Raw genomic sequence first — 57,474 nt, forward strand, 5'->3', positions numbered from 1 at the left:
TCTCCAAGTCGATCGCCCGCGGCGGCGGCCGCGCCGGCTACCGCGGCGCCCGCCGCGGACAAGCCCGCCGTGCCCGCGGCCGACGCACCCACGCCCGGCGGCCCCCGCCCGGCGCCGCGTCCCGGAGGCCCGCGCCCGGGCAACAACCCGTTCGCCTCGGCGCAGGGCATGGGGCAGCGCCCCGCGGGCCCGCGCCCGGGCAACAACCCCTTCGCCTCGGCGCAGGGCATGGGCCAGCGCCCGACCCCGAACAACATCCCCAAGCCGCAGCCGCCGCGTCCCGGTGCGCCCCGTCCGGGCGCCCCGCGTCCGGGTGGTCCCGGCGGCGCCGGTCGCCCCGGTCGTCCCGGCGGCGCCGGTCGTCCGGGTGCCCCGTTCCAGCAGCGTCCCGGCGGCCCCGGCCGTCCGGGTGGCGGCGGTGGCGGCGGCTTCCGTCCCGGTGGCGGCGCGCCCGCCGGCGGTGGCGGCGGCTTCCCGGGCCGTCCCGGTCCCGGCGGCCGCGGTCGCGGCGGCACGGCCGGCGCGTTCGGCAAGGGCGGCGGCAAGTCGAAGCAGCGCAAGTCGCGTCGCGCCAAGCGCCAGGAATTCGAGATGCGCGAGGCGCCGATCATCGGCGGCGTCAAGGTCCCGCGCGGTGACGGCAGCACGGTCATCCGGATGCGCCGCGGTGCGTCGATCTCGGACTTCGCCGACAAGATCGAGTCGATCACCGGCATGTCGGTCCAGCCCGGCAACCTCGTGACCGTCCTGTTCCACCTGGGCGAGATGGCCACGGCCACGGAGTCGCTCGACGAGGCGACGTTCGAGGTGCTCGGCGCCGAGCTCGGCTACAAGGTGCAGATGGTCTCGCCCGAGGACGAGGACAAGGAGCTCCTGGAGGGCTTCGGTCTCAACCTCGAGGCCGAGGAGGAGGCGGAGAGCGAGGAGGACCTCGAGATCCGTCCCCCGGTGGTGACCGTCATGGGTCACGTCGACCACGGTAAGACGCGACTGCTCGACGCGATCCGTCAGACCAACGTGGTCGAGGGCGAGGCCGGCGGCATCACGCAGCACATCGGCGCCTACCAGATCTGGACGGAGCACGAGGGCATCGAGCGCGCGATCACCTTCATCGACACCCCGGGTCACGAGGCCTTCACGGCCATGCGCGCCCGCGGTGCCCAGGTGACCGACATCGCGATCCTCGTGGTCGCGGCCGACGACGGCATCATGCCGCAGACGGTCGAGGCCCTGAACCACGCCCAGGCGGCCGGTGTGCCGATCGTGGTCGCGGTCAACAAGGTCGACAAGCCCGAGGCCAACCCGGCCAAGGTGCGCCAGCAGCTGACCGAGTACGGCCTGGTCGCCGAGGAGTACGGCGGCGACGTCATGTTCGTCGACGTGTCGGCCCGTCAGGGCACCGGCATCCAGGACCTGCTGGACGCCGTGCTGCTCACGGCCGACGCCGGCCTGGACCTCACGGCCAACCCGAACAAGGCGGCCCGCGGTGTCGCGATCGAGGCGAAGCTCGACAAGGGCCGCGGCTCGGTGGCCACGGTGCTCATCCAGTCCGGAACGCTGCGCGTCGGCGACGCGATCGTCGCGGGCACGGCCTACGGCCGCGTGCGCGCCATGATCGACGAGAACGGCGAGCACGTGGAGGAGGCGGCCCCGTCGCGTCCCGTGCAGGTGCAGGGTCTCAACTCGGTGCCGCGCGCCGGCGACATGTTCATCGTCACGGACGAGGACCGCACCGCCCGCCAGATCGCCGAGAAGCGCGAGGCCGTCGAGCGCAACGCCCAGCTGGCCAAGGCCCGCAAGCGCATGTCGCTCGAGGACTTCACCCGCGCTCTCGAGGAGGGCAAGGTCGAGTCGCTCAACCTCATCATCAAGGGCGACGTGTCGGGTGCCGTCGAGGCGCTCGAGGAGTCGCTGCTCAAGATCGAGGTCGACGACAGCGTCCAGCTGCGCATCATCCACCGCGGTGTGGGTGCCATCACGGAGTCGGATGTGAACCTGGCGACGATCGACAACGCGATCGTCATCGGCTTCAACGTGCGTCCCGACGCGAAGGCCCGCGAGGCCGCCGCGCGCGAGGGCGTCGACATCCGCTTCTACTCGGTCATCTACAACGCGATCGACGACGTGGAGCAGTCGCTCAAGGGCATGCTCAAGCCGGAGTACGAGGAGAAGCAGTCGGGTGTCGCGGAGATCCGCGAGATCTTCCGCTCCTCCAAGTTCGGCAACATCGCCGGTGTCATCGTCCGCTCGGGCACGATCACGCGCAACGCCAAGGCGCGCGTCATCCGCGACGGCGTGGTCATCGCCGACGGCCTGGCGATCGAGTCGCTGCGCCGCTTCAAGGACGACGTCACCGAGGTGCGCACGGACTTCGAGGCCGGTATCGGTCTGGGCAAGTACAACGACATCCAGATCGGCGACGAGATCGAGACCATCGAGATGGTCGAGAAGCCGCGCGCGTGACGCGCGGGTCGCTCTGACACACTGATCCTGCCGGGCGGCTTCGGCCGCCCGGCAGGACCTTTTTCTCCAGGGAGGGAGAAGACCATGGCCGCGAACGAACGACAGGCGCGCCTGGCCGACCGGATCCGCGTGATCCTCGCCGAGCGGCTGGAGAAGGGGCTGCGGGATCCGCGCCTCGGCTTCGTGACGATCACGGACGTCCGCGTCTCGGGCGATCTGCAGCACGCGTCGGTGTTCTACACCGTGTACGGCTCGGACGAGGAGCGCGTCGCGAGCGGCGCCGCGCTGAAGTCGGCGACGGGCATGCTGCGCAGCGAGGTCGGGCGCAAGCTCAACACCCGGCTCACCCCCACGCTGGAGTTCATCGCCGACGCGCTGCCGGAGTCGGCCGACCACCTGTCGGCGCTGCTGCAGGAGGCGCGCGAGCGCGACGCGGCCGTCGCGGGACTGGCCGCCTCGGCGCAGTACGCCGGCGACGCCGACCCCTACGTGAAGCCCCGCGAGCTCGACGAGCTCGACGACGAGGACTGATCCGCGCGGGCGGTCAGCGGGGCAGGTGCAGGACGCCGTCCTCGGACTCCACGAGGCCGTCGTCCAGCAGGCTGAGGATGGCCCTGTCGCGCTGGAGCGCGTCCGGCCAGTCCGGGATCACAGCCTCGTGCGGCAGCGACCCGGCCTCGCGCAGGGCGCGCAGGACCGCGCCGCGGGCCTGGCGGTCGCTGCCCTCGTACCGCGCCTGACGGCGGCGCACGTCGGGCGTCTCCGGAGAGCCCGCGCGCACCCACGCGCACAGGTCCCGCACCGGGCACTCGCCGCAGCGCGGGGAGCGGGCCGTGCAGATCACGGCGCCGAGCTCCATGGCGGCCGCGTTCATGACGGCCGCGCCGGCGTCGTCAGGCGGCAGCAGCGCCTCCATGTCGTCGAGGTCCCGGCGGCTCGGGGCCCCGGGCTGCGCCAGCCCGTGCACCGCTCGGGCGATCACCCGCCGGGTGTTGGTGTCGACGACCGGGTGCCGGTCGCCGTACGCGAACGCGGCCACGGCCCGCGCCGTGTAGTCGCCGATCCCGGTCAGCGCGAGCAGCGCGTCCACGTCGCGCGGCACCTCGCCGGCGTGCCGGTCCCGGATCTCGACCGCCGCCCGGTGGAGCCACAGCGCCCGGCGCGGGTACCCCAGGTTCGCCCACTGCCGCACGGCCTCGGCCGGCGGATCGGCCGCCAGGGCCGTCGGCGTGGGCCAGCGCTCGAGCCAGGCCTCCAGGTGCGGGATGACCCGCGCCACGGGGGTCTGCTGCAGCATGAACTCGCTCACGAGCACGCCCCACGCCCCGAACCCGGGCGCGCGCCAGGGCAGGTCGCGCCGCGCGCCCTCGTACCACGGGGTGAGGCGCTCGGCGAGCGGCGGGGCGGAGGGCATCCATCCAGGCTAAGCGGGGCGGGCGCACGCACGGGGGCGGCAGCCCGGAGCGGCATGCCGCACCCCGCCGAAAGGCGGACAGACAGCGGGGACGCGGCGCCCTAGCGTCGAGTCGAACCCCCGGGAGGGACCATGGACATCGACCGCCGGATCGCTCGCACCGCCGTGGCCGCGGCGCTGCTGCTCGCCACGCTCTCCGGATGCGCCACCACGGCGGCCGGGTCGCCCCGGGGTCCGCGGACGGAGCCGACCCGGCGACCTGGGTCGTGGACGCCGCGCGGATGGGCCCCATCGAGCTCGGGATGTCCGAGGAGGCGCTCCGCGACGCGGTCGCGGGGCTCCCGTTCCAGGCCGAGACCGGCGGGGGAGGGCAGCCGGCGCTGCACCGGCTGGTGGTCGAGGCCGACGGCGAGATGGGGCTCTTCCAGGTCTCCGTCGACGCGGCGGACGGCGTGGAGGAGATGACCCTGATCACGGGTGAGACCTCGGTCAGGACCGTCTAGGGGTCGCTGTCCTCCGCCCCGGCCCCCAGGTGAGCCTCTCGGCCTTCCCCCGCACGAGCGAGGGCATCGGCATCGGCTCCAGCCTCGCGGACGCCTACGAGGCGCACCCCGGGGCCGTCGAGGACGATCTGTTCGGAGACGACGGCGCGACGCGGCTCGTCACGGAGGGCACGCCCGGGGCGTCGCCCACCGGCCCGGTCCTGTCCATCACCGGCATGACGCAGACTCCGGGGTCGGGCGTCGTCGACGCGATGACGGTCACGGCCCCGTCGCTCGCGGTGCCGTATCAGACCCCCGCGGACCCGGCGACGTGGCACGCGACCGGCATGGACTTCGGGCCGCTCTGGCCGGATCGGCCCTGGTCGGAGATCGCCGCCGAGACGCGACTGGTCTTCGCGGGGCTCGCACCCGGGGCGGATCCGGGCCCGGGCCCAGCGGCCGCCGAGCTGCGGATCCTGCCGGTGGTCGTGGACGGCCGGCGCGGCGACATCGTGGCGTACCTGGACGAGACGGAGGGGCTCCAGGGCTCGGCGCTCCTCTTCCTGGAGGCGCCGCTCGAGACCGACGAGGCGCTCGAGCCTCTCGAGCTGTCGGCGATGCCGTACGGACTCGAGGGGCTAACGGTCGGATCCACGCGCGCCGAGCTCGAGGAGTTCTCGCCCGGGGGCGCCGTCGGGCGGCTCCCGGGAGGCGCCAGCACCTTCCGTCCGTTCGGCTCCGTTCCGGGGGAGCCGGACCTGATCTTCCTGCTGGGTGACGACGATGTCGTCTTCGGGTTCGTCACGACCGAGCATGCGGGCTGACGAACCGCCGGCCGGCCGGGGCTGTTCCCGCGGCGGGGCGCGGCGTAGCGTCGAAGCAGCGAAGCCGAAGGGGAGAAGCCATGATCCTGCATCGACGCCGGACCGCAGCCGGAGCGGGCGCGCTGCTCGCGCTCGCCGTCACGCTCGCGGCCTGCGCGACCCCGACGGGCGGCGCGGGCGGGGTCACCCCGAGCGCGTCGGCCGCACCCAGTGCCGAGCCGAGCGTCGCGCCGAGCCCCTCGGGCTCCCCGGCGGACGATGACGCCGAGGAGGATCTCTCGGATCCGGGCAGCTGGGAGATCGAGGACGGCGAGGTGGGCCCGATCGAGATCGGCGAGGACTTCGCGGAGGCGCTCGGCGAGCTGCCGCCGGACGCCTGGTTGAACGAGGACCGGTGCGCGTGGACCGCGTTCTGGAACGAGCCGGGCGGCGCCTACATGGTGTGGTTCTCGCGCGATGCGCAGACCGACGCCGGGCCGGTGCAGACCGTCGCGGTCGAGTGGGGACCGGACCGGATCGCGGACGTCGGCCCGCGGGTCGACGACACCGGGATCGGGCTGGGATCGACGCGCGACGAGGTCCTCGCGGCGTTCCCGGGCGCGGAGGAGACGCCGTCCGCGATCGAGGGCCGCAGCTTCCTGCGGGTCGCGGACGACGAGCCGGACGACGGCACGCTGTTCTTCGAGTTCCTGGAGGGCCAGGAGGGCGCGCAGGCGGTCGTCCTGACGACCGCCGCCGAGCCGTCGTACGAGGTGTGCGCCTAGACGGCGCTCTCGCGACGTCAGGCCGGGCGGACCATCGGCAGGTGGGGGATGCCGTCCTCGAGGAACTCGGGGCCGTCGGGGGCGAAGCCGAACCCGGCGTACCACTGCGCGAGCTGAGACTGCGCGTCCAGTCGGATGGTGCGCCCGGCGCAGTCGGTCAGCGCACGGCGGATCAGCTCGCCCGCGAGGCCCCGCCCGCGCGCATGCGGCGCCGTGGCGACCCGGCCGATCCGGCGGTCCTCGCCCGAGCCTGCCGGGCGGTCGTGGAGCACGCGGATGGTGGCGAGCACGTCGTCGCCCTCGGCCACCCAGTGCAGGACCGCGGTCGGCTCGAGGTCCCGCGCGTCGAGCTCGGGATACGCGCAGTCCTGCTCGACCACGAACACGTCCACGCGCAGCTTCAGGATCCGGTACAGGACGTCGGAGGGGATGTCGCGGAGCGCGGCGGCGTGGAACTCGGGCACCGGGTCAGCCTAGCCGCGCCCGCACATGCGGCAGGCGTTATGCGACCGTGACCGGCCGGCATGAAGCGCGCGCGGCGCGCGCGGCAATAACCAGAGAGAAGGGCGGAACGGTCCGCCCGGAGGGGGACCCATCATGATCCGCATCTCGCGTTCCGCCCGCGCCTCGGCCGCCGGCGTCGCCATCGTGCTCGCGCTCGCGGGCTGCGCCACCCCGGCCGGCCCCGGGGCCGCGCCGTCGACGACCGCGCCGGCCCCGGCGACCTCGGCGCCGGCAGAGACGCCGACGCCGACCCCGAGTGCGACCCCGGCGCCGGACCCCGGCGACATCTCGGCGTGGGTGATCACCGAGGAGGCGATCGGACCGTTCGAGCTCGGCATGCCGTGGGATGAGGCGGTCGCTCTGGCCGACGAGCTCGGCTGGGACCTGCAGTACGCGCACCAGGAGGAGGGCTGCGCCGCGAACGTGGGGCTGCCCGACACCGACGGGCCGGGCGGTCTCGGCCTGCGCGTGTGGAAGGGCGACGGCGTCGTCTACGACCTGACGCTCTCGGACGACGGCGGACTCGCGGAGGGCACCCCGGTGCCGGAGACCGCCGAGGGCATCACGCTCTTCAGCCCGCTGGACCAGGTGCGCGCCGCCTACCCCGGAGCGACCGAGGGCGAGGTGGTGCCGACCGCCGAGCGGAGGTTCGTGAGCGTCGACGCGGACGGCCAGGACGGCGCGATCCACTTCGAGCACTTCGTGCGCCAGGAGGGCGTCGACTACGGCACGGACGGACCCGTGGAGGGGATCGTGCGCTCCGTGTCGGTCAACGCGGTCGGGCAGCCGGCGTACGAGCACTGCTGACCGGGGGGCGGGGCGGGGGACGCGTACGCTGGAGGGCATGCGTCCCGCGTCCGGCATCCTGCTCGTCGACAAGCCGGGCGGGGTCACCAGCCACGACGTGGTCGCCCGCAGCCGGCGCGCGTTCGGCACCCGCAAGATCGGCCACGCCGGCACGCTCGACCCCATGGCCACGGGGCTGCTCGTGCTCGGGATCGAGGGCGCCACGCGCCTGCTGACGTTCCTGGTCGGGCTGGACAAGACCTACGAGACCACCATCCGGCTCGGCCAGGCGACCACGACCGACGACGCCGAGGGCGAGGTCGTCGCGACCGCGGGAGCCGACGCGCTCGCCGCGGCCACGGACGAGCGGATCGCCCAAGGCGTCGCCGCGCTGACGGGCCGCATCTCGCAGGTGCCGAGCACCTTCTCGGCCATCAAGGTCGGCGGGAAGCGCGCGTATGACCTGGCCCGTGCGGGCCAGGACGTGGAGCTGAAGGCCCGCGAGGTCACGATCTCGCGCTTCGCGGTCGACGCGATCCGCCGCTCCGGCGACGCGATCGAGCTCGACGCGACGATCGACTGCTCGTCGGGCACCTACATCCGCGCTCTCGCGCGCGACCTGGGCGCCGCGCTCGGCGTCGGCGGGCACCTGACCATGCTGCGTCGCACGCGCATCGGCCCGTTCGACCTGGCCGGCGCCGCCTCGATCGACACGCTCGCGCCGGACTCGGCTCCGGTCGGGCTCCTGCTCGAGCCCGCCGAGGTCGCCGCGCGCGTGCTCGGACGCCTGGACGTGACCGCCGACGAGGCGCGCGACCTCCGCCACGGCAAGCGGCTCGAGGGCGCGGGCGGCCGGATGACCGGCGCGACCGCGGCGGCGATCGATCCCGATGGACGGCTCGTGGGCATCCTCGAGCGTCGCGGCGACGCGCTCAAGAGCGCCATGAACATGCCGGAGGAGCAGCGGTGATCCTGTGGTTCACGATCGTCCAGGTCGTCGTCGCGGCGGCCGCGGGCCTGCTGTGCGTCGTACTGGGACTGGCCGGGCGCCGCCCGAGCGATGTGTCCGTCGGCGCGCTCGTGCTCGTGGAGCTGCTGCTGATCGCTCAGGTCGTGATCGCGGTCGTGGCGCCCTTCGCGGGCAACCCGCCGACCGGCAGCGTCCTGGAGTTCTGGACCTACCTCGTCTCCGCGGTGCTGCTGCCCGCGGCGGGCGTCGTGTGGGCGCTGCTGGAGCGCAGCCGCTGGAGCACCGTGATCCTGGGCGTGGTCGCCCTTTCGATCGCGGTCATGGTGTGGCGCATGCAGACGATCTGGACGCTTGGGGTCGGCTGACCTCCGCGTCCGGCGGCGTCCCGCGCGGCGGAACTAGACTGGTCGGGCTATGACCGCTCCCGCGAATGCCCCCGCCCGCTCCGCGCGTCGCATGACCGGCATCGGCCGCGTGCTCGTGTTCGTCTACGGAGTCATGGCGCTCGCCGCGACCGGGCGTTCGTTCGTCCAGATCGCGGAGCGCTTCGCGGAGGCGCCGCTCGCGTACTCGCTGTCGGCCGCGTCGGCCGTGGTCTACATCCTGGCCACGCTCGCGCTGGTGTTCGCGCGGCGCCCCGGCTGGTACACGGTCGCGTGGATCGCGATCGGCTTCGAGCTCGTCGGCGTGCTGGTCGTCGGCACGCTCTCCGTCGTGCTGCCCGAGCTGTTCCAGCACCCCACGGTGTGGTCGCTGTACGGCATCGGGTACGTGTTCGTCCCGCTCGTGCTGCCGTTCTTCGGGCTCTGGTGGCTCATCACCCACCGCACGCCCGCATCCGGGGCCGACCGCGCGGGGGAGGAGGCGCGATGATCCTGTTCGAGGACGTCGCCGACATCCCGGCGGACTTCGGCCCGACCGTGATCGCGATCGGCAAGTTCGACGGCGTGCATGCCGGGCACCGCGCGCTGATCGAGAAGATGCTGGTGGACGCCGCGTCCACGGATGCGCGGACGGTCGCCGTCACGTTCGACCGCAACCCGCTGGCCCTGCTCGCCCCGGAGCGCTGCCCGCGCTCGCTGGTCGGCGTGACCCAGAAGGTCGAGCTGCTCGGCCGCACCGGCATCGACGCCACGCTCATGCTGCGCTTCGACGAGGCGCTCGCGTCCGAGGAGCCCGAGGCGTTCGTGCGCCGGGTCATCGTGGCCGGCCTGCACGCGCAGCGCGTGCTCGTCGGCAGCGACTTCCGCTTCGGCCGCGGCGGCGCGGGCGACGCCGCCCTGCTGCGCCGGATGGGCGCCGAGCTGGGCTTCGCGGTCGAGGAGGTCGCCGACGTGGCCAGCGCCGAGGACGGCCGCCGCGTCTCGTCGACGTGGATCCGCGAGCTGCTGGACGCCGGCGACGTGGAGCGCGCGGCCAAGCTGCTCGGCCGGTATCCGGCGGTCACGGGCGAGGTGGTGCACGGCCTCAAGCGCGGACGCGAGCTCGGCTTCCCCACCGCGAACCTCTCGCCCGACACCGAGGGCTACGTGCCGGCCGACGGCGTCTACGCAGGCTGGCTGATCGAGCGCTCGCCGCAGGGCGTGCTGCGCTCGGGCGCGCGGTATCCGGCGGCGATCTCGGTCGGCACCAACCCGACGTTCGACGACGTGGACGTGCCGCAGGTCGAGGCCTACGTGATCGACGAGACGGGGCTCGACCTGTACGGCCGCCGCGTCGAGATCCAGTTCGTCACCCGCATCCGCGGCATGGTGGCGTTCGAGGGGGTCGACAAGCTCGTCGAGCAGATGACCGACGACGTCGTGCAGGCGCGCCTCGCCCTCACGGACGCGGCCGCCGGCCGCTGAGCGGCGGATCACCGCGCCTCACGACCCGCTCAGTCATCGGATCGAGGGCGCGGTCGCAGGACCTGAGGGGCAGAAGTGCCGTCGGGAGCCTCACCAGGCACTTCCGTCCCACCGACCCGACGACCGAGCATCGGATCCGTCGACTGGGTGGTTCCGCTTACGCCGCGAAATCAGTACGACGATGTGTCCTCGCTGCCCGTGGCCGCGCGGCCCTCGGCGCGGGCACGGAGCTCGCCCAGGATGGTCGCGCTCGCGCTGGTGCCGAGGCGCGTCGCGCCGGCCTCGAGCATCGCGATCGCGGAGTCGAGACCGCGTACGCCGCCCGACGCCTTGACCTGCACGGCGGGGGAGACGCTGTCGCGCATGAGGCGCACGTGCTCGACCGTCGCGCCGCCGCCCGCGAAGCCCGTCGAGGTCTTCACGAAGGTCGCGCCGCCGGCCTCCGTCAGCCGGCTGCCGCGCGCGATCTGCTCGAGGTCGAGGTAGCTGGTCTCGAGGATGACCTTGGTCACGTGCCCGCCGGATGCCGACGGCCCGCCCGCCGCCTCCACGACGGCCGCGATGTCGGCCTGGACGAGGTCGTCCTCGCCCGAGCGCAGCGCGCCGATGTGGACGACCATGTCGAACTCGGTGGCGCCGTCGTCCAGCGCGCGGGCCAGCTCGGCCGTCTTCGCCGCGGTCGACGTGGTTCCGTGGGGGAAGCCGATGACCGTGCCGACGGCCACGCCCGTGCCGTCGAGGCGGCGCACCGCGTACGCGATGTCGCTGGGGCGGACGCAGACGCTGAACACGCCCCACTCGGCGGCGATCTCGAGCTCGCGATCCACGTCGGCGCGCGTGAAGTCGGGCTTCAGGATCGCGTGGTCGATGGTCGCGGCGACGGCCTGCTCGGTCAGCTCGATGCTCATGCCCCCAGCCTACGGCTCCGGTGGTGCGGGAATACCCCAGGGGGGTATTATGGTTGTGGCCGGCGACCCCGAAGGAGGGAAGCATCATGACCGAGATCGCCCCCGGCGCGTCCGCCGATCAGCACCGCGCCCCCGGCGCGTCCGCCGATCAGCGCCGCGCCGTCGTGCTGGACATCGAGGGGATGACGTGCGCCAGCTGCGTCGCCCGCGTCGAGAAGCGCCTCGCGCGCGTCCCCGGAGTGACCGCCGCCGTCAACCTCGCGACCGAGTCCGCCAAGGTCGACGTCCCGCAGGGCGTCGCCGACGATGAGCTCGTCGCCGCGGTGCAGGCCGCGGGCTACGACGCCCGCGTCCGCGCGGTCGCACCCCCGGCCGAGGACCACGCGGCTCACGAGCATGCCGCCGACGAGACTGCCGCTCACGAGTCGGAGCACGCGGAGCACGGCGCACACGATCACGACGTCGAGGACGAGCCCGGCCGCACGACCCTGCGGACGCGGCTGATCGTCGCGGCGGCGCTGAGCGCGCCCATCCTGCTCGTGTCGATGGCGATGCCTCTGCAGTTCCCGGGCTGGCAGTGGCTCGCTCTCGCGCTCACGGCCCCGGTCGTGCTGTGGGCCGGATGGCCGTTCCATCGTGCGACGCTGCGCAACGCGCGGCACGGCGCGGCGACCATGGACACCCTGATCACCCTCGGCACGATGGCCGCGCTCCTCTGGAGCGCGTGGGTGACCGTCACGGGCGGCATGCACGTGTACTTCGAGGTGGCGGCCGTCGTGACCACGTTCCTGCTGCTCGGGCGCTTCATCGAGCAGCGCTCCAAGCGGCGCGCCGGCGCCGCGCTCCGCTCTCTCATGGAGCTCGGCGCCCGCGACGTGACCCTGGCGGACGCCGAAGGCCGCGACGGCGCCACCGTGCCGATCGAGCGGCTCCGCACCGGCGAGCGCTTCGTCGTCCGCCCCGGTGGGACCATCGCGACCGACGGAGTCGTCGAGCACGGCGAGGCGGCGGTCGACGCCAGCATGCTGACCGGCGAGTCCGTGCCGGTCGCCGTCGGACCCGGCGCATCGGTGACCGGCGGCACGATCGCGACCGACGGTCGCCTGGTCGTGCGCGCCACGGCGGTCGGCGGCGACACGAGGCTGGCCCGGATCGCGGCGCTGGTCGAGGACGCGCAGGCCGGGAAGTCGCAGATCCAGCGCCTCGCGGATCGCATCTCGGGCGTCTTCGTGCCCGTCGTGATCGGCCTCGCGGTCCTCACCTTCGCGGGCTGGCTGCTGGCCGGGCAGCCGGTCGAGGCGGCCTTCGTGGCTACGGTCGCCGTGCTGATCATCGCGTGCCCCTGCGCGCTCGGCCTCGCGACCCCGGTCGCGATCCTGGTCGGCACGGGGCGCGGCGCGCAGCGAGGCATCCTGATCACCGGCCCGGAGGCCATCGAGACGGCAGGGCGGATCGACACGATCGTGCTCGACAAGACCGGCACCGTGACGAGCGGGCGCATGTCGGTGCACGACGCGGTGCTCGCGGGCGGCGCCGACCGCGCCGAGGCGCTCCGCGTGGCGGGCGCGCTCGAGTCGGGCTCGGAGCACCCGATCGCGCGGGCCGTCGTGGCCTTCGCGACCGAGGCCCAGGGCGACGTCCTGCCGCACGCGACGGGCTTCCGCAGCCACGCGGGGCGCGGCGTCACGGGCGTCGTCGAGGGCCGGGAGGCCTTCGCGGGGAGCCCGGCCTTCGCCCTCGAGCGCGGCGCGCGGGTGCCGGCCGAGCTCGAGGCGGCCGCGCGCGACGCCGAGTCGACCGTCGTGGTGGTGGGATGGGCCTCGGCCCCCGGCATGAGCCCGACGGCGCGGGCCGCGCTGCTGGTCGGCGACACCGTGCGCGACGACAGCCCCGCCGCGATCGCGGCGCTGCGCGAGCTGGGGCTCGACGTGGTGCTGCTCACGGGCGACGCGGAGGGCGTGGCGCGCGCGGTCGGGCGGGAGGTCGGCATCGATCGCGTGATCGCCGGGGTCTCTCCGGAGGGCAAGGTGGACGAGATCCGCCGTCTGCAGGCGCAGGGCCGTCGCGTCGCGATGGTCGGCGACGGGGTCAACGACTCCGCCGCGCTGGCCGCGGCCGATCTCGGCATCGCGATGGGCGGCGGCACCGACGCGGCCATGAACGCGAGCGACATCACGCTCGTGCGCGACTCGCTGGGTGCCGCCGCGGACTCCGTGCGGCTGTCGCGGCGCGTGCTCGGGATCATCCGGGGCAACCTGTTCTGGGCGTTCGGCTACAACGTCGCGGCGATCCCGCTGGCGGCGCTCGGCCTGCTGACGCCGATGATCGCGGGCGCCGCGATGGCCTTCTCGAGCGTGTTCGTCGTGCTCAACAGCCTGCGGCTGCGCGCGTTCCGCTGAGCGCCGAGGGTCGGCCCGTCGCTGCGGGCCGGCCCTCGACGGTGGGGCAGGATGGGGCCATGCGCCCCGTCCGCCTCGCCGTGTCCGCCGCCGTCGTCGCCGCGGCCGGGATCGCGCTCGCCGCGTGCGCGCCCGAGCCGGGTCCGGGCGCCACGAGCCCCGCGCCCTCGGCCGCCCCGACGACCGAGGCGCCCCGGAGCCCGGAGCCGACCGCGAGCGAGACCCCCGCGCCCGAGCCGACCGGCTCCGCCGGCGCGCTCCCGGCCGACTGCGCGTCGGCCTACTCACCGCAGATGGCCGATCGCCTCCGGGAGGCGTTCGGGCAGCTGAATCCCGAGGGTGGGTCGTACAACACGCACTTCATGGGTGACCTCTACGACATCGTCCAGCCGCTGCCGACGCTGACCTGCCTGTGGTCGCCGCCGGGCGAGGTCGCGCTCATGACCGACGCGATCCTCGTCGCTCCGGACCGGGCGGATGACATCCGCGCGGTCCTCAGCGCGAACATCCCCGGCTGTCAGGACACGGGCGGCGACTTCGTCTGCGTCAGCGAGTCCGAGCAGACGCAGGGCGCGAAGCGGACGGAGTACCACGTGCTCCATGGCGACCTCCTCCTGCTCAGCGCCGGATTGAACGCCGACTTCACGCTCGTCCAGGAGGCCGTGGCCGACATGATCGCGACGATCGAGGGCTGACGCGGGAACCCCATCCGGGCACGCGCCGCGTCTCATCCAGAAATCCGGGGCCGGCATGGCATAAACTGGGGGAGCAGGTTCCTCGCCCCCGACGCGTTCTCGACGCCAGGGTGATCCTCACGGGCGTCACCGCGCCGGCCGGAACCGCGTTCTCGTCGCCGGATCGCCACCGCGCATCCGGCGGTCGCAGCCCGCGACGTCGCCGCATCCGCGGCTCCGGGAACGCCGCGCACGACTTTCGACCGTCGGGCCGCACCGCCTGCGTCCGGCACCCGGACGGTCTCAACGCTCAGGAGGAGCATGCCGACCACGGCACCCGCGCGACAGCGCAAGAAGTCCGGGGCCTCGCGCCGCGACGACGAGGCCCCGCTCATTCCGATCCTCGCCCGCAAGGTGCGCGAGGTCGAGGCGAAGGCCCAGCGCGGCAAGCTCGGCCCCACCAACCGGACGAAGTTCCAGGTGATCGCGTTCCTCGTGCGCGAGGAGCGAGCCCGGGTGAAGGCCGACGCCGAGCTGACCGACGCCGCACGCGCCGAGCTGCTCAAGCGCCTCGACGGCGTCGCGACCATCCTGGCCAAGACGGCCGCGCGCGACACGTCGCTCATCCAGCTGCTCGAGGTCGACCAGGCCACGTCGCCGGTCGCGCGCCGGATGCGCCGCGACTGGCTGCTCGAGTCGGGCGCCGACCTGCCGCCCGAGGAACTCGTGATCGCCGACGTGAAGCCGGTCGTGCAGAGCACGCTCGTGCCGCCGGCCGCCGCGGAGCGCCAGGTGACGCCGCCGCAGATCGAGGCCCGCATCGAGTCGAACCCCTTCCTCGCGCCGGACTTCACGCGGCGCGCGGGCGGACCCACCCCGCGCCGCCGCCTCGACGGCTGGGAGCTCATGGGGCCGCTGTACAAGGCGTTCGAGCAGGGCGCCGGCGGCGGCTCTGCCACCATGGAGCTGCCTGAGGTGCCGGAGTTCGACCGGCTCTCGCCCAAGGGCCTCGAGATCATGGCCCACCAGGCCCGGTTCCTCGAGGCCGTGCGCGCGGGCCACCGCACGTTCCTGCTCGCGGACGAGCCGGGCCTCGGCAAGACCGCCGAGTCGGTGCTGGCGGCATCGGTCGCCGACGCCTACCCGCTGGTCGCCGTGGTCCCGAACGTCGTGAAGATGAACTGGGCGCGCGAGGTCGAGCGGTGGACGCCGCACCGCCGCGCGACCGTGATCAACGGCGACGGCGCCGACATCGACGCGTTCGCCGACGTCTTCATCGTGAACTACGAGATCCTGGACCGTCACCTCGGCTGGCTGGCCAAGATCGGCCTGCGCGGCATGGTCGTCGACGAGGCGCACTTCATCAAGAACCTGTCGTCGCAGCGTTCGCAGAACGTGCTGGCGCTCGCCGCGAGCATCCGCGAGAGCACGCCGGGCGGCGATCCGCTGCTCATGGCGCTCACGGGAACGCCGCTGATCAACGACGTCGAGGACTTCGACGCCATCTGGCGCTTCCTCGGCTGGACCAACGGCGACAAGCCCGGCCCGGAGCTCATGGAGAAGCTCGACGCGACCGGGCTGACGCCCGCCGACAAGGCGTTCTACCCCGAGGCCCGCGACGCGGTCATCTCGATGGGGATCGTGCGCCGCCGCAAGAAGGACGTGGCCAAGGACCTGCCCGACAAGCTCATCGCCGACCTGCCCGTGCAGCTCGACGACGAGTTCGGGCGCGGCATCCGCGAGGCGGAGCGCCAGCTCGCCGCGCGCCTCGCGGCGCGGTACCACCGCATCATCGAGGCCCGCGGCGACCGCGGGCTCGCGCACGGCGAGATCGACGAGGACATCGTGCGCCTCGTCGCGCAGGGCGAGCTCGAGGAGTCGAAGGCCGCCGGCACCGAGGGCGACAACGTCTTCACGATGGTGCGGCGGATCGGCCAGGCCAAGGCGCAGCTCGCCGCCGACTACGCGGCGCAGCTGCAGCGCTCGGTGGGCAAGGTCGTGTTCTTCGCCAAGCACATCGACGTCATGGACCAGGCAGAGGCGCACTTCGCCGCCGCCGGGGTCAAGAGCGTCTCGGTACGCGGCGAGCAGACCGGCGCGGCGCGCCAGGCCGCGATCGACGCGTTCAACAACGACCCCGAGGTCGGCGTGGCGGTCTGCTCGCTCACCGCGGCGGGCGTGGGCGTCAACATGCAGGTCGCGTCGAACGTCGTGCTCGCGGAGCTGAGCTGGACCGCCGCCGAGCAGACGCAGGCGATCGACCGCGTGCACCGCATCGGCCAGGACGAGCCCGTCACCGCGTGGCGCATCATCGCCGCGCACACGATCGACACCAAGATCGCCGAGCTCATCGACCAGAAGCAGGGCCTCGCGGCCCGCGCCCTGGACGGCGAGGCCGTCGACCCGACGTCGAGCGACTCGGTGCAGCTGGCCGCGCTCATGCACGTGCTGCGCAGCGCTCTCTGATCCTCGCCCGCGCTCCTCGCCCGCCGCGGGCGGGGAGCGCGGGAAATGAGCGCCTCGCTCCTGCCCTAATGTCGAAGACATGAAGATCGGAATCCTCACGTCCGGAGGTGACTGCCCCGGACTGAATGCGGTCATCCGCGGCGTCGTCCTCAAGGGCACCACCACCTACGACCTCGAGTTCGTGGGCATCCGCGACGGCTGGCGCGGTGTCGTCGACGCGGACTTCTTCCCGCTCACCCGTCACGAGGTCAAGGGCCTCGCGAAGGTCGGCGGCACCATCCTGGGCACCAGCCGCACCAACCCGTACGAGGGCGAGCGCGGCGGCGCCGAGAACATCAAGGCCACCCTCGACGAGCACGGCATCGACGGCATCATCGCGATCGGCGGCGAGGGCACCCTCGCGGCCGCCGACCGCCTCTCGAAGGACGGCATCAACGTCTTCGGCGTGCCGAAGACGATCGACAACGACCTCGGAGCCACCGACTACTCGTTCGGCTTCGACACGGCCGTGAACATCGCCACGGAGGCCATGGACCGCCTCCGCACCACGGGCGACTCGCACCAGCGCTGCATGGTCGCCGAGGTCATGGGCCGTCACGTCGGCTGGATCGCCCTGCACGCGGGCATGGCGGCCGGCGCCCACGTGATCTGCATCCCCGAGGTCCCGCTGTCGATGGAGGAGATCTGCGCGCAGGTCACCTCGGCGTTCGAGCGCGGCCGTGCGCCCCTCGTCGTCGTGTCGGAGGGCTTCAAGCTGAAGGGCCAGGAGGAGGCCTACAGCGACAAGGGCCTCGACGCCTTCCACCGCCCGCGCCTCGGCGGCATCAGCGAGGTGCTCGCGCCCGAGATCGAGCGGATCACGGGCGTCGAGACGCGCGCCACGGTGCTGGGTCACATCCAGCGCGGCGGCTCGCCGTCGGGCTTCGACCGCGTGCTCGCCACGCGCCTCGGCCTCCACACCGCGGACGCCGTGGTGGAGGGCGCCTGGGGCCACATGGTGGCGCTGCGCGGCACCGACATCGTCCGCGTGCCGTTCGCCGACGCGCTCGGCGAGCTCCACACCGTCCCGCTCTCGCGCTACGAGGAGGCCGCGGCCCTCTTCGGCTGACCCTCCCGCACGAAGGCCCCTCGACGTGTGCGGCGTCGAGGGGCCTTCGCCGTTCCCACCCATGTCTCACTTCGTGCCGGAATCCCACCCGAATTCCGGCACGAAGTGAGACACGGGATCAGCTCGAGTCGCCCGGGCGCCATCCCCGCTCCAGCAGGGCCTCCCTGACCAGGGAGACGGCGCGCGGCGCCGGGCCGCGCACGTGGTGCGCGAGGATGCGGACGTGGCGCCAGCCCGCCGCACGGATGGCCTCCCACCGATCCGCATCCCGGCGGAACTGCCCGACGTCCTCTGCGTGGACCCGGCCGTCGTACTCGGGGGCCACGCGATACCGGACATAGGCCTGATCGAGGCGTGCGATGTGCGTGCCGTGATCGTCGTAGATGTCGTGGTTCAGATCGGGCTCCGGAAGTCCGCCGCGCACGAGCACGAGGCGGAGGCGGGTCTCGCCGGGAGACTCCGCGCCCACCCGGGCGTGCCGGATCGCGCTTGCGAGGACGCCTCCGCGCAGGTCGCCCATGAGCCGCACCTCGTCTCGCAGCTCATCCAGCGTGGCGAGCCCGTTCGCCGGCAGGATCATGTGGTCGGCGGCGATGACGAGATCGTCGTGCGTCCAGGTCTGCGCCGCCTGTCGCCACGCCCGCACGGGCGACTCCACGCGCAGACCGGGCGCGCTCTCGCTCCATGCGGGCTCGCGCCTCTGCAGCCGGTGGCGTTCGATGCCCGCGATCCGGGGCGGGTAGTGGGGACGATGCGTCGCGACGTGGATGGGGATCCGGCCGTCGAATCGCGGTGTGGGAACGCCGTGAAGCGCGAGTGCGGTCTCTCCGCTGTAGAACTGGTCCGGGCTCATCCGCGGTGCGTACTCGAGGCATCGCTCGAGAAGGGCCGTGGGCGCGTCGGCCGAGGCGCTCGTGCGCAGCCCGCGGTACGGCTGCGCCAGATCGCTCGCGCCCAGCCGCCGCGGGCTGACGCCGAGGCGCCGCGCCTCGGCGACCGAGAACGAGCCGGCCCTCAGTGCCGGCGGGAGCTGCGACGGGATGCGTGCCATGACACCACGTTGCGACCCGCACCGGTGCGGCCGGTGGCTCATCCGGCGCCCGCGGGACAACGCCACTCCGCCCGCCTGCTGGGGACGATGCCCCCGCGGTCCCGTGTCTCACTTTCGCGCGGAATACGGGCGGGATTCCGCGCCGAAGTGAGACATGGATGGGGGCGCCGGACGCCCCCGCAGGGTCAGGCCTCGGCGACGCCGAGCACGTCGAGGAGCCATGCGAGCTGGAACGCCCGCTCGCGCCACGAGTTGTAGCGGCCGCTCACGCCGCCGTGGCCCGCGACCATCTCGCACTTGAACAGGGCGTCGGCGCCGACCTCGCGCAGGCGCGCGACCCACTTGGCGGGCTCGACGTAGAGCACGCGGGTGTCGTTGAGCGAGGTCATCGCGAGGATGCGCGGGTACGCCACCCCCTCCCGCACGTTCTCGTACGGCGAGTACGACTTCATGTACTCGTACACCTCGCGGTCGTGCAGCGGGTCGCCCCACTCGTCCCACTCGATCACCGTGAGCGGGAGCGAGGGATCCAGGATGGTCGTGAGCGCGTCGACGAACGGCACGTCCGCGAGCACACCCGCGAACAGCTCGGGGGCGAGGTTCGCGACGGCGCCCATCAGCAGGCCGCCGGCCGAGCCGCCCTCGGCGACCATGCGCTGGGGGGTCGTGTATCCGCTCTCGACCAGGTGCCGCGCGACGTCGACGAAGTCGGTGAACGAGTTGCGCTTGGCGCCGAGCTTGCCGTCCTCGTACCACTGGCGGCCCATCTCGCCGCCGCCGCGCACGTGCGCGACCGCGAACACCACGCCGCGGTCGAGCTCCGACAGCCGGGCGACCGAGAACGACGGGTCGATCGAGTGCTCGTACGACCCGTACCCGTACAGGTGCACCGGGCGGATGCCCGCGCCGGGCTCGCCGAACGAGCGCTTCCACACGAGCGACACCGGGATGCGGGTGCCGTCCTGGGCGGGCGCCCACAGGCGCGCCTGCCCGTAGTCGGCCGGGTCGTAGCCGCCCAGCACCTCGACCTGGCGCCGCAGGATGAGCTCGCCCGGCTCGCCGTCGCGCACGAGGCCCGGATCGGCATCGGGCAGGACGTACTCGAACACCGATCCCGGCGTCGTGAACGAGCCGTATCCGATCCGCAGCACGGGCGGCGCCCACTCCGGGTTGGAGCCGAAGCCGGCGGCGTACAGCGGCTCGTCGAACGAGATCTCGGTGAGCGCGTGCGTGCGGTAGTCCAGCAGCGCCACGCGGGGGAGCCCCTCGCGCCGGTACTCGACGACCGCGAAGTCGCGGAAGCAGTCGACGTCGAGCAGGCGGCGGCCCGGCTCGTGCGGGAGCACGGTCTCCACGACGTCCGGCGCGCCGACGCGGGCGCGCACCAGCTCGAAGTCCAGCGCGCCGTCGTTGTGCAGGATGTAGAGCCAGTCCTCGCCGTCGATCACCGCATGGTCGACGCCGTACTCGACGCCCTCCCGGCGCGGCCACACCAGCCGCGGCCGGGCCTCGGGGTCGGTCGCCACGGTCGCGGCGTCGAGCAGGGCGACCTCGCTCGTCACGCTCGAGCCGGACTCGACGATCAGGAACCGGTCGCTGCGGGTCACCCCGGCGCCGACCCAGAAGCGCTCGTCGTCGTCGCGGTAGATCTCGCGGTCCTCGTCGCGGCCGGCCCGGCCCACCGGATGCAGCCACACGCGGTCGGGGCGCCACGCGTCGTCGACCGTCGTGTAGACGATGTGCGTGCCGTCCGGCAGGAAGTGCGAGCCCGAGAACGTCCCCTCCAGCACGTCCGGGAGGACCTCGCCCGTGACGAGGTCCTTCACGCGCACGGTGTACCGCTCGTCGCCCGCGAGGTCGACGCCCCACAGCATGCGGGTGCCGTCGTTGGAGACGTCGAACGACCCGAGCGAGAAGAACTCGTGGCCCTCGGCCTCCACGTTGGCGTCGAGCAGCACCTGCTCGCCCGGCACCTCCACCTCGGGGCTGAGCACCGGGGGAGTCCAGTCGTCCGGCCCGGCGATCGGCGCCCGGCACTGGATGCCGTACTGCTTCCCCTCGATCGTGCGGCCGTAGTACCACCAGTCGCCGCGCCGGCTCGGCAGGCTCAGGTCGGTCTCGCGCACGCGCCCCTTGATCTCCTGGAAGATCCGCTCCCGCAGCGGCTCGAGGTGCGCGAGCGCCGCGTCCGTGTGGGCGTTCTCGGCCTCGAGGTGCGCGATCACCTCGGGGTCGTCCTTGGCGCGCAGCCAGTCGTAGGGGTCCTCGAACGTGTCGCCGTGGTGCGTGCGCGCCTGGGGGCGGCGGGCCGGCTGCGGCGGGGTGGAGGCGGCGGGATCGGTCGGGCTCACCCGACAACGCTATCCGCCGGGGCCGCCCTGTTCGATCGCACGTGCGCGGATGCTCCGCGCGGTTTGACCGCCCCGGCCGCGGATGCGAGGATCGGTGACGGTCTGGTTGCCAGACGCTGAACACCCGGTGAACTCTTCGTTCGCCCCCCGCCGCTCTCGGCGGAGGCATCCCCTGCGTATCCGGAAGGCGGACGGTGGAAACCGCAGCCCTCATCGTGGTGCTGGTCATCGCGCTCGCACTCTTCTTCGACTTCACCAACGGCTTCCACGACACCGCCAACGCGATGGCCACGCCCATCGCGACCGGCGCGCTGAAGCCCAAGGCCGCCGTCACGCTCGCCGCGATCCTGAACCTCGTCGGCGCCTTCCTGTCGACCGAGGTGGCCAAGACCATCTCCGGCGGCATGATCCGCGAGGAGGAGATCGCCGGCGACGTGTTCCCCTCGCTGATCTTCGCGGGCCTGATCGGCGCCATCACATGGAACATGCTGACCTGGCTGCTCGGCCTTCCCTCGAGCTCGTCGCACGCGCTGTTCGGCGGCCTGATCGGCGCCACGCTCGTCGGCTTCGGCCTGGCCGGGATCGACTTCGGCGTCGTGATGTCCAAGGTCGTGCTGCCCGCGCTGCTGGCCCCGCTCACGGCCGGGATCATCGCGTTCGCGCTGACGAAGGTCGCGTACGCCGTGACGCGGCGCTACGACGGCAAGCCGGACGGCCGGGCCGGGTTCCGGTGGGGCCAGATCTTCACGTCCTCGCTGGTCGCGCTCGCGCACGGCACGAACGACGCGCAGAAGACCATGGGCGTCATCACGCTCGCGATGATCGCGGCCGGATGGCAGTCCGCCGAGCACCACGAGCCCCAGCTCTGGGTCATCGTCTCGGCGGCCGCCGCGATCGCGCTCGGCACCTACGTGGGCGGATGGCGCATCATCCGGACGCTCGGCAAGGGCCTCACCGACGTCAAGCCCGCGCAGGGCTTCGCGGCCGAGACGTCCACCGCGGCGACGATCCTCGCCTCGAGCCACCTCGGCTTCGCGCTGTCGACCACGCAGGTCGCCTCCGGCTCCGTCATCGGCTCCGGCCTCGGGCGGCGCGGCTCGGAGGTCCGGTGGCGCACGGTCGGCCGGATCATGGTGGGCTGGCTGCTCACGCTCCCCGCCGCCGGGGCCGTCGGCGCGCTCGCCGCCCTCGTCGTGGTGTGGACCCAGGCGGCCGGCCTGGGCGTGGTCGGCGTCGCGATCGATGCGCTGCTCGCGATCGCGATCATCGCCTACCTGTATCTGCGCTCGCGCCGCGACGAGGTCCACGCCGGCAACGCCATGAGCGAGGTCGCCGAGTCCGGGCTCGCGGTCAAGGTCGACGAGAACCCGCCGCCCACGCCCCGGCAGCGCCGCAGGCTCGCGCAGCGCCAGGCCGAGAAGGAGTCGAAGAAGTGACCATCGACTGGCTCGCGTTCCTCCAGGTGTTCCTCGCCGCGCTGACGGCCGGCGTGGTCGTCGTGGGGTTCTACGCGCTCGGCCTGCGGCTGCTGGCGCGCAGCGGCCGGATCCCCGTGGCGCTGCCCGCGACCTTCACGGACGCGATCACCGTGCTCTCTCCCAAGCAGATCAAGCGGGCCGAGAAGTCGGCCGCGAAGGCGGCGGCGAAGAGCCCGCTGACCGAGGGCGCGAAGCGCCTGTCGCTCATCGGCGCGTTCGCGTGCTTCACGGTGTGCGCCCTGGCTGTGGGGTCGGGCATCCTGCTCATCGTGCTCGGCTGAGGCCGGCCCGCAGCCGCGCGCTCTCGTCGCCGGCCGTCGCTAGGCTCGCCTCATGCAGTTGGGTCAGTACGCGCCCGCACGCCGGACGATCGTCCACCTGAGCGACACGCACCTGCTCGCGGGGAACGCGCCGCTCGGCGGGCGCTACGACACCGAGGCGAATCTGATCCGCACCCTCGCCCGCGTCGAGCAGCTCACGGCGGACGGCGCCGTGCGACCGGACGCGCTCGTCTTCACCGGCGATCTCACCGACCTCGGCGAGCCCGGCGCGTACGCGCGGCTGCGCGAGCTCGTCGAACCGGTCGCCGCGCGGATCGGCGCGCCGGTCGTCTGGGTCGCGGGCAACCACGACGAGCGTCCGGAGCTGCGGCGGGATCTGCTCGGCCTGCCTGCCGGCCAGGAGCCCGTGACGGGCGTGTGGGATCTCGGCGGGCTGCGGCTCATCGCGCTCGACACCTCGGTGCCCGGCTGGCATCACGGCGAGATCGACGCGGCGCAGCGCGAGTGGCTGCGGGCCCAGCTGGCGGCTCCCGCTCCGCTGGGCACGATCCTCGCCCTGCACCACCCGCCGCTGCCGAGTCACGTGCCGCTGTTCGACATCCTCGAGCTGCGCGACCAGCCGGCGCTGGCCGAGGTCCTCGCCGGCAGCGACGTCCGCGCCATCCTGGCGGGGCACCTGCACTACTCGATGAGCGGCACGTTCGCGGGCATCCCGGTGAGCGTGGCGTCGGCGTCCTGCTACACGATGGACGTCGCGCTGCCGCCCACGCGCGTGAACGGCATGGACGCGGGCCAGACGTTCCACCTCGTGCACGTGTACGACGAGACCGTCACCCACACGGTCGTGCCGGTCGACGCGGACGACGCCGCCGCGTTCTTCGGGCCCGAGTGGTACGAGCGGATCGCGCGGATGACGCCCGAGCAGCGGCTCGAGCTCTTCTCGCGCAAGCCCCCGCGCGGCTGAGGCGGGCGCGCCTCGCCGCGCGTAGGCTCGGTGACGCCCCCCGCACCACAGGCGGCTTCGCATCGCCGCGATACCTGAGGACCAGTCATGGCCGACACCACTTCCGCGCGCTCGACGGCGAGCGCGACCCGCACCGAGACCGACTCGCTGGGATCGATGGAGATCCCCGCCGACGTCTACTGGGGCATCCACACCGCACGGGCCGTCGAGAACTTCGACATCTCCAAGCGCCCGATCTCGGTCTACCCCGAGTTCGTCGTGGCGCTCGCGATGGTCAAGCAGGCCGCCGCGCGCGCCAACCGCGAGATCGGCGTGCTCTCGCCCGCCAAGGCCGACCTGATCGACCAGGCCGCGCAGCGCGTGATCGACGGCGAGTTCCACGACCAGTTCGTGGTGGGCGTCATCCAGGGCGGCGCCGGCACGTCGACCAACATGAACGCGAACGAGGTCATCACCAACATCGCGCTCGAGATCGCCGGGCGGGAGAAGGGCGACTACGCGTACCTGTCGCCGATCGACCACACCAACCGCAGCCAGTCGACCAACGACGTATACCCGACCGCGATCAAGCTCGGGCTGTCGCTCGTGCACGTGTCGCTGCTCGAGGAGCTCGATCTGCTGCGGCGCGCCTTCCTCGCCAAGGCGAACGAGTTCCACGACGTGCTCAAGGTCGGCCGCACGCAGCTGCAGGACGCCGTCCCGATGACGCTCGGGCAGGAGTTCCACGGCTTCGCCACGACGCTGGGGGAGGACCACCAGCGCCTGACCGAGAACGCGTCGCTGCTGACCGAGATCAACCTGGGCGCAACCGCGATCGGCACCGGCGTGACCGCGCCGCGCGGCTACGCGGAGTCGGCGCGCAAGCATCTGGCCGACATCTCGGGCCTGCCTCTGACCACGGCGACGGACCTGGTCGAGGCCACGAGCGACACCGGCGCGTTCATGTCGTTCTCCTCGTCGCTCAAGCGCAACGCCATGAAGCTGTCGAAGATCTGCAACGACCTGCGGCTGCTGTCGTCCGGGCCGCAGGCCGGGTTCGGCGAGATCAACCTGCCGCCGCGCCAGGCCGGATCGAGCATCATGCCCGGCAAGGTCAACCCGGTGATCCCGGAGGTCGTGAACCAGGTCGCGTTCTCGGTCGCGGGCGCGGACATGACCGTGACCATGGCGGTGGAGTCGGGTCAGCTGCAGCTGAACGCGTTCGAGCCCGTGATCGCGCACTCGATCCTGCAGTCCATCATCTGGATGCGGCAGGCGATGCGCACGCTGCGGGTGAACTGCGTCGACGGCATCACGGCGAACCGCGAGCGCCTCGGGGCGATGGTGGGTTCGTCGGTGGGCGTGGTCACGGCCCTCACGCCGTTCATCGGCTACGCCGCCGCGGCGGCGCTCGCGAAGACCGCGCTGCTGACCAACCGGAACGTGGCGGACCTGGTCGTCGAGGCGGGCCTGATGGACCGCGAGGAGGTCGAGAAGCAGCTCTCGCCCATGCGCCTGTCCGGGATCGAGGCCATCACGGCCGCCGTGCCGATCGTCGCCCCCGAGGACCTTCCGACGTCCAAGTGACCGTCGTGCCGAAGGCCCCGCAGCTCGCGCTGCGGGGCCTTCGCGCGTTTCCGGATCCCACGAGGCGGGAGAGTGGTCTAGTCCAATCTCTCGGTCAGGTAGGATATTGAAATACGTCGTCACACGATTGGGGCCGCCCGGAGGGGTCGGCCTACCGTGTGGGGCGGTGGCCTCCGCACCCCCGGGCGGACGTCACAGCAGTGCTCGTCCCTCCGCCCGCACGCTCTCCCCGAGGTCACACAATGTCGCAGGCCCCGCACCTCCCGCCCCCCGTCTCATTCGAGATCACGCCCGCGCGACGCACCGAGGATGCGCCCGAGGTGGAGCGCGCGGCGAGCGCGCTCGCCGCCGCCGCGCCGTCGTTCATCTCGGTGCGCACCGGCGCCGCGGGGGTGTGCCAGGAGCGATCGCTCGCGCTCCTGCGGCACGTGCGCGACGCCGCGGGCGTGCGGTCCGTGGGGCACATCACGGGGGGCGGAACGACGCGCGCCGAGCTCACCGCGCGCATCGAGGCGCACCTGTCGGCGGGTGTCCGCGACTTCCTCGCGGTGCGCGGCGACGCCCCGCGCGCGGTGCGCGCGCGGCCGGGCATCGCGACGACCGCGGCCATCCGGCTGCTGCGACGGATCGCGGCGGCCCAGGGCGTGGAGGTGACGGTCGGCGTCGCGGCCCACCCGCATGGCAAGCCGGGGGTGACGGACTCGCACGGCGACGTCGCGGCGCTCCTCGCGAAGCAGGCGGCCGGCGCCGCCTTCGCGCTCACGCAGGTGGTGTTCGATGCCGCCTCGTACGCGTGCTACGTCGCGCGCGCCCAGCGTGCCGGCGTGACGATCCCGGTCATCCCGGGCATCATGCCGATCGCGTCTCCCGCGCGCCTGCGCAGGATCGCGGCCCTCACGGGTGTGCAGGCGCCGGTCTCGCAGGTGCTCGAGCTCGAGAACGAGCAGGACCCGCGCCGCTGGGAGGAGATCGCGGTCGCCCGCGCGGTGCGCCTCGGCCGGGACCTCGTCGAGGCCGGAGCTCCCGGGGTGCACATCTTCTCGCTCAACAGGCCCGAGACCGCGCTCGCCGTGGCGGCGGGACTGCGCGGCGAGACGGACGCGATCACGGACGCCGCGATCCGGGACGCCGCGATCCGGGGCGCGCTGGTCGCCTGAGCGGCGCGGACCGCGCGCCGCTCGTCAGTCGATGACGCGGCAGTGGGTGGTCAGCTCGCCGATGCCGTCGATGCCGACCGTGACCGTCGACCGATCCCGCATCAGGACCTGCGGCGTGCGCGAGTAGCCGGATCCGCCGGGGCTCCCGGTCGAGATCAGCGTCCCGGGCAGCAGCGTGATGCCGTGCGACAGGTGGGCGATGAGCTTGGCCACGGAGCGGACCATGGTGCCGGTGGAGGCGTCCTGCATCGTGTGCCCGTCGAGCACCGTCCAGATGTGCAGGTCCTGCGGGTCGGGCACCTCGTCGGCCGTGACGACGTACGGGCCGACCGGTGTGAAGCCGTCGAAGGACTTCGCCCGGCACCACTGCGACTCCGAGTACTGCACGTTGCGGGCCGTGATGTCGTTGACCACCGTGTAGCCGAACACGTAGTCCAGCGCGTCCGCCTCGGCGACGTCGCGCGCCGGACGCCCGATGATGACACCGAGCTCGGCCTCGTAGTCCACCGCCTCGCTGAGCGACCGCGCCCAGGTCGTCGTGCCCTCGTGCGGCGCGAGCGAGTTGGGCCACAGCGTGAACACGGTCGGGGTGTCGTCGGTCTTCAGGTTCAGCTCGCCCGCGTGCGCCGAGTAGTTGAGACCCACCGCCATGATGGACGGCGGCGTCAGGACGGCCGGGGCGAACGCCGCGTCGTCCATGCTGATCCGGTCGCCCGCGCCGGAGGCGGCCGCCTCGCGCACCGCCGCCAGGAGCTCGTCGCCCCCCGCGATGAGCTGCTCGAGCGTGCGGGGGCCGTCGGGAAGGAGCGACGGCACGGGGACCGCACCGTCGCCGTCGACGAGCACGAGGGTGGGGGCGTCGCCCCCGGGGAGCACGACGTGGGCGAAACGCATGCCTCCAGGCTAGCCGGGTTCGGCGGCGCTCCCCTCGGAGCGGCCGACGCGGGGCCCCTATGATGACCGTGACAGGCGACGGTCCTCGCAGCCGGCGCGCGGATCCGCCGAATCACGGAGCACGAGGATCGCACATGACGTACGGCACGGGTCTGACCCCGCCCCATCCGCAGCCCTTCCCGACCGCGATGGCCCAGCCCGACCGGGCGCCGGGCGCCGCGATCGCTCCGGCCCCCACGACGGCCGCGCTGCCGGTCGCGAGCCCCCGGGGCCGCCGCGCCTGGATCTGGCTGTGGCCGGTGCTCGCCCTGCTGCTGCTGGCGCTGATCGCGTACTTCGTGTCGTTCCTCGGCGCCGCCGCGTCGACCGTGGGGCTGCTCGCCGCCCTCATCCCGTTCGCGGTCGTGATCATGACCGTGATGCTGATCGACCGCTGGGAGCCCGAGCCGCGAGGCCTGGTGTTCTTCGCGCTCGCGTGGGGCGCGACCGCGTCCATCGCCTTCACCCTCATCTTCGACCTGGCGCTGACGATCGCGGTGCCGCAGCTGTCCGAGAGCGACTTCTTCGGCGCCGTCATCCAGGCCCCCGTGGTCGAGGAGTTCTTCAAGGGACTCGGACTCCTGCTGGTGTTCTGGATGGGTCGGCGCGCGTTCGACGGACCTGTCGACGGCGTGGTCTACGGTGCGCTGATCGGCGCCGGGTTCGCGTTCACCGAGAACATCCAGTACTTCGCGATCTCGCTGATCGAGGGCGGCGCGCTCACGCTCGGGTTCACGTTCTTCATGCGCGCGATCCTGTCGCCGTTCGCGCACGCGATGTTCACGGCCTGCACGGGCTTCGCGCTCGGGCTCGCGGCCCGACGCGGCATGAAGACCCCGTCGGCGCTCGTGTTCTGGATGGTCGGGATGGTCGCGGGGATCCTGCTGCACGCGCTCTGGAACGGCGCGACGTTCGTGGTCGGCGGCGGCCTGGACAGCTTCCTCGGCTACTACTTCGTGCTCCAGGTGCCGATCTTCGCGCTGTTCGTGTGGGGCGTCGTGATGCTGCGGCGGGAGGAGGCGCGGCTCACGCGCGTGCGCCTGGGCGACTACGCGGCCGCCGGCTGGTTCACCCCGCAGGAGGTCGACATGCTCGCCACTCCGCAGGGCCGCCGCACCGGCAGGGCGTGGGCCGCGTCGCTCCCCGGCGGGCGCAGCCGCCTCATGACCGCGTTCATCCGCGACGCCGCCGCGCTCGCCGCGGCGCGCCAGCGGGCGATCTCGGGGCGCGACCCGCAGGCCGCCCACGACGAGCACGTGCTGCTCGCGCGCATCACCGCCACCCGTCAGGCGCTCCTGTCGCACTGATCCGCGACCGCCCCGGAGGGGGTCTTGACAGGCTCCCGGGGCGGGAGCATCCTGTTCTCAGATCAACTCAGCGCCCGGAAGACTCGCAGGCATCGCCGCGGCCCGGGCGCTGAGGAATTTCGGGGGCAGGATCCCCGTCGACCGGGCCCCGCCGCCCTCAGAGCAGCCCCCGGCGCGCGGCCTCCTCGATCGCCGCGCCCCGGTCCGAGACCCCGAGGCGGCGGTAGGCGGCCTGCAGGTGCGTCTTGACCGTGTTGGGGCTCAGCGCGAGGGCCGCGGCCACGTCGCTCACCTGCTCGTGCTCCGCCAGCGCCCGCAGCACCGCCAGCTGCTGATGCGACAGGCGTCCGCGCGTGTCGGAGGTCGCGGGCGGCAGCAGCACATGCGACGTGATCAGGTCGGCCATGGGGATCCCGGCGGATGCCGCCAGCGCGCTGAGGTCCGCCCGCGGCACCACGGCGAGCGAGGCCCGAAGGCCGTGCGTGCTCGCGGTCTCGACCGCCAGGCGGAACGACGCGACCGCGGAGGCGTCCTGGCCGAGGCGAAGCAGCGCCGCCGCGCGCACGACCAGCGACTCCGTGCGGATGCGCGGAGACGGGCTCGACGTCTCGTGCGCCACCTCGCGCAGCGCGCCGGCGATGTCGCCGAGGCCGAGGCGGGAGGCGGCCTTGCGTGCGCGCACCAGGCCGACCGCCGGCCGCGGCAGCTCAGGGCACTGCGCGAGGGCGATCAGGGCCGCCTCGTGCATGCCCTGGTAGGCGAGCAGGGTGCCTCGTGCGATGGCGAGCGCGCACGCGTTCACACCGCCCGCCGTGCGCGCGGCCGGCCAGCTCTCGACCGCGACCTCGAGACGGCTCATCATGTCCACCGGATCGGCCGCGCGGCCGCGCGTGCCGAAGGTCGCGCGGATCGAGGCGGCCATCACCGACAGCTCCTCGAAGTCGTGGGCGGGGTCGCCCAGCAGCGCCACCGCGCTGTCGAAGTCCAGCCGGTCGCTCGCGCGGTACGCCGCGCCCAGCGCGGCGGACGCCCGGACGCGCTGCACGTGCGGGTGACGCTCGCGCAGCTCGGCCGCCTGCGCCAGCCACCGGTCGGCGGCCGCGCCCGTCCCGTTCAGCGCGTGCAGCCAGGCCAGCTCGCCGGACGACTCGAGCGCCGCCCGCACGTTGCCCGTGCGGTCCGACTCCGCATGCGCCTCGGTGAGCACGTCGACCGCGCGCGCGATCAGCCCCGCGGCGGCGAGGGTCATGCCCCACTGCGTCGCGAGCGTGCCGATCCGGGGCTGCACGTCGGCGCGGTCGTCCGCGCCCATGCCCTGCCACGCCTCGAAGGCGTTCTCGGCGACCGCGGCGGCCTCCTCGTAGAGCCCGCGGGTGCGCAGCCCCGCGGTGCGGGCCGTCAGCAGGTCCAGCCGGTCGGCGGTCGGCATGTGCTCGGGGGTGCGCACCTCGGCGTCGGGGAACACGGGCGGCTTGGCGGGGTAGGTGAGCAGATGCACGACGTACTGGCGCATGCCCATCCACCGGGGGCGCCGGCGCAGCTCGGCCGGCGGGATGGCGTCCGCCACCGTGCGCACGACGGCCGGGCGATGGCTGATCAGGATGGGGAAGTGGCGCTCCACGAGCCGGATCGCGTCGGGCCAGCGGCTCTCGGCCAGCGCCGCGAACACCTCCTCGACGGCGTCGACGCGCGCGCCCTGCGGGGGCCGGACCGAGGGCGGCCGCTCGCCGTCGAGCATCATCAGAGCAGCCCGTGCTCGGCGGCCGCGAGGGCCAGCTGCTGCCGATCCGAGACGCCGAGCTTGGCGTACAGGCGCCGCGTGAGCGTCTTGACGGTGTTCGGGCTCACGCCGATGGCCGCCGCGGTCTCGCCCGTCGTGCGCCCCGCGGCGAGCAGGCGGAGCGTCGCCAGCTCGCTCGGCGTGGCCCGTGGCGGCGGCGTGCGCGGCGCGGGCGGGCGCCGGGGCCCTGCCGCGATCACCGCGGCCAGGCTGGGGCTGTCGGCCGGCGCGAACGCGATCAGCGCCTCGAAGTCCCGCAGCGGCAGGTGGCTCAGCCCCGACGGCAGCCGGTGCGTGTCGGCGAGCGTCACGGCGCGCCGGAACGACGCCTCGGTCTGAGGATCCCGCCGCCGCAGGTGGACCGCCGCGATCACGGCCCACGCCTCCACGACCGCGCGAGGCCGTCCCAGATCGTGCAGCGCCGCCTGCGCGTCGTGCAGCGCGCGGTCGAGATCGCCCTGCGTGAGATGGACCACGGCGCGCAGCGAGCGGATCGACGGGAGGATGGGGGAGGGCAGGTCCTCGAGCAGCGCACGCGCCGCCTCCCCGCGTCCGAGGTGGTGCAGCAGGGCCGCGCGGGCCGCGGCCAGGGGGCTCAGCTGCGAGGGCGCGCCCGCCGACAGCGCCGCGTCCGTCTCGTCGAGCGCGGCGAGGGCCGCGGCCGGGTCGGCCGACGGATCCTTCGAGGCCAGCAGCGCCGACGCCCACGCCAGCTCCACGGTGTGCTCGCCGGGGCTCTCCGCCGCCCGCGCGAGGGCGGCGCGCGACTCGTCGAACGCCATGCGGTCGAACGCGGCGGCGCTCTCGGCGAGGGCGAGCGACGCGGGCTGCGGCGCCGGTCTGCCGCCGACGGGCAGCAGCGACCGGGCCGCGGCGGTCCACTGCTCGCAGGCGGGCACGCGGCCCTCCGTCGCGTGCATCCACGCCAGGTCCGAGGCCGCCAGCAGCGCGAGCCGCGTGTCCCCGTGGGCGCGCGCCGACGAGTACGCCCGGGTGAGGTCCTCCAGGCCGGTCGTCGCGTCGCCCGCGAGCACCTCCGTGAGTCCCCAGGCATAGAGCACGTGCGGCAGATCGCCGCCGAGCGCGGCGCGCTGCTCGTGCGGGATGCGCTCGAAGTCCTCGCGCGCCCGCCGGACCAGGGCGAGCGACCCGGTCAGGTCGCCGGACCGTCGCGCGACCCGCGCCTCGTTCGTCAGGCGCAGCACCGCCGCGACCGCGTCGGCACGCGACGGCGAGGTCGCCGCGGCGGCGGCCGACGGGGCCGCGAGCAGGTACGCGCGGATGCGGCGCCAGCGCGGATCCGCGTCCAGGCGCTCGGCCGGCACCGTGTCCACCACGGCGCGGACGGCGGGCATGCCGGTCGTCAGCAGCTGCCGCCAGTTCTCCTCTGCGATCCGCAGGGCCTCATCCCACGCCTGGGCTCCCAGTGCGCGATAGATCCGCGACGTGGGTGTGGGCGTCGGGTAGTGCCCGGGGACCGAGTAATCGGTGCTCCCCCTCACGAGGGTCATTATGCTCCGCGCTCGGACATCGCCCTACTGATATTCCAGGCAGCGGCCCGATGACCGGGTGACACGGGGGGTGAACCCGCGCGATTCCGCGGAATCACGCGGAATATCGAGCCGGGTGACAGGGCGGGTGAAATTCGCTGGGACCGCCCTCGGCCAGGTGCGTGGCGCGCGGATCGTTTGCGTGTGACGTCCGCGCATCCCCGGACGGAGAGCCGCCCGCCCGAAGCGGCATCCGCTCAGGGAGGCACCCCAGTGCGGGCGCACTGTGGGGGCGCATGCCCGGGTAGGAGCACATCGATGTCCAGGTACCGCAACTCGAGTCGGCTCGACGGCGACGCGGGAGGAGCCGGCGGCGTCCGTCGCGGCACGCGCTGGCTCGCTGCGCTGAGCGCGCTGCTGCTCGCGTCGTTCGGCGCGCTCGTGGCGACGCCCGCGCAGGCGGCGACCGTGGGCGGGGTCCAGACCTCGTTCGCGATCGACGGCGACAAGCTCGCCCCGGACGACTGGGAGGCCTTCTACGGGCCGGGCCTCACGCCGGGCGGGCTGCCGACGACCGGGATCATCGACAGCTACGCCAACAGCGAGGCGTGTCGCGGCGACGGCACGACCACCGAGGACCCCACCATCAGCGGCACCAACAGCCAGACCATCAACTCCAACCCGTGGCAGATGAGCCCCGGCCCGTACCCGAACGAGAAGAGCGATCTGTGCTCCGCGGGCGCGGCCTACGAGATCGTCGACGTCAACGGGCAGCAGCACGTGATCCTGTACCAGTACTGGACCCGCGCCCCCGAGGGCACCGGCGACCTGTCGATCAACTACTCGTTCGAGGGCGGCGCGCCGGGCCGCGACGGCGACCGCCTGGTGCAGTTCAACGTCAACCCGAACGGCACGACCAACGCGATCGGAATGATCTGGGACGGCGTCTCGTGGGTGCAGACGCCGAACATCACGTTCGAGGCGGCGGTCGGCACCAACCCCGACTTCCCGGGCTCGCAGGACGACACCTTCGGCGAGATGGCCATCGACCTGACGGCGTCGGGCCTGCTGCCCGAGACCGGCTGTCTGACGTTCACGACCGGCGACATCGTCACCCAGACCGGCAACGCCACCACGGGCGGCCAGCTGCAGGACTTCATGTCGGGCGGCGACTCGCTCACGATCGGCAGCTGCGGCCCGCTGACCGTGCAGAAGGAGGTCACCGGGCCGGTCCCCGAGGGCACCCTGTTCGACTACCTGATCGATCAGGAGGACGGCCTCGCGACGCACGGCGCCACCCGGCCCGCCCGCGACACCGACGGCAGCACCTCGACCGTCACGGCCCAGATCGAGGCCGGCGGCTCGCACACGTACACCGACCTCATCGCCCAGCCCGACTACCGCGTCGCGGAGCTCGTAGCGAGCCTGCCGACCGGGGTGACCGGGCTGTCCGTGGTCTGCACGTACCAGAACCCCTTCCTCGTCGGCAGCCCGCAGCAGACCACGACCGTGTGGGAGAACGGCGCCTACACGGGGAACACATTCGTGCTCTCCGCCGCGACGCTCGGCCTGATGACCCCCGTCTGCGTCATCACGAACCAGGTGACCTCGCTGACGCTCGACAAGATCGTCGTCAACGACGACGGCGGCACCGCCACGGGCGCGGACTTCCCGCTCACGGCGACCGGCTCGGGCGGCGTGGTGCTCACCGGCGCCGACACCGACTCGGACGGCGGCAGCGCGCTCACCGCGCTGGTCGGACCGGGCGGCTACACGCTGTCGGAGCAGTCGCTCGACGGCTACACGGCCGGAGCCTGGTCCTGCACGGGCGGATCCCTGCAGGGCGACGTGGTCACGATCGCCGCGGGCGAGGCCGTGACCTGTGCGATCACGAACGACGACCAGCCCGCGCACCTCACGCTGGTCAAGGACGTCGTCAACGACGACGGCGGCACGGCGATCGACACCGACTTCACCCTCACCGCGAGCGGCCCCACGCCGATCTCGGGTGCCGAGGGCGACGCGGCGGTCACGGACGCCGAGGTCTCCGCGGGCACCTACACGATCGCCGAGGAGGCGCTCGCCGGATACGAGCTCACCGGCATCCAGTGCTGGACGGACGACACCCGTCAGACCGAGGTGCCCGTGACCGACGGGCAGATCGCGCTCGGCAGCGGCGGATCCGCGTACTGCGAGCTGACGAACGACGACCTGCCCGGCTCGCTGCAGCTGATCAAGGAGGTCGTCAACGCCGACGGCGGCACCGCCGCACCGGGCGACTGGACGCTCAGCGCCGACGGCCCCACGCCCATCTCGGGCGCCGGCGGTGTCGGCCCCGTCGACGTCAGCGCCGGCACCTACACGCTGTCCGAGACCGGCGGCGCCGCGGGCTACGAGGCCGGCACCTGGATGTGCTCGGGCGCGACCGCGGAGGGCGACACGGTGGTCGTGCCGAACGGCGCCGCGGTCGTCTGCACGATCGTCAACGACGACATCGCGCCCCGCCTGACGCTCGTCAAGGAGGTCGTGAACGACGACGGCGGCACGGCCGCCGCCACCGACTGGACGCTGACCGCGACGGGCCCCGTCGAGATCACCGGTGCGACCGGCGATGCCGCGATCACTGGCGCGGCGGTGCAGGCCGGCGCCTACGAGCTGACCGAGAGCGGCCCCGGCGGCTACGACGCGGGCGACTGGTCGTGCACGGGCGGCAGCCTGCAGGGAGCGACCCTCACGCTCGGTCTCGACCAGAACGTGACCTGCACGATCGTCAACGACGACATCGCCCCCCGGCTCACGCTGATCAAGCAGGTCGTGAACGACGACGGCGGCACGGCCGTCGCCACCCAGTGGACCCTCACGGCCGACGGCCCGACACCGATCTCCGGCGCCACGGGCAGCGGCGCCGTGACCGACGCCGCGGTCGAGGCGGGCGTCTACACGCTCTCCGAGGACGGCCCCGCCGGATACAGCGCGAGCGACTGGTCCTGCACGGGCGGCACGCTCGACGTGGACCAGCTGACCCTGGCCGTGGGTGAGGTCGCGAGCTGCACGATCGTGAACGACGACATCGCGGCGCTGCTGACGCTCGTGAAGGCGGTCGTGAACGACGACGGCGGCACAGCGGCGGACACCGACTTCACGCTCACGGCCGACGGTCCGACGCCGATCTCGGGTGCCGAGAGCGACCCGGCGGTCACGGCGGCACCGGTGTCGGCGGGAAGCTACTCGATCGGCGAGGCGGCCGTCGACGGCTACACGCTGCTCGGCATCTCGTGCTGGACCGACGACACGCGCGAGACCGCGCTGGACGTCGTCCAGGGGCAGCTGGAGCTCGGCAGCGGGGACACCGCGTACTGCGAGCTGACGAACGACGACCTCCCGGCGGCGCTCACGCTGGTCAAGGAGGTCGTGAACGACGACGGCGGCACGGCCGTCGACACGGACTTCACGCTCACGGCCGACGGTCCGACGCCGATCTCGGGTGCCGAGGGCGACGCGGCGGTCACCGACGCGCTGGTCTCGGCCGGCACGTACACGCTCGGCGAGGAGGCGCTCGCCGGATACGAGCTCACGGGCATCCTGTGCTGGACCGACGACACGCGCGAGACGACCGTCACGGTCACGGGCGGCACGATCGACCTCGCCAACGGCGGGTCCGCCTACTGCGAGCTGACCAACGACGACATCGCGCCGCTGCTCACGCTCGTGAAGGCCGTCGTGAACGACGACGGCGGCACCGCGGTCGACACGGACTTCACCCTCACCGCGACCGGACCCACGTCCATCGGGGGCTCCGAGGGCGACGGGGCCGTGACGATGGCGCCGGTCACGGCCGGCACCTACCTGCTGGGCGAGCTGCCGATGACGGGCTACGCGCTCGTCGACGTCTCCTGCTGGACCGACGACAGCCGCGAGACGGCGGTGCCGGTCGCGGACTCGCAGGTCGCGCTCGCGAACGGCGCCACCGCCTACTGCGAGCTGACCAACGACGACATCGCGCCGCTGCTGACGCTCGTCAAGGAGGTCGTGAACGACGACGGCGGCACGGCCGCCGACACCGACTTCACGCTCTCCGCCGACGGACCCACGCCGATCTCGGGTGTGAGCGGCGAGGACGCCGTCACGACCGTCCCCGTCACCGCGGGCGAGTACGCGCTCGGCGAGACGGGACCGGCCGGCTACGCGCCGGGCGACTGGGGCTGCGACGGCGGCGCGCTCGCGGGCTCCAGCCTGACGCTCGAGGTCGGGGACGTCGTCGTCTGCACGATCGTGAACGACGATCTGCCGGGCGAGCTGACGCTGATCAAGGACGTCGTGACCGACGACGGCGGCGAGCTGGATCCCTCGGCGTGGACGCTGACGGCGGAGGGCCCCGTGACGATCACGGGGGTGACCGGCGACCCCTCCGTGACCGACGCGATCGTCCCGGCCGGCGACTACACGCTGTCGGAGGACGGCCCCGCCGGGTACGAGCCCGGGGTGTGGGTGTGCGACGGCGGCATGGTCACGGCCGAGGGCGTCGTGACGGTGCCCAACGGCGGCGACGTGACCTGCACGATCGTGAACGACGACATCGCTCCGCACCTGACGCTCATCAAGGAGGTCGTGAACGACGACGGCGGCACGGCGGCGGCGACCGAGTGGACGCTCACGGCCGACGGCCCGTCCGACATCTCCGGCGCGACCGGCGACGCGACCGTCACGGGCGCCGCGGTGCTGGCGGGCGAGTACGCGCTCGGCGAGACGGGCCCCGCAGGTTACAGCGCCGGCGCCTGGAGCTGTGAGGGCGGCAGCCTCGACGGGTCCACGCTCACGCTCGAGGTCGGCGAGGACGCGGTCTGCACGATCGTGAACGACGACATCGCCCCGCTGCTCACGCTGGTGAAGCAGGTCGTGAACGACGACGGCGGCGACCTCGGCACGGCGGACTTCCCGCTCACCGCCGAGGGGCCCGACACCATCACGGGCGTCTCGGGCGACCCGGCGGTCACGGCCGTCGCGGTCACGGCCGGCGAGTACGCGCTGTCCGAGACGACGGCCGCGGGCTACACCGCCGGAGCGTGGAGCTGCGTCGGCGGAAGCCTCGACGGCTCGACGCTGACGCTGGGCGTGGGCGACGAGGTCGTGTGCACGATCGTCAACGACGACCTGCCGGTCGATCTCGCCCTCACCAAGGACGACGGCGGCGCGACCGCGGCGAACGGCGGCAGCTTCGACTACACGATCACGGTCGAGAACATCGGCGACCGCGCGGCCGACCTCGACGAGCCGGTCACCGTGGTCGACCAGCTGCCCGAGGGCATGGTCTTCGTGTCCGGCCCCGAGCAGTGCTCGGCGGTCGACCGCACGATCACCTGCGACGTCGACCCGGCTCTCCTGGGCGTCGGCGGGACGGTCGAGCTGGTGCTGACGGTGGCGTTCGAGGCGGATGCCCCGGCGGGCGAGTACGAGAACATCGCCTGGGTCACGACGGACGACGATCCGGCACCGGAGGAGCCCGAGTGCCCGAGCGAGTCGAACAACGTCGACTGCGAGCCCACGCCTCTGCAGCTGCCCACCCTCACGCTCGTGAAGATCGTCCTGAACGACGAGGGCGGCGAGGCGGAGCCTGGTGACTTCGTCCTCACGGCGACCGGTCCGGTGACCATCACCGGCGTGACCGGCGACGAGGCCGTCACGGCGGCGGAGGTCCCCGCCGGTGTCTACACGCTGTCCGAGACCGGGCCGCAGGGGTACGACGAGGGCGTCTGGACGTGCCTGGGCGGCACGCTCGAGGGCGACGTCGTCACGATCGTCGGCATCGTCGACGCGGTCTGCACGGTCTCCAACCCCGACCGCCCCGTCGACCTGCAGCTGACCAAGGACGACGGCGGCGTCACGGCCGAGGCCGGCGACGAGTTCGACTACACGATCACGGTGGCCAACACGTCCGGGCGCGACGTCGACGCCGACGACCCGGTCACGGTGGTGGACGAGCTGCCTGAGGGGATGGCGTACGTCTCGGGTCCCAAGGAGTGCACCGCCGACGGCCGCACGGTCACCTGCGAGCTCGACCCGACGCAGTTGACGGCGGGAGCGAGCGTCGTGCTCGAGCTGACCGTGCGCTTCGAGCCGGACGCGCCGGCCGGGGAGTACGTGAACCTCGCCTACGTGACGACCGAGGACGACCCGGCTCCGGAGGAGCCGGAGTGCCCGGAGGTCGGCGATGTGGCGGTGGCGACCGTATCGGCTCCCAACGTCGACTGCGAGGAGACGCCGCTCGTCGCGGGCACGCTCGACGCCGAGAAGTCGGTGTGGGAGCAGGACGGCGACGACTGGATCGAGTCGGACGGCATGGTCGACTTCGGCGACGTGGTCCGCTACCAGATCGCGCTCACGGCCGGCGGCGACGCCCTCAGCCGCGACGTGGTGGTGGTGGACGAGCTGGAGGACGGGCTCGAGAGCCTGCTTCCCGCCAGCTGCTCCGTCGAGTGCGAGGCGACGTACGACGAGGACACCGCGACCCACCGGATCGAGATCGCCGAGATCGAGGAGGGCACGGTGGTCACCGTGACCTTCGACGCGATGGTCCCCGACGCGCCGGCGCTCAAGCCCGGCGAGAAGGTGGAGACGTCGTTCGACAACGTCGCCGCGGTGAGCACCCGCAACCAGCCCGAGACGCCGACCAACACGGTGACGGTGACGGCCAAGGCGTCCAAGGCGCCCGTGGCGCCGCCGCTGCCGCAGACCGGTGGCGAGATCGGCTGGGGCAACGCGGCCCTCGGCGGCGGGCTGCTGCTCGCCGGCTGGCTGCTGCTGGCCCGCTCGAGGCGGCGCGTCACGGCATGAGGCCCGTCGCGGGCCGGGCGCACATCCCCTCGAGGCGCCCGGCCCGCGGCGTGCGCTGTCGGCGTAATCCGGTGCACGCGGCCCCCATCGCGCGCGGGGTTCGTGGTTCGATGGATGCCATGAGCGCAGATCGCACCAAGCCCGAGTTCGACGCCCCGCAGGGCCCCGCCCCGTCGGAGCTCGTCGTCCGCGACCTCATCGTCGGCGACGGCGCCGAGGCCAAGCCCGGCGACACCGTCACCGTGCACTACGCCGGCGTCGAGTACGAGACCGGCGAGGAGTTCGACTCGTCGTGGAACCGCGGCGAGAGCATCCAGTTCCCGCTGCGCGGCCTGATCCAGGGCTGGCAGGACGGCATCCCCGGCATGAAGGTCGGCGGCCGCCGCGAGCTGGTCATCCCGCCGCACCTCGCGTACGGCCCCGCGGGCGCCGGTCACTTCCTGAGCGGCAAGACCCTCATCTTCATCATCGACCTGATCGACGTCGCCTGATCCCGATCACCCGAGGCGTCCCTCCGCACGCGGCTCCGGCCGTGGGGGAGGGGCGCCTCCGGCGTTTCCGGAGAATTCATCCGGAGAGTCTGGAATATATGCGCGTGCATAGGTATTGTTCTCGGTACACCGCCGATCACGGCACGACCTTCGAGGAGACCCCATGACCATCGAGATCCCCGGCTACCGTCCCGGCACCTACGTCATCGACCCCGCGCACAGCGAGGTGGGCTTCAACGTCCGCCACATGATGATCTCCAAGGTGAAGGGCAGCTTCCACGTCATCGAGGGCGTCATCGAGGCCCCCGCGAACCCGCTCGAGGCGAAGGTCTCGGCCAAGGCCGACGTCGCCTCGATCAACACCAAGGACGAGGGCCGCGACCAGCACCTCCGCTCGGCCGACTTCTTCGACGCCGAGAACCACCCGACCATCACGTTCGAGTCGACCGGCGTGCGCGAGCAGAACGGCGAGTTCCTCGTCGACGGCGACCTCACCATCAAGGGCGTCACGAAGCCCGTGACCTTCACGGTCGAGTTCGGCGGCTTCGGCGCCGACCCGTGGGGCAACTACAAGGCGGGCGCCACGGGCAGCACGACCATCAACCGCGAGGACTTCGGCCTCACCTGGAACGCGGCGCTCGAGACGGGCGGCGTGCTGGTGGGCAAGGACGTCACCATCACGCTCGACCTGCAGGGCGCGCTCAAGCAGGACTGACCTCGCACCCTGTGAGGGGCGGGTGCCGGACGGCATCCGCCCCTCGTCGCGTCCGCAGCCGGCCCGCCCGGTGCGTCACGGCGTGGGCGCCTCGGCGTCGTAGGCGCGGAAGCGCGTCGCGAAGCGCAGGATGACCGCCACGACCACGATGATCGCGACGCCGCCGACGAGCGGCGGGAACCACAGCGCGATCCCGGCGAGCGTGCCGGTGTAGAGGGCGCCGACCCGCGGACCGCCGGCGACCACGACCATGAAGATGCCCTGCAGGCGGCCCCGGACGGCGTCGGGCACCGCGGCCTGCAGCATCGTCTGCCGGAAGATCGCGCTGATGTTGTCGGCCGCGCCCGTGAGTGCCAGGCAGACGCACGCGAGCACGATCATCGGGATGTCCGGGTGGGTCTCGTCCACGCCCCTCCCGCCGAGCGCGGCCACGAGCAGAACCAGCCCGAACAGCCCCGTCGCCAGGCCGAACGCCTGGATGGCGCGCGCGATGCCCACGCCCTGCCGCCGCACGGATCCGACCCGGCCGGAGAACAGGCTCGAGACGAACACGCCCACCGCGATCGACGCCATCAGCAGCCCCGAGGTGACCTCGCCGCCGCCGAGCAGCACCACGCCGAGCGCGGGGAACAGCGCGATCGGCTGCCCGAACGTCATGGCGATCACGTCGAGGATGAACTGCATCCGGATGTTCGGGGCGACCTTCAGGAACCCCAGGCCGTCGACGATCGACCGCAGCCCCGGCCGGTCGGTCTGCCCCTCGGGCGGCAGGTGGGGCAGGGTCGCGAGACCCAGGAACAGCGACAGCGTCAGGATCGCGTCGATCGTGTAGGTGATCGGGTAGCTGAACGCGGCCACCAGCAGGCCGCCGAGCGCGGGCCCGGCCATCACCATGATCCCGGCGGTGATGCCCGTGAGCGCCGCCGCCGCGGGGATGAGGTGCGTCCCGACCAGGGCGGGCGTCATCGCGGCCTTCGTGGCCGATGCGACGGTGGTCGCGGCCGAGCTCGCGATCGACAGCGCGTACAGCCACGCCTCGTTCACCAGGCCCGACCACGCGAGGACCGCGAGCAGCACCGTGGCGCTCCAGCCGATCGCCGCGGCGACCAGCGCCACGAGCCGGCGGTCGAAGTGATCGGCGAGCATGCCCCCGTAGAGTCCCGCCACGATCATCGGCACGAGACCCGCGACCGCGATCATCGACACCGCGAAGGTCGATCCCGTCAGGGCGAACATGTGCAGCATCACGGCCGTGATCGTGAGCTGGCCGCCCAGACCTCCCAGCAGCGTCCCCACCCACAGTCGCGCGAACGCGGGGCTCTGGGTCAGCGGACGCAGGTCGATGAGATGTCCGCCGCCGGTTCGAGCCACGAGAAGACATTAGTCCGTGGGCGAACGGCCAGGCGCCGTGCGGTCGCCGAGGCCGCCGGACGCTGGTAGACTCACGTGGTTGCCGTTCGATCGGCCGCGGATAAAGAGAGCTCGCGCATCAGGCGTCGGGCGCCGCGCAACGAAGAGGAAGGGGATCGGTTCTATGGCACTGGAAGCAGACGTCAAGAAGGCGATCATCGAAGAGTACGCGACGCACCCCGGTGACACCGGATCCCCCGAGGTGCAGGTCGCGATGCTGACGCAGCGCATCAAGGACCTCACCGAGCACCTCAAGGAGCACAAGCACGACCACCACTCGCGTCGTGGCCTGTTCCTGCTCGTCGGTCAGCGCCGCCGTCTGCTCGGCTACCTCCAGGACATCGACATCGAGCGCTACCGCTCGCTGATCGAGCGTCTCGGTCTGCGCCGCTGAGCTGAGAGCAGCAGAGCGCACCAGCGTTCAATCGTCTTCGAGAGATCCCGTCCCAGGTGTGGGGCGGGATCTCTTGCTTTTTCAGGAGCGTCTCGCACGCTCGCGCCGACGCTCCGCGCCGGACACTCGCGAGCGAGGAACGTCGCTTCGCTCCACGCTCGCTTCGCTCGCACGTTCTTTTCAGGAGCGGTCGCACGCTGCGGGGCCGCAAGCGGCACCCTTGCGAGCGAGAACGTCGCTTCGCTCCGTTCGGCAGCGCTTCGCGCTGCGGGGTCGCTTCGCTCCACGCTCGCTTCGCTCGCACGTTCTTTTCAGGAGCGGTCGCACGCTGCGGGGCCGCAAGCGGCACCCTTGCGAGCGAGGAACGTCGCTTCGCTCCGTTCGGCAGCGCTTCGCGCTGCGGGGTCGCTTCGCTCCACGCTCGCTTCGCTCGCACGACCGTAGATGACCGGGGGTTCTCCCCGGTCGTTGAGCGGAGCGCAGCGGAGTCGAAACGGGCTGATCCCCACGGCTACCCCACACGCCGCTTCGCGGCGCGCGGGGCACCTCGCCGCGTGGGCCCAGAGCGCAGCAAGTCGAAGCCGACCGCCCCGCGGCTTCACCCCTCGTAGCCGAGGTGGCGGTGCGAGACCGGCTCGATGCCCGTGAGCGTCGCGTAGCCGTCCGCGAGCAGCGCGGCATCCGTCCCCGGCTGCGGGACGTGCGGCAGGTCCTCGACCGCGAGCCGGATGTGCTTGTGGCCGCGCTCGCTCAGCGTGGTCTGCACGATGCCGAACGGGGCCAGGGGCGCCTCGCGGATCCCGCGATGCTCGGGCGCGTTCGGCACGTTGAGGTTGACCACGGAGCCCTTCTCCAGCGACATCAGGAACGGCAGTGCGTCGATCGCGGTCTGGGCGGCAGCGTCCCACTCGAACACCTCAGGGCGCATGCCGACGTCGAGCGACACCGCGAGCCCCCACGCGCCGTTCAGCCCGCCGGTCAGCGCCGCGCCGACCGTGCCCGAGTGCAGGATGGCGCGCCCCACGTTCGCACCGTGGTTCACGCCCGACAGCACCAGATCGAACGTGTCGCCGAATGCCCCGTGGGCCGCGATCAGCGCGATCAGGCCCGGGCCGCCGCGGACCGCGAACGCGGGGAGCTCCTCCAGCCCGTCGATCTCCCGGCGGTCCACGGCGATCCGGCCCTCCTCCTCGCCGGCGACGATGGACGCGCTGGCGCCGCTGGACTGCCGCTCGGGCGCCGCGATCGTCACGTCCAGACCGTGCTCGCGCGCGGCGCGCGCCAGCGCGTGCAGGCCGGGGGCGTCGATGCCGTCGTCGTTCGTGACCAGGGTGCGCGTCATGCGGGGTCCTCCGGCGCGGGCTCCTCGTGATGCGGGCGATGATCGGTCGGCTCGGCCAGCGCGGCGAGGCCGTCGGGGCTGACGCGGCCGTGGCTGTCGTCCGAGTCGTCGGCCGAGGGGCCCCGGAGCGTCCGCACCCGCACGCTGTCCCTCAGGCGCGCGATCGTCTCCTGCTCGCCCGTGCCGAGCCCGTGGCGGGTCACGTTGAGCGCGCCCGCCGCGGCTCCGGTCAGGATCGCCTCGCGCAGCGGCTCGCCGGCGGCCAGCCCCGCGCACACGCCGGCGGTGAGCGAGTCGCCGCCGCCCCGGGTGTCGGTCGTCTGCAGCGCGGGCGGCGTCACCTCGTGAACGGTGCGGCCGTCCAGCACCAGGAAAGGCCGGTCCGCGCGGGTCACGATCACGTCGCGCGCGCCGCGGTCCCGCAGGGCCTCCATGGCCGCGACGACCGAGCCGACGTCCTCGCCCTCCAGAAGCCCGTCCGCGCGCAGCTCCTCGTCGCTGACCTTCAGGAGGTCGACGCCGCCCTCGAGCGCCGCGGTCATCCGGTCGCCCGCGAGGTCGACGACGACGCGCACGTCGTTGGTCCGCAGGTCGGCGGCCAGGCGCCGGTAGGTGTCCGCGGGCAGCGCGCCCTCGCCGTGGGGGCCGCTCAGGATCGTCAGCCCCGAGGCGATGCCCTCGCGCAGGGTCGCGCCGTACAGCTCGTCCAGCTCGTGGCGGCCGAGCGGATCCCCGTCCATCTCGGCGACCTCCGTGCGCTGCCCGTCGCGGCGGTCGTGCACGTACGCGGCGCCGCGGCCCGACCGCTCGACCGCGACCACGCGGAAGCCCTCGTCCTCGAGCAGGCGCTGCACCACGCGCCCGGTCTCCCCGGTCAGCGCGCAGCAGATCGTGACGCGCACGCCCAGGCGGCGGAGCATCCGGGCCTGCCAGACTCCCTGGCCTCCGGCGTGGATGTGGATGTCGGGCCGCGCGTCCTGCTCCTCTATCGTGATCGTGAGCGCGGGTGACGGCGCGAAGATCGTGACGTCCATACGGCCGAGGCTAGAACGGCGGAGCCCGCGCGGTCAGCCCCCTTGCGGGGCCGCCGCGCGGGCGCTACCGATGACCGGGAGGACTACGCCTTGGCGCGCGCCGCCAGGAGGTCGGCGTGCCAGCGCTCCGCCACGTCGGGGTGGGCGCGGAGGCGGTACTTCAGGGCGTTCTCGCCGTACAGCGTGTGGATGGGGTTGCTCGGGTCGTCCTCGACGCCGCGCGCCAGGGCCGCCAGCTCGGCGGGCAGCTGCAGCGTCGGCATGTAGTCGTCCAGGCCCGGGTTGAAGAAGAACGGCACCGAGATGCGGTCCTCGGGGTACCGGGGCGACACGACGCGGTGGTTCGTCGCACGCAGGTAGCCCTGCGTGGCCGCCTCGAGCATCTCGCCGATGTTGACCACGAACGCGCCCGGCACCGGGGGAGCGTCGACCCAGTAGCGGTTGCCGTCCGCGTCCTCGCGCTCGACCTGCAGTCCGCCGCGGCCCGGCTCGATCCACAGGAGCGTGAGCACGCCGCCGTCCTTGTGCGCGCCGACGCCCTGCTGCGGCTCCGGCTCGGTCGATCCCGGGTACCGCACGATCTTGATGAGCGACGACGGGTCCTGGAACGCGCCGTCGAAGAAGTCCTCCTCGGCGCCGAGCGAGAGCGCCCAGGCGCGCAGCAGCCGGCGCGACACGTCCGACAGCCGGTCGTGCCACTCCTCGACGACCTCGCGCAGCTCGGGCAGGGCCTCGGGCCACAGGTTCGGGCCTGTCAGGCGCTGGTAGTCCGGTGCCTCGGGGTCGGTCACGACCTCGCGCTCGGGACCGATGTCGATCTGCTCGCGGAAGTCGACCTTGCCCTGCGTCAGCTCGCCGCCGAGCCGCGTGTACCCGCGGAACTGGGGGCTCTTGACGTTCTCGATCGCGAGCTTCTGCTCCTCGGGGAGGGCGAAGAACTCCCGCGCGACGCGGTGCAGGCGCGCCTCGAGTTCGGGCGAGACTCCCGTGCCGGTGAGGTAGAAGAACCCGACGTCCCGCGTCGCGGCGGCGAGCTCGTCGCGGAAGCGCGCGGCCGCTTCGTCGCCCGCGTCGAGCTGGGACATGTCGAGGATCGGCAGGTTGAGGTCGGTCATGTCACCACGCTACGACGGTCGGGGGTCCGACGGATCCCCGCGGGCGGCACTGTTACGGCGGGGGCTCGCCGCGGGTGCTCGCGAGGGCCCTGTCGTCATATGGAGCGGGTCAGGGCCGAGGCGCAGCGCGGGGCCGGCGCGATCCCGTCGGGTCGATCCCGCGGCCGGCCTGCGGCGTGATGCCGGGGTCGGCGAACAGCCACCGCGGGCGGGGCTCGATCAGCGGCCGGAACAGCCACCTCACGGGGCGCGACGCGAGCAGCAGCGTGATCGCGACCGACAGGATGCACACGAGCGGCAGCCACAGCCACGTCGGCTCGAGATCGCGCAGCGCGCCCGACTCGCGGAACGGGTAGAGCACGAACGAGTGCAGCAGATAGATGTACATCGTGTACGTGCCGAAGCGCGTGAACCAGAAGCCGCCGCGCGGCACCAGCACGAAGAACGCCGCGCACAGGATGAGCGCCACCAGCATGAGCGCGAGCCGCACGCCGCCGGCCCACCACGGGGCGTCGCCGAGGAAGTGCGCGTAGTCCTGGTCGTAGAAGAGCCAGTTGCGCATGTCCATGGCCTCCCAGCCGGGAAGCCCCGCCCAGGCGGTCCACCCGGCGAGCGCGAACACCGCGAGCGCGCTCAGCCGCGCCCACCACGCCTTTCGCTCGAGCAGGCGCAGCCGGTCGACCACATCGTGCTCGCGCAGCCACCATCCCAGCGCGAAGAACGGAAGGAAGCCGAGCATGCGCGACAGGGAGAACGTGCTGTCGACGTTCGGGAGGTAGCCGACGCCGATCGAGATCAGGACGGTCCACAGCAGCGGCCAGCGCAGGAGCGCCAGGTAGGGGAGCACGAGGCGGAAGATGCCGAGCGCCAGCAGGAACCACAGCGTCCACGACGGCTGCGTCAGGTTCGGATCGGGGTCGCCCTCGACCAGGCCCTTCGTGATCCACCACAGCGCCTCGAAGATGATGTACGGCACCAGGATGTCCGTGATGACGCGCGCCATCTGCCGCCGCGTGGGCGGGTCGGCCTTCGAGAAGTAGCCCGAGATGATCGCGAACGCGGGCATGTGGAACGCGTACACGACCAGATACAGGGCGTACGCGATGTCGGAGTCGTACGTCAGCCGCTGGACCGCGTGGCCCAGCACCACGAGCACGATGCACGCGAAGCGCGCGTTGTCCCAGTAGGGGACGCGTCGGCGCGGGCGGGGGACGGCCCCCGTCGTCGGGGCGTTCGGTGCCGAGCTCATCCCGATCACGCTACCGTCGCGGCGCGCGGCATGCGGGAATAGATCTGGCGATCGCGTGTTGAAGCGGGTATATTCAACCGCATACAAATGCGACCCACCCCACGCACCCGCCGAACGACGGGCAGATCGGAGATGAACAGATGAGCCAGATGCAGTTCGGCATCTTCTCGGTCAGCGACATCACCGCCGACCCGACCACGGGCCACACGCCCAGCGAGGCGGAGCGCATCCGCGACATCGTCACGATCGCCAAGCACGCCGAGGAGGTCGGTCTCGACGTCTTCGCGCTCGGCGAGCACCACAACCCGCCGTTCTTCTCGTCGTCGCCCACGACGACGCTCGCGTACATCGGCGCGCAGACGACGGACCTCATCCTGTCGACCGCCACGACGCTCATCACCACGAACGACCCGGTGAAGATCGCCGAGGACTACGCGATGCTGCAGCACCTCACGGGCGGCCGCGTCGACCTCGTGATGGGCCGCGGCAACACCGGCCCGGTGTACCCCTGGTTCGGTCAGGACATCCGCCAGGGCCTGCCGCTCGCGATCGAGAACTACGCGCTGCTGCGCCGCCTCTGGGACGAGGACGTCGTCGACTGGGAGGGCAAGTTCCGCTCGCCGCTGCAGGGCTTCACGGCGACCCCCCGTCCGCTGGGCGGCGTCCCGCCGTTCGTGTGGCACGGATCCATCCGCACCCCGGAGATCGCCGAGCAGGCCGCGTACTACGGAGACGGCTTCTTCGCGAACAACATCTTCTGGCCCAAGGAGCACTACCAGCGCCTGATCGCGCTGTACCGCCAGCGCTACGCGCACTACGGACACGGCACGCCCGAGCAGGCGATCGTGGGCCTCGGCGGCCAGGCGTTCATGGCCAAGAACTCGCAGGACGCGGTCAACGCCTTCCGTCCCTACTTCGACAACGCCCCGGTCTACGGCCACGGCCCGTCGATGGAGGACTTCATGGAGATGACGCCGCTCACCGTCGGCTCGCCGCAGCAGGTCATCGACCGCTACGCCGCGATGCGGGACTACTACGGCGACTACCAGCGCCAGCTGTTCCTGATGGACCACGCCGGCCTGCCGCTCAAGACCGTGCTCGAGCAGCTCGACCTGCTCGGCGGCGAGGTCGTCCCGGTGCTGCGCAGGGAGCTCGCGCAGAACCGTCCGGAGAGCGTGCCGGACGCGCCCACGCACGCCGCGCGCGTCAAGGCCGTCTACGGCGACGCCGCGCCCCGCGAGGCGCGGCCCACGTCGGCGGGCGGCAACAACCTGACCGTCGGCGGTCCCTACCAGGACACCCCCGCCGCCGCCCCGAAGGCCGGCTCGGCCTTCGGCAGCGCCGCGACCCGCTGACCCCCCGAGACCCCACAAGGAGATCGACATGACCGACACGCGCCGCATCGCCGTCGTCTCGGCGGGACTGTCCACGCCGTCGTCCACGCGGATGCTCGCCGACCGTCTCGCGGCCGCGACCGTCGCCGAGCTCGACGAGCGCGGCATCACGGGCGAGGCCGAGGTGTTCGAGCTGCGCGACTACGCGCACGACATCACCAACAACCTGCTGGCCGGCTTCGCTCCGCCCGCGCTCGAGAAGATGCTCACCCAGGTCGCCACGGCCGACGCGCTGATCGTCGTGACGCCGATCTTCTCGACGAGCTACTCGGGGCTGTTCAAGTCGTTCATCGACATCCTCGACCGCGAGGCGCTGAGCGGCAAGCCGGTGCTGATCGGCGCGAACGCGGGCACGGCCCGGCACTCGCTCGCGATCGACTACGCCATCCGCCCGCTGTTCGCCTACCTGCACGCCGAGCCGGTCTCGACGGGCGTGTTCGCGGCCTCGAGCGACTGGGGCGGCAAGGAGGACGAGGTCGCCCCGCTGAGCTCGCGCATCGAGCGCGGCGCGCGCGAGCTCGCCGAGGCCATCGCGGCCAAGCCCTCGCTCACCGAGGCCGACCCGTTCGACCCCGACACCTACCTGGGCCAGGGCCGCTCGTTCGGCCACCTGCTGGGAGGCCTCGCGGGGGAGTGACCCGCACGATCGAAGGCCCGGACCGCGCGCGGTCCGGGCCTTCGTCATGCGGCCGGGCGGATGCGCCCGATCGCGAAGTCGATCGTCCAGCCGACCGCGAGTGCGATGGCGATCGAGATGAGCACCGCCACGACGGTGCCGCCGGGCACGATGGAGGCGATCGCCGCGCCCACGAGCGCCTGGAACGCGGCCCAGGCCGTGGCGGCCACGGCGGCGATCGGCAGGTAGCGCACCGCAGGCACGCCCGCGGCGCCCGCCGAGAGGTTGACCGCGAGCCGGCCGAACGGGATGAACCGCGCCGTGAACACCGCCGTGGCGGCGTGCGTGCGCAGGCGCGTCGATGCCCAGTCCATCGCCTGCTGCGGCCGCGGGTGCTGCAGGACGCGCCACATGCGCGGGTGCAGGAGCCGGCCGATCGTGTAGCACGACGCATCGCCCGCGAACGCCGCGAGCGCCCCGATCAGGATCACCGACCACAGCGGCGGCAGCCCGCTCGCCGCCGCGACGCTGCCGAGGGCCGTCACGGCCACCTCGCCGGGGACGACCACCAGGAACGCGTCGGCGAAGACCACCCCGGCGAGCACCGCGAGCGCCCAGGGGTTCGCCGCGAGCCCGACGATCATCGCGTCCATGACACGTGTGTACCCGACGCCGGTGAACGACCGGAGAACGCGCCCCGCTCATCGCCCGCGGGGCCGATCCGGTGACCGCCCGGGGGTGCGCCGGTGAAGGATGGGCAACTCCGGATGAACGCTCGGGGAACCCGGGCGTCCCCGGCCGTCTGCGACGGTCGCCGCGCGTCACCCTGGAAGCGTGAGAATCGCGCTGGTCGCAGAGTCCTTCCTGCCCCACATGAACGGGGTCACGCACTCCGTTCTGCAGATGATCCGTCACTTCGAGGCCCGCGGTCACGAGACCCTCGTCGTCGCCCCCGACGCGGGCGAGGCGGCCGAGCGGGCGCCGCACGGCCGCACAGAGCTGCTGCCCTCGGTGGCCATGCCGTCCTATCCGGACGTGCGCGTCGCCTACCCGACGACCGCGCGCCTGGCCCGCGTGCTGCGCGACTTCCACCCGGACGTCGTCCACCTCGCGTCCCCGTTCGCGCTCGGCTGGAAGGGTCAGGTCGCCGCCGACACGCTGCGCCTGCCCAGCGTCGCGGTCTACCAGACCGACGTGATCGCCTACGCCGAGCGCTACGGCCTGCCCGGCGCGGCGCCCCTCGCCTCGGCCCACGTGGCCCGGCTCCACAAGCGCGCCACGCTCACGCTCGCGCCGTCGTCCGCCTCGGAGGGGCAGCTGTCGGCGCTCGGCATCGACCGCCTGCGCCGCTGGGGGCGCGGCGTCGATGCCGAGCGGTTCCGCCCCGACCGCCGCAGCGAGAGCTGGCGCGCCCGCATCGCGCCCGGCGAGCTCCTGGTCGGCTACGTCGGCCGTCTCGCCGCCGAGAAGCAGGTCGAGGACCTGCGCGTGCTGACCGACCTGCCGGGCGTGCGGCTCGTGATCATCGGAGACGGACCCGAGCGCGAGCGCCTCGAGCGGCAGCTCCCCGGCGCCGTGTTCACGGGCTTCCTGGGCGGCGACCAGCTGGCCCGCGCGCTCGCGAGCCTCGACGTCTTCGTCCACCCGGGCGAGAGCGAGACCTTCTGTCAGACCGTGCAGGAGGCCCTGGCGAGCGGTGTGCCGGTGGTCGCGACCGGCCGCGGCGGCCCCGTCGATCTGGTCCGCTCCAGCGTCGACGGCTGGCTCTACCGGCCCGGCGACCTCGACGACCTGCGCGCGCGGGTGCTCGACCTCACGGGCGACGACGCCAAGCGCCGCTCCTTCGGCGAGGCCGCGCGTGAGAGCGTCGCCGAGCGCACCTGGGAGTCGCTCGGCGACCAGCTGCTCGGCTACTACCGCGAGGCCCAGCGGCTCCGGCCGATCGACGATGCCAGCCGCGCGCGCGGCCTCGCCCGGCCCGACTCCGTGCGGCCGCCGCAGGCGCGCGCGTGGAAGCGCTACGTCGCCCTGGGCGACTCGCTGACCGAGGGCCTGTGCGACACGTCGCGCATGGAGAACGGCGAGTACCGCGGATGGGCGGACCGCCTCTCGACCATGCTCGCCCAGGGCCGCGGCCGGTTCCAGTACGCGAACCTCGCGGTGCGCAGCCGCCGCGTGCGCGACCTCGTCCACGAGCAGGCTCCCCAGGCGCTCGCGATGCGGCCCGACCTGGTCTCGGTGTTCATGGGCGCCAACGACCTCGTCGGCCACGGGGCCGATCCGCTGCGCCTCGCGGCGCACGTCGAGAAGGTGGTGCGCGACATCCGCGCGACCGGCGCAGACGTGCTGCTCGTGACGCCGTTCCTGCCCGACCGGCGCCCGGCGCGCATCTTCGCCCGGCGCTTCGCGCTCTACGCGGTCGAGCTGCGCCGCATCGCGGCCGAGACCGACTCGTACCTGCTCGACGCGGCCGCCCTGCCCGCGCTGGGGGACCGGTCGATGTACGCGGACGACAAGGTGCACCTCAGCTCGCGCGGGCACCGGTACCTCGCCTACCGCGCGGCGGAGGCGCTGGGCATCCCGGACGCGGAGGCGCTCGGCCGGCTCGACGACGCCCTGCACGGGTTCGACGCCGGCGAGGAGCCGGCGCCGCAGACCGACTGGCTGCGGGAGCATGCGCTGCCGTGGGTGTGGCGCCGCATGCGCGGCCGGACGGCGGGCGACGGCATGGTCTCCAAGCACGCCGACTACATCGTCATCCCGGGACGCAACGCGCCCAAGCGCAGCAAGCTCGGCTGACGCGCGGGGGAGCGCCTACTCCTCGATGCCGCCGAGGCCGCGGGCCTCGTCGCGCTCGTCCTCGACGAGCGGATCCGGCTCGTCCTCGACGCTCTCGTCGGGGTCGAGCGTGGGCGGCGGCAGCTCGAGCTCCGTCTCGTCGTCCAGGTCGACGATGCGCTCGTCGTCGGGGATGACGGGGCGCTCCTCATCGGGCAGCGGATCGCGGAAGTCGCTCATGGCACCCACGATAGGCGCGCCGCGCCGCCGGGCGACAGGGCCTGACCGGATCGGGTTTCCGCTGGTAGGGTGGGAAAGGCTCTCCGAGCGGGAGCCGAACAATTCCATACGTGAAGTAGGAGCAGGCTGGCAGGAAGCTGGTCCCCTGAAGTGGTCTCCCAGGCCCGGATCCCGGATCCGTCTCTGGTGGATTTCTCCTGGTGGCCAGCGCAGGCGAGCGTGAACGATGCGCCTTGAGCCCATATCTGCCTGTTCCCTGCTCCTGACGTAGCTGCGCGGCGCTCTGCCGCGCACAGACTGAAGGAGACAGACCTCTTGGAAGGTCCTGAAATCACCGCCGCCGAGGCCGTTCTCGACAACGGCCGCTTCGGCACCCGTACGATCCGCTTCGAGACCGGTCGTCTCGCGCAGCAGGCGCAGGGCGCCGTCGCCGCATACCTCGACGAGGAGACGATGCTCCTCTCGGCCACGAGCGCGAGCAAGCACCCGCGCGAGGGCTTCGACTTCTTCCCGCTGACCGTCGACGTCGAGGAGCGCTCGTACGCCGCCGGCAAGATCCCGGGCTCGTTCTTCCGCCGCGAGGGTCGCCCCTCGACGGAGGCCATCCTGGTCTGCCGTCTGATCGACCGGCCGCTGCGCCCGTCGTTCGTCGACGGCCTGCGCAACGAGATCCAGATCGTCGTCACGGTCCTCTCGATCGCGCCCGGCGAGTTCTACGACGCGCTCGCGATCAACGCCGCGTCGGCGTCGACCCAGATCTCGGGTCTGCCGTTCTCGGGCCCCATCGCGGGTGTGCGCCTGGCGCTCATCCCCGGCCAGGGCGAGAACGCCGACCAGTGGGTCGCGTTCCCGAACGCCGAGCTGCTCGAGTCGGCCGTCTTCGACCTCGTGGTCGCGGGACGCGTCGTCACGAAGGAGGACGGCTCCGAGGACGTCGCGATCATGATGGTCGAGGCGGAGGCCACGGAGCACAGCTGGAACCTGATCAAGTCGGGCGCCACGAAGCCGAGCGAGGAGATCGTGGCCCAGGGCCTCGAGGCCTCGAAGCCCTTCATCAAGCAGCTCGTCGCCGCCCAGGCGGAGATGGCCGCGAAGTCGTCGAAGGAGCCGCTGGAGTTCCCGGTCTTCCCCGCCTACAGCGAGGAGACGTTCGCGTTCGTGAACGAGCGCGCCTACGACGAGCTGGCGAAGGTCTACCAGATCGCCGACAAGCAGACGCGTCAGGCCGCCGACGACGAGGTCAAGGACCGCGTCAAGGCCGAGCTGATCGAGAAGGTCGAGGCCGGCGAGCTGCCCGCCGCGGCCCCGCTCGAGTTCGCCGCCGCCTACAAGTCGGTCACCAAGAAGATCGTGCGCGGCCGCATCCTGACCGAGGGCGTCCGCATCGACGGCCGCGGTCTGGCCGACATCCGCCCGCTCGACGCCGAGGTGCAGGTCATCCCGCGCGTCCACGGCTCGGCGATCTTCCAGCGCGGCGAGACCCAGATCCTGGGCGTCACCACGCTGAACATGCTCAAGATGGAGCAGCAGATCGACTCGCTGTCGCCCACGACGAGCAAGCGGTACATGCACCACTACAACTTCCCGCCCTACTCGACCGGTGAGACCGGCCGCGTGGGCAGCCCGAAGCGTCGCGAGATCGGGCACGGCTTCCTGGCCGAGCGCGCGCTCGTGCCGGTGCTGCCGAGCCGCGAGGAGTTCCCCTACGCGATCCGCCAGGTCTCGGAGGCGCTGGGCTCGAACGGCTCGACGTCGATGGGCTCGGTCTGCGCCTCGACGCTGTCGCTGCTGAACGCCGGTGTGCCGCTGCGCGCCTCGGTCGCCGGCATCGCCATGGGCCTGGTCTCGGACGAGGTCGACGGCCAGACGCGCTACGCCGCGCTGACCGACATCCTCGGCGCCGAGGACGCCCTGGGCGACATGGACTTCAAGGTCGCGGGCACGCGCGAGTTCGTCACGGCGATCCAGCTCGACACCAAGCTCGACGGCATCCCCTCGGAGGTGCTGGCCGGCGCGCTGACGCAGGCGAAGGACGCGCGTCTGCGCATCCTCGAGGTGCTCGACGCCGCGATCGACGCCCCGGACGAGATGGCGCCGACGGCTCCGCGCGTGATCAGCGTGCAGATCCCCGTCGACAAGATCGGCGAGCTGATCGGCCCCAAGGGCAAGACGATCAACGCGATCCAGGACGAGACCGGCGCGCAGATCTCGATCGAGGAGGACGGCACCGTCTACATCGGCGCGACCGACGGCCCCTCGGCCGAGGCGGCCCGTGCCCAGGTGAACGCGATCGCCAACCCCACCAACCCGGAGGTCGGCGAGCAGTTCCTCGGCACGGTCGTGAAGATCATCCCGTCGGGCGCGTTCATCTCGCTGCTGCCCGGCAAGGACGGTCGCATGCACGTGACGCAGATCCGCAAGCTGAACGGCGGCAAGCGCGTCGAGAACATCGAGGACGTCGTGTCCGTGGGTCAGAAGATCCTCGTGCGCATCGCCGAGATCGACGACCGCGGCAAGATGGCCCTCGAGCCCGTCATCGACGAGAACGAGGCGCAGGCCGAGCAGACCGAGGCTCCCGCCGAGGCCTGATCCGTCCGAGTCCGCGAACGCCCCGCTCATCCTCCGGATGGGCGGGGCGTTCCGCGTGGGGGACGTCCACCTGGCGCGATCCCACAAGCGCGTGACGAAAGCGTTATCGGCGCGGCGAGCGCGGGCGTCCGGGGCCTGGAATACGCTCGAAGCACACGCCGATCGCTGGCGTGACACGGGCGCACCTCCCCGGTCGCCCGTGAGGGGGTGGGGGCATGGACGAGGCACAGGCCGGCAGGGCCCGATCCGGTGACGGGTCGACTCCGCAGACGCCGCTCGCGGCCGCCCTCGAGCGCCCGGGAGTCGCCTCCGAGCACCCCTCGGCGCCGATCCCGGTGCAGGGCCCCGCGCTGGGCTCCTTCCTCCGCGAGACGCTCGGCGATACGGGCCTCGAGGTCTTCCCGCTCATGCTCGGCGGCGCCGAGTTCGGCTGGACCACCGACCAGGAGCGCGCGCACGCGCTCCTCGACCACTTCGTCGCGGCGGGCGGCAACGCGGTGCACACCGCCGACTGCTACGCGGCCGGACGCAGCGAGCACATCATCGGGCGCTGGATGGCCACGCGCCGCGTGCGCGACGACATCGTGCTGGCCGTGCGCGTCGGCGACCACCCCGACAACCCCGGACTGGGGTCGGTCAACCTGGTGCGCGCCGTGGAGGCGTCGCTGACGCGTCTCGGCACCGACCGGATCGACGTGCTGTACCTCGACGCGTCGGCCGAGCGGGTGCGGTCCATCGAGGACACGCTGGCGACCGCCGAGTGGCTGATCGAGGCCGGCAAGGTGCGGCACGTCGGCGCGTACGCGTTCACGGCCGAGCACCTCGTGGAGGCGCGCATCCTGGCGTCCGCGGGCTACCCGCGCCTCGAGGCGCTCGACGTGCCCTACAACCTCATGAGGCGCCGCGAGTTCGAGGGCGACATCCGGCTCGTGGCCGGAGCGCAGGGCCTGGCCGTGACGCCGTCCCACGCGCTCGAGCACGGGTTCCTTTCCGGCCGGCACCGCAGCCGCCGCGACATCACGACCCTGGCCCGCGGGCACCAGCTGGCCGAGTCCCTGAACCGCCGGGGCACGCGCGTGCTGAAGGCGCTCGACGCGATCTCGGCCGAGCTCGGGGTGCCGCATGCAGCGATCGCGATGGCCTGGCTGCTGGCCCAGCGCGGCGTGGTCGCGCCCATCGTGAACGCATACTCGCCGACGCACATCGACGAGCTCGTGCAGGGCGTCGGCGTGCGCCTCACCCGCGGCCACCTCTCCGACCTGACGAAGGCCGCCGAGTAGACCGGGCGTCCCGCTGTGTGACGCTTCCGTGACCGTCCTCGGCGCGCGTCGGACGCGTCACGTAGTGTGGGGGAGGACCCCGCTTCGACGCCCCGCGTCATCCCGCGCGGTCCGATCAACGACAGACGACGGATACGCGAGCAGGACGAAGGACGGGGTGAGGCCGCGGTGGCGCACTACATCTACCTCGTCCGGCATGGCGAGCAGCAGGATGCCGAGCACGGCATGGAGGACGGCCCGCTGTCGCCCCGCGGCCGGCGCCAGGCCGAGCTGATCGCGGACCGGCTCTCGGGCATCCCGTTCGACGCCGTGTGGCACTCGCCGCTCGTCCGCGCGACCGACACGGCCCGGATCATCGCGGAGCGCATGCCCGCCGTCGAGCCGCAGCCCCACGCGCTCCTGTTCGACTGCGTGCCCAGCGGCATGACCGAGGAGACGCCGGCCGTGTTCGAGCCGTTCTTCGGCGGCGTGACCGAGGCGCAGCTCGAGGCGGGCAAGGCGCAGATGGCCGACGCGGTCGGGGAGTTCCTGGTGCGCAAGCAGGGCGACGTCCACGAGCTGCTCATCACCCACAACTTCGTGATCTCGTGGTTCGTGCGCGAGGTCCTCGAGGCGCCCGAGTGGCGCTGGATGACCCTCAACCAGGCCAACTGCGGCCTCACGGTCATCGGCCAGCGCCAGGGCCGCCCCTGGACCCTCCTCACGCACAACGACCAGGCGCACCTCCCGGTCGAGCTCCGCACGGGCCTCCCCGAGCCCTTCCCGTTCTGATCCGGCGCGAGTCGTCGGACCGCCGGGCCGCTCGTCGGATCCGCGGGGCTGGTGTCGCCTCGTGAGCCTCAGGCGTGCACATCCGCCCCACTAACCCGACGAACGGACCATGCGATCCGACGACTGGGTGGCCCATCCGACGACCGGGCGCGTCACCGGCGACGCGCGAGCACGAAGCCCTGCGGATGCCGCTCGTGGCCGCTCGGCGCGCGCCTGACGGTCTCGACGATGTCGAACCCGGCGTGCTCGAACACCTCGGCCACCCGCGCGGGTTCGTGCAGGACGGCGTGCAGGGTCACGTCCTGGCCGTACGCGCCGGGCGATGTCCGCTCGCCCGTGCCGGCCTGGAACGCGAGCAGCACCGCCCCGCCGGGCGCCGTCACACGGGCGAACTCCGCGGCGATCGCCGGGATCCCGGCGTCCGGCGTGTGGATGACGGCGTACCAGCACAGGATGCCGCGCACCGCGCCATCGGCGACCGGCAAAGCGCGCAGATCCGCGACGGCGAGCGGGACATCCGGATGCGACAGCTTGGCGTGCGCGAGCATCTCAGGCGACAGGTCGACACCGGTGAGCGTTGAGACGCCGCGCCCAGCGAGGTAGCCGAGCATCCGGCCCGTCCCGCAGCCCGCGTCGAGGACCGGCGCGTCACCCGGCGGCAACGACGCCACGAAGCGGCCGATCAGCGCGAGGTCCGCGTCCGACTCCGCGCGCGTGTCGGGCAGCGCCGCGGCGTAGGCGTCGGCGACCGCAGCGTAGAGCCCGCGCGTGCGGGCCGTGTCGTCATGGCTCACACCGACTGTCTCCCTGCTTCGCACCGGGACCCCACGTTCTCAGGGCGCATCGGACGGATCCGGCCCTGAGCAGCCGGGATCCCCTGAACTGGCGACGTGGCGTCACGCCAGCGGCTTGCCGTACCAGCGCGTGGCGTTGGGGTTGTCGTTGTAAGGGTCGATCGCGGTGAAGCCGGTGCGGGCGTAGAGCGCGGCGGCGGCCTCCAGCGTGTGATGGGTGTCGAGCACGAGCTCCCGCGCGTCCCAGGCGCGGGCGCGGCGCTCGAGCTCCTCGAGCAGCAGGCGACCGGCGCCCAGGCCGCGCGCGGCCGGGCGCATGAAGACGTGCTTGATCTCGAAGCGCGCGCCGTGCGGGCCGTCGGCGATGCGGCGGATCGCGCCGCACCCGATCAGGCCGCGCTCGTCGTGCTCGACGAGGAGCAGGACGCCGTCCGGCGGCGTGAACGCGTCGGCGGCGGGGAACG

47 protein-coding genes (1 of these 47 only partly in view) are annotated in these 57,474 nt (G+C 72.8%); 30 read left to right on the forward strand and 17 right to left on the reverse strand.

The window, feature by feature from the left end; translation table 11 throughout:
* On the forward strand, positions 1-2,463 hold a 2,463-nt coding region (gene infB / locus ACYVGN_RS08105), incomplete at its 5' end, for a translation initiation factor IF-2 (protein ID WP_460790014.1).
* A gap of 84 nt (positions 2,464-2,547) precedes the next feature.
* Positions 2,548-2,994 (forward strand): 30S ribosome-binding factor RbfA, encoded by a 447-nt coding sequence (rbfA, locus tag ACYVGN_RS08110; protein WP_055993188.1) that lies wholly within the window; start codon positions 2,548-2,550, stop codon positions 2,992-2,994.
* Positions 2,995-3,007: 13 nt separating this feature from the next.
* Here the strand turns inward: rbfA and ACYVGN_RS08115 are convergent, their stop codons facing one another.
* Entirely contained in the window at positions 3,008-3,877 is an 870-nt protein-coding gene (locus ACYVGN_RS08115) for an HhH-GPD family protein (RefSeq protein WP_460790016.1), read from the reverse strand.
* A 200-nt stretch (positions 3,878-4,077) separates the two neighbouring features.
* Here ACYVGN_RS08115 and ACYVGN_RS08120 point away from each other — a divergent pair, with 200 nt between their 5' ends.
* The 3 genes from ACYVGN_RS08120 (at position 4,078) to ACYVGN_RS08130 (ending at position 5,947) form a co-directional block, all read left to right on the forward strand.
* Positions 4,078-4,380 carry a hypothetical protein gene (locus tag ACYVGN_RS08120; RefSeq protein ID WP_460790018.1) on the forward strand — a complete coding sequence of 101 codons (303 nt, stop codon included), beginning with the start codon at positions 4,078-4,080 and terminating at the stop codon, positions 4,378-4,380.
* Between the two features lie 29 nt (positions 4,381-4,409).
* Positions 4,410-5,183, forward strand: coding sequence for a hypothetical protein (locus ACYVGN_RS08125; RefSeq protein WP_460790019.1), 774 nt, complete (start codon positions 4,410-4,412; stop codon positions 5,181-5,183).
* Between the two features lie 80 nt (positions 5,184-5,263).
* Entirely contained in the window at positions 5,264-5,947 is a 684-nt protein-coding gene (locus tag ACYVGN_RS08130) for a hypothetical protein (protein WP_460790020.1), read from the forward strand.
* Positions 5,948-5,964: 17 nt separating this feature from the next.
* Here the strand turns inward: ACYVGN_RS08130 and ACYVGN_RS08135 are convergent, their stop codons facing one another.
* Positions 5,965-6,411 carry a GNAT family N-acetyltransferase gene (locus tag ACYVGN_RS08135; protein ID WP_460790022.1) on the reverse strand — a complete coding sequence of 149 codons (447 nt, stop codon included), beginning with the start codon at positions 6,409-6,411 and terminating at the stop codon, positions 5,965-5,967.
* 133 nt (positions 6,412-6,544) lie between these two features.
* Between ACYVGN_RS08135 and ACYVGN_RS08140 the strand changes: the two genes are divergently transcribed.
* From ACYVGN_RS08140 to ACYVGN_RS08160, 5 genes are read left to right on the forward strand one after another with little or no spacing between them, the layout of a single operon-like run.
* A complete protein-coding gene (locus tag ACYVGN_RS08140) occupies positions 6,545-7,258 on the forward strand; it encodes a hypothetical protein (protein WP_460790023.1) in 714 nt (237 codons plus the stop codon).
* Between the two features lie 37 nt (positions 7,259-7,295).
* A complete protein-coding gene (gene truB / locus ACYVGN_RS08145) occupies positions 7,296-8,207 on the forward strand; it encodes a tRNA pseudouridine(55) synthase TruB (protein ID WP_134745728.1) in 912 nt (303 codons plus the stop codon).
* On the forward strand, positions 8,204-8,572 hold the full coding sequence (locus ACYVGN_RS08150) for a hypothetical protein (RefSeq protein WP_055993202.1): 369 nt from the start codon (positions 8,204-8,206) through the stop codon (positions 8,570-8,572). Before truB ends, ACYVGN_RS08150 begins: the two co-directional genes overlap by 4 nt.
* Before the next feature lie 49 nt (positions 8,573-8,621).
* The gene (locus ACYVGN_RS08155; RefSeq protein ID WP_055993204.1) at positions 8,622-9,080 is read left to right on the forward strand and encodes a hypothetical protein; all 459 of its coding nucleotides are present in this window, start codon (positions 8,622-8,624) and stop codon (positions 9,078-9,080) included.
* Positions 9,077-10,054: a bifunctional riboflavin kinase/FAD synthetase gene (locus tag ACYVGN_RS08160; protein ID WP_055993206.1), complete on the forward strand. Its 978-nt coding sequence runs from the start codon at positions 9,077-9,079 to the stop codon at positions 10,052-10,054. Before ACYVGN_RS08155 ends, ACYVGN_RS08160 begins: the two co-directional genes overlap by 4 nt.
* Positions 10,055-10,224: 170 nt before the next feature.
* On the opposite strand, the gene deoC is transcribed toward ACYVGN_RS08160, so the two are convergent.
* Positions 10,225-10,962: a deoxyribose-phosphate aldolase gene (gene deoC, locus ACYVGN_RS08165; RefSeq protein ID WP_134745727.1), complete on the reverse strand. Its 738-nt coding sequence runs from the start codon at positions 10,960-10,962 to the stop codon at positions 10,225-10,227.
* 86 nt (positions 10,963-11,048) lie between these two features.
* Between deoC and ACYVGN_RS08170 the strand changes: the two genes are divergently transcribed.
* The 4 genes from ACYVGN_RS08170 to ACYVGN_RS08185 all read left to right on the forward strand — a co-directional run bounded on the left by ACYVGN_RS08170 (position 11,049) and on the right by ACYVGN_RS08185 (position 17,609).
* Positions 11,049-13,361 (forward strand): heavy metal translocating P-type ATPase, encoded by a 2,313-nt coding sequence (locus ACYVGN_RS08170; RefSeq protein WP_460790026.1) that lies wholly within the window; start codon positions 11,049-11,051, stop codon positions 13,359-13,361.
* Between the two features lie 59 nt (positions 13,362-13,420).
* Positions 13,421-14,056 (forward strand): hypothetical protein, encoded by a 636-nt coding sequence (locus ACYVGN_RS08175; RefSeq protein ID WP_460790028.1) that lies wholly within the window; start codon positions 13,421-13,423, stop codon positions 14,054-14,056.
* A gap of 300 nt (positions 14,057-14,356) precedes the next feature.
* Entirely contained in the window at positions 14,357-16,501 is a 2,145-nt protein-coding gene (locus ACYVGN_RS08180; RefSeq protein WP_460790030.1) for a DEAD/DEAH box helicase, read from the forward strand.
* Between the two features lie 79 nt (positions 16,502-16,580).
* Positions 16,581-17,609, forward strand: a complete 1,029-nt coding sequence (locus tag ACYVGN_RS08185; protein ID WP_055993216.1) for an ATP-dependent 6-phosphofructokinase — start codon at positions 16,581-16,583, stop codon at positions 17,607-17,609.
* A gap of 118 nt (positions 17,610-17,727) precedes the next feature.
* Here ACYVGN_RS08185 and ACYVGN_RS08190 read toward each other — a convergent pair whose 3' ends face one another.
* The gene (locus tag ACYVGN_RS08190) at positions 17,728-18,660 is read right to left on the reverse strand and encodes a hypothetical protein (RefSeq protein WP_460790032.1); all 933 of its coding nucleotides are present in this window, start codon (positions 18,658-18,660) and stop codon (positions 17,728-17,730) included.
* Positions 18,661-18,845: 185 nt separating this feature from the next.
* Positions 18,846-21,011: a S9 family peptidase gene (locus tag ACYVGN_RS08195; protein ID WP_460790034.1), complete on the reverse strand. Its 2,166-nt coding sequence runs from the start codon at positions 21,009-21,011 to the stop codon at positions 18,846-18,848.
* 194 nt (positions 21,012-21,205) lie between these two features.
* On the opposite strand from ACYVGN_RS08195, the gene ACYVGN_RS08200 reads away from it, so the two are divergent.
* The 5 genes from ACYVGN_RS08200 (at position 21,206) to ACYVGN_RS08220 (ending at position 26,457) form a co-directional block, all read left to right on the forward strand.
* Positions 21,206-22,447: an inorganic phosphate transporter gene (locus ACYVGN_RS08200; RefSeq protein ID WP_134745723.1), complete on the forward strand. Its 1,242-nt coding sequence runs from the start codon at positions 21,206-21,208 to the stop codon at positions 22,445-22,447.
* Complete coding sequence (locus ACYVGN_RS08205) at positions 22,444-22,770, forward strand: peptidase (protein ID WP_460790036.1); 327 nt, start codon at positions 22,444-22,446, stop codon at positions 22,768-22,770. The genes ACYVGN_RS08200 and ACYVGN_RS08205 overlap by 4 nt, the downstream gene beginning before the upstream one ends.
* A gap of 52 nt (positions 22,771-22,822) precedes the next feature.
* Complete coding sequence (locus ACYVGN_RS08210; protein ID WP_460790038.1) at positions 22,823-23,734, forward strand: phosphodiesterase; 912 nt, start codon at positions 22,823-22,825, stop codon at positions 23,732-23,734.
* Between the two features lie 87 nt (positions 23,735-23,821).
* The gene (locus tag ACYVGN_RS08215; protein ID WP_460790040.1) at positions 23,822-25,300 is read left to right on the forward strand and encodes an aspartate ammonia-lyase; all 1,479 of its coding nucleotides are present in this window, start codon (positions 23,822-23,824) and stop codon (positions 25,298-25,300) included.
* A 242-nt stretch (positions 25,301-25,542) separates the two neighbouring features.
* Positions 25,543-26,457: a methylenetetrahydrofolate reductase gene (locus ACYVGN_RS08220; RefSeq protein ID WP_460790042.1), complete on the forward strand. Its 915-nt coding sequence runs from the start codon at positions 25,543-25,545 to the stop codon at positions 26,455-26,457.
* 24 nt (positions 26,458-26,481) lie between these two features.
* On the opposite strand, the gene ACYVGN_RS08225 is transcribed toward ACYVGN_RS08220, so the two are convergent.
* Positions 26,482-27,351, reverse strand: a complete 870-nt coding sequence (locus ACYVGN_RS08225) for a fumarylacetoacetate hydrolase family protein (RefSeq protein WP_460790044.1) — start codon at positions 27,349-27,351, stop codon at positions 26,482-26,484.
* 134 nt (positions 27,352-27,485) lie between these two features.
* Between ACYVGN_RS08225 and ACYVGN_RS08230 the strand changes: the two genes are divergently transcribed.
* The gene (locus ACYVGN_RS08230) at positions 27,486-28,697 is read left to right on the forward strand and encodes a PrsW family intramembrane metalloprotease (RefSeq protein WP_460790045.1); all 1,212 of its coding nucleotides are present in this window, start codon (positions 27,486-27,488) and stop codon (positions 28,695-28,697) included.
* A gap of 157 nt (positions 28,698-28,854) precedes the next feature.
* On the opposite strand, the gene ACYVGN_RS08235 is transcribed toward ACYVGN_RS08230, so the two are convergent.
* Positions 28,855-30,438, reverse strand: a complete 1,584-nt coding sequence (locus ACYVGN_RS08235; protein WP_460790047.1) for a response regulator transcription factor — start codon at positions 30,436-30,438, stop codon at positions 28,855-28,857.
* Positions 30,438-31,979 (reverse strand): helix-turn-helix transcriptional regulator, encoded by a 1,542-nt coding sequence (locus ACYVGN_RS08240; protein ID WP_460790048.1) that lies wholly within the window; start codon positions 31,977-31,979, stop codon positions 30,438-30,440. The genes ACYVGN_RS08235 and ACYVGN_RS08240 overlap by 1 nt, the downstream gene beginning before the upstream one ends.
* Before the next feature lie 306 nt (positions 31,980-32,285).
* Between ACYVGN_RS08240 and ACYVGN_RS08245 the strand changes: the two genes are divergently transcribed.
* The 3 genes from ACYVGN_RS08245 (at position 32,286) to ACYVGN_RS08255 (ending at position 40,004) form a co-directional block, all read left to right on the forward strand.
* Positions 32,286-38,798, forward strand: coding sequence for an LPXTG cell wall anchor domain-containing protein (locus ACYVGN_RS08245; RefSeq protein ID WP_460790050.1), 6,513 nt, complete (start codon positions 32,286-32,288; stop codon positions 38,796-38,798).
* 119 nt (positions 38,799-38,917) lie between these two features.
* Positions 38,918-39,289 carry an FKBP-type peptidyl-prolyl cis-trans isomerase gene (locus ACYVGN_RS08250; protein ID WP_460790052.1) on the forward strand — a complete coding sequence of 124 codons (372 nt, stop codon included), beginning with the start codon at positions 38,918-38,920 and terminating at the stop codon, positions 39,287-39,289.
* A gap of 163 nt (positions 39,290-39,452) precedes the next feature.
* The gene (locus ACYVGN_RS08255; protein ID WP_460790053.1) at positions 39,453-40,004 is read left to right on the forward strand and encodes a YceI family protein; all 552 of its coding nucleotides are present in this window, start codon (positions 39,453-39,455) and stop codon (positions 40,002-40,004) included.
* 75 nt (positions 40,005-40,079) lie between these two features.
* Here the strand turns inward: ACYVGN_RS08255 and ACYVGN_RS08260 are convergent, their stop codons facing one another.
* Positions 40,080-41,375: an MFS transporter gene (locus ACYVGN_RS08260; RefSeq protein ID WP_460790055.1), complete on the reverse strand. Its 1,296-nt coding sequence runs from the start codon at positions 41,373-41,375 to the stop codon at positions 40,080-40,082.
* A 163-nt stretch (positions 41,376-41,538) separates the two neighbouring features.
* On the opposite strand from ACYVGN_RS08260, the gene rpsO reads away from it, so the two are divergent.
* Complete coding sequence (gene rpsO, locus ACYVGN_RS08265) at positions 41,539-41,808, forward strand: 30S ribosomal protein S15 (protein ID WP_055993247.1); 270 nt, start codon at positions 41,539-41,541, stop codon at positions 41,806-41,808.
* A gap of 598 nt (positions 41,809-42,406) precedes the next feature.
* Here rpsO and surE read toward each other — a convergent pair.
* The 4 genes from surE to ACYVGN_RS08285 all read right to left on the reverse strand — a co-directional run bounded on the left by surE (position 42,407) and on the right by ACYVGN_RS08285 (position 46,548).
* On the reverse strand, positions 42,407-43,150 hold the full coding sequence (gene surE, locus ACYVGN_RS08270) for a 5'/3'-nucleotidase SurE (RefSeq protein ID WP_134745714.1): 744 nt from the start codon (positions 43,148-43,150) through the stop codon (positions 42,407-42,409).
* Positions 43,147-44,184 (reverse strand): 1-phosphofructokinase family hexose kinase, encoded by a 1,038-nt coding sequence (locus ACYVGN_RS08275; RefSeq protein ID WP_460790057.1) that lies wholly within the window; start codon positions 44,182-44,184, stop codon positions 43,147-43,149. The genes surE and ACYVGN_RS08275 overlap by 4 nt, the downstream gene beginning before the upstream one ends.
* A gap of 83 nt (positions 44,185-44,267) precedes the next feature.
* Complete coding sequence (locus ACYVGN_RS08280) at positions 44,268-45,299, reverse strand: isopenicillin N synthase family dioxygenase (protein WP_460790059.1); 1,032 nt, start codon at positions 45,297-45,299, stop codon at positions 44,268-44,270.
* Positions 45,300-45,408: 109 nt separating this feature from the next.
* Entirely contained in the window at positions 45,409-46,548 is a 1,140-nt protein-coding gene (locus ACYVGN_RS08285) for an acyltransferase family protein (protein ID WP_460790061.1), read from the reverse strand.
* 149 nt (positions 46,549-46,697) lie between these two features.
* Here ACYVGN_RS08285 and ACYVGN_RS08290 point away from each other — a divergent pair, with 149 nt between their 5' ends.
* Together ACYVGN_RS08290 and ACYVGN_RS08295 are read left to right on the forward strand one after the other, a co-directional pair.
* On the forward strand, positions 46,698-47,903 hold the full coding sequence (locus ACYVGN_RS08290) for an LLM class flavin-dependent oxidoreductase (protein WP_460790138.1): 1,206 nt from the start codon (positions 46,698-46,700) through the stop codon (positions 47,901-47,903).
* Between the two features lie 28 nt (positions 47,904-47,931).
* Positions 47,932-48,579, forward strand: coding sequence for an FMN reductase (locus tag ACYVGN_RS08295; protein WP_055993257.1), 648 nt, complete (start codon positions 47,932-47,934; stop codon positions 48,577-48,579).
* Between the two features lie 44 nt (positions 48,580-48,623).
* Here the strand turns inward: ACYVGN_RS08295 and ACYVGN_RS08300 are convergent, their stop codons facing one another.
* The gene (locus tag ACYVGN_RS08300; RefSeq protein WP_460790063.1) at positions 48,624-49,211 is read right to left on the reverse strand and encodes a DedA family protein; all 588 of its coding nucleotides are present in this window, start codon (positions 49,209-49,211) and stop codon (positions 48,624-48,626) included.
* Positions 49,212-49,392: 181 nt separating this feature from the next.
* On the opposite strand from ACYVGN_RS08300, the gene ACYVGN_RS08305 reads away from it, so the two are divergent.
* Positions 49,393-51,357 (forward strand): GDSL-type esterase/lipase family protein, encoded by a 1,965-nt coding sequence (locus ACYVGN_RS08305; protein ID WP_460790065.1) that lies wholly within the window; start codon positions 49,393-49,395, stop codon positions 51,355-51,357.
* A gap of 15 nt (positions 51,358-51,372) precedes the next feature.
* Here the strand turns inward: ACYVGN_RS08305 and ACYVGN_RS08310 are convergent, their stop codons facing one another.
* Entirely contained in the window at positions 51,373-51,576 is a 204-nt protein-coding gene (locus ACYVGN_RS08310; protein ID WP_055993419.1) for a hypothetical protein, read from the reverse strand.
* 315 nt (positions 51,577-51,891) lie between these two features.
* On the opposite strand from ACYVGN_RS08310, the gene ACYVGN_RS08315 reads away from it, so the two are divergent.
* The 3 genes from ACYVGN_RS08315 (at position 51,892) to ACYVGN_RS08325 (ending at position 56,216) form a co-directional block, all read left to right on the forward strand.
* On the forward strand, positions 51,892-54,165 hold the full coding sequence (locus ACYVGN_RS08315; RefSeq protein ID WP_055993263.1) for a polyribonucleotide nucleotidyltransferase: 2,274 nt from the start codon (positions 51,892-51,894) through the stop codon (positions 54,163-54,165).
* A 215-nt stretch (positions 54,166-54,380) separates the two neighbouring features.
* A complete protein-coding gene (locus tag ACYVGN_RS08320) occupies positions 54,381-55,445 on the forward strand; it encodes an aldo/keto reductase (protein WP_460790067.1) in 1,065 nt (354 codons plus the stop codon).
* A gap of 168 nt (positions 55,446-55,613) precedes the next feature.
* On the forward strand, positions 55,614-56,216 hold the full coding sequence (locus ACYVGN_RS08325; protein ID WP_055993265.1) for a histidine phosphatase family protein: 603 nt from the start codon (positions 55,614-55,616) through the stop codon (positions 56,214-56,216).
* 152 nt (positions 56,217-56,368) lie between these two features.
* Here the strand turns inward: ACYVGN_RS08325 and ACYVGN_RS08330 are convergent, their stop codons facing one another.
* Entirely contained in the window at positions 56,369-57,010 is a 642-nt protein-coding gene (locus ACYVGN_RS08330; protein WP_460790069.1) for a class I SAM-dependent methyltransferase, read from the reverse strand.
* Positions 57,011-57,112: 102 nt separating this feature from the next.
* Positions 57,113-57,474, reverse strand: partial view of a GNAT family N-acetyltransferase gene (locus ACYVGN_RS08335; RefSeq protein WP_134745735.1) — the 3' portion only. It continues 103 nt past the right edge of the window; 362 of the gene's 465 nt are visible here — the last part of the coding sequence; its start codon lies off the right edge, out of view; the stop codon is at positions 57,113-57,115.

This window comes from Microbacterium lacusdiani (genome assembly GCF_054779895.1).

Coding starts and splice junctions, on each gene's coding strand:
- rbfA (WP_055993188.1), top strand. CDS start 2,548: ATGGCCGCGAACGAACGACAGGCGCGCCTGGCCGACCGGATCCGCGTG.
- ACYVGN_RS08115 (WP_460790016.1), bottom strand. CDS start 3,877: ATGCCCTCCGCCCCGCCGCTCGCCGAGCGCCTCACCCCGTGGTACGAG.
- ACYVGN_RS08120 (WP_460790018.1), top strand. CDS start 4,078: ATGCGCCACCACGGCGGCCGGGTCGCCCCGGGGTCCGCGGACGGAGCC.
- ACYVGN_RS08130 (WP_460790020.1), top strand. CDS start 5,264: ATGATCCTGCATCGACGCCGGACCGCAGCCGGAGCGGGCGCGCTGCTC.
- ACYVGN_RS08140 (WP_460790023.1), top strand. CDS start 6,545: ATGATCCGCATCTCGCGTTCCGCCCGCGCCTCGGCCGCCGGCGTCGCC.
- truB (WP_134745728.1), top strand. CDS start 7,296: ATGCGTCCCGCGTCCGGCATCCTGCTCGTCGACAAGCCGGGCGGGGTC.
- ACYVGN_RS08155 (WP_055993204.1), top strand. CDS start 8,622: ATGACCGCTCCCGCGAATGCCCCCGCCCGCTCCGCGCGTCGCATGACC.
- ACYVGN_RS08160 (WP_055993206.1), top strand. CDS start 9,077: ATGATCCTGTTCGAGGACGTCGCCGACATCCCGGCGGACTTCGGCCCG.
- deoC (WP_134745727.1), bottom strand. CDS start 10,962: ATGAGCATCGAGCTGACCGAGCAGGCCGTCGCCGCGACCATCGACCAC.
- ACYVGN_RS08170 (WP_460790026.1), top strand. CDS start 11,049: ATGACCGAGATCGCCCCCGGCGCGTCCGCCGATCAGCACCGCGCCCCC.
- ACYVGN_RS08175 (WP_460790028.1), top strand. CDS start 13,421: ATGCGCCCCGTCCGCCTCGCCGTGTCCGCCGCCGTCGTCGCCGCGGCC.
- ACYVGN_RS08180 (WP_460790030.1), top strand. CDS start 14,357: ATGCCGACCACGGCACCCGCGCGACAGCGCAAGAAGTCCGGGGCCTCG.
- ACYVGN_RS08185 (WP_055993216.1), top strand. CDS start 16,581: ATGAAGATCGGAATCCTCACGTCCGGAGGTGACTGCCCCGGACTGAAT.
- ACYVGN_RS08190 (WP_460790032.1), bottom strand. CDS start 18,660: ATGGCACGCATCCCGTCGCAGCTCCCGCCGGCACTGAGGGCCGGCTCG.
- ACYVGN_RS08210 (WP_460790038.1), top strand. CDS start 22,823: ATGCAGTTGGGTCAGTACGCGCCCGCACGCCGGACGATCGTCCACCTG.
- ACYVGN_RS08215 (WP_460790040.1), top strand. CDS start 23,822: ATGGCCGACACCACTTCCGCGCGCTCGACGGCGAGCGCGACCCGCACC.
- ACYVGN_RS08220 (WP_460790042.1), top strand. CDS start 25,543: ATGTCGCAGGCCCCGCACCTCCCGCCCCCCGTCTCATTCGAGATCACG.
- ACYVGN_RS08225 (WP_460790044.1), bottom strand. CDS start 27,351: ATGCGTTTCGCCCACGTCGTGCTCCCCGGGGGCGACGCCCCCACCCTC.
- ACYVGN_RS08230 (WP_460790045.1), top strand. CDS start 27,486: ATGACGTACGGCACGGGTCTGACCCCGCCCCATCCGCAGCCCTTCCCG.
- ACYVGN_RS08235 (WP_460790047.1), bottom strand. CDS start 30,438: ATGATGCTCGACGGCGAGCGGCCGCCCTCGGTCCGGCCCCCGCAGGGC.
- ACYVGN_RS08245 (WP_460790050.1), top strand. CDS start 32,286: ATGTCCAGGTACCGCAACTCGAGTCGGCTCGACGGCGACGCGGGAGGA.
- ACYVGN_RS08250 (WP_460790052.1), top strand. CDS start 38,918: ATGAGCGCAGATCGCACCAAGCCCGAGTTCGACGCCCCGCAGGGCCCC.
- ACYVGN_RS08255 (WP_460790053.1), top strand. CDS start 39,453: ATGACCATCGAGATCCCCGGCTACCGTCCCGGCACCTACGTCATCGAC.
- rpsO (WP_055993247.1), top strand. CDS start 41,539: ATGGCACTGGAAGCAGACGTCAAGAAGGCGATCATCGAAGAGTACGCG.
- surE (WP_134745714.1), bottom strand. CDS start 43,150: ATGACGCGCACCCTGGTCACGAACGACGACGGCATCGACGCCCCCGGC.
- ACYVGN_RS08275 (WP_460790057.1), bottom strand. CDS start 44,184: ATGGACGTCACGATCTTCGCGCCGTCACCCGCGCTCACGATCACGATA.
- ACYVGN_RS08280 (WP_460790059.1), bottom strand. CDS start 45,299: ATGACCGACCTCAACCTGCCGATCCTCGACATGTCCCAGCTCGACGCG.
- ACYVGN_RS08285 (WP_460790061.1), bottom strand. CDS start 46,548: ATGAGCTCGGCACCGAACGCCCCGACGACGGGGGCCGTCCCCCGCCCG.
- ACYVGN_RS08290 (WP_460790138.1), top strand. CDS start 46,698: ATGCAGTTCGGCATCTTCTCGGTCAGCGACATCACCGCCGACCCGACC.
- ACYVGN_RS08295 (WP_055993257.1), top strand. CDS start 47,932: ATGACCGACACGCGCCGCATCGCCGTCGTCTCGGCGGGACTGTCCACG.
- ACYVGN_RS08300 (WP_460790063.1), bottom strand. CDS start 49,211: ATGGACGCGATGATCGTCGGGCTCGCGGCGAACCCCTGGGCGCTCGCG.
- ACYVGN_RS08310 (WP_055993419.1), bottom strand. CDS start 51,576: ATGAGCGACTTCCGCGATCCGCTGCCCGATGAGGAGCGCCCCGTCATC.
- ACYVGN_RS08320 (WP_460790067.1), top strand. CDS start 54,381: ATGGACGAGGCACAGGCCGGCAGGGCCCGATCCGGTGACGGGTCGACT.